Source organism: Rhodococcus sp. 06-221-2 (genome assembly GCF_002258365.1).
Lineage (GTDB): Bacteria > Actinomycetota > Actinomycetes > Mycobacteriales > Mycobacteriaceae > Rhodococcoides > Rhodococcoides fascians.
Window position 1 is genome coordinate 1 of the sequence record NZ_NOYJ01000014.1, and the last position, 55646, is coordinate 55646.

Consider the following 55646-nt stretch of genomic DNA (forward strand, 5'->3'; position numbering starts at 1 on the left):
CACGCAAAACGCTCGGCTGGAAAACTCCAGCCGAGCGTTTACGTGATCTACTGACAGGCATCTGACCATCAGGTGTTGCGAGGACCCCTAGAATCCGCCAATCGGAGGGCGGGGCTTTTCGCGTGAGTACTAGTCGTTCTGGAAGTAGCTCAGCAGACGCAGGATTTCGACGTACAGCCAGACCAACGTGATGGTCAGGCCGAGCGCGACGCCCCAGGCTGCCTTCTCCGGAGCCTGTGCGCGGATCAGCTGATCGGCCTGGTCGAAGTCCAGCAGGAAGCTGAACGCCGCGATGCCGATGCAGACGAGGCTGAAGATGATGGCGATGGGTCCGCCGTCACGCAGCCCGAATCCACCGTCCATGAAGAAGCTGGCGACGAGGTTGCCGAGCATGAGCACGACGACACCGATGAGGGCACCGACGATCATGCGAGTCAGACGCGGCGTGACGCGAATAGCGCCGGTCTTGTAGACGATCAGCATGCCGAAGAACACGCCGAACGTGCCGAGGATGGCCTGGCCGATCAGTGCCGATCCGCCGACTCCGCCGAACGAGACGTCGGTGAACATCAGCGACAGCGCGCCGAGGAACACACCTTCCGCCGCGGCGTAGGCCAGCACGATTGCCTTGTTGTCCATCTTGCGACCGAACGTCGCGAACATGACCAAGCCGAAGCCGATGAGGCCGCCGCCGATCACGAAGGGGATGGCCAAGCCCGGATTACCCGAGACCAGGAAGTACGAGATGATCGCCGTGACGCTGAGCACACCGAGGGTGATGCCGGTCTTGGTGACCACGTCGTCGATCGTCATGGCCCGCTGAGCGGGCTGCGTGGTGTACGGGTCGGCCTGTGTTCCGGGATGCTGGCCGAACGTTGCGGCCTGCGAGGCTCCAGCCGTCGCAGATCCGAATGTGGCGTATCCGCCGCCCTGCTGCTTGGGCAGGTTGCGGAACACCGGGTTGCTGGAGGTGCGCACCGTGTCTCTTCCCTTCGTAAGTTCTGATCCCCACCGGGGATCTCCCCGTCGGTCATCAGTAGAACGTTCGACATCCGGACAAAAGTTCCCGTGACGAGAACCTCTACGTCGGACAAAACGGACTCTACCGGGTCGCCCCTCGACAGGCAGCCACGACCGCGTGTGTGACACCGAATCGAAACGGGCACTATGAGGAAATGGCAATCGAAGACGGACCCGACCAGACCTTGGACCAAAGCGAAAGCCTCGACTCCGACGAGGTGCGCAACGACGACGGCGACACCGTGGTCGATCCCCCGGACCACTGGAGCGAAGCCAACAGTTTCGGTACCACCGCCCGTGAAGCAGCCGAGGGCGAGAGCCTCGACCTCAAGCTCAGCGAAGAAGAACCCGACATCGCCGTCGAGGAGGATCTCGACCGCCCGATCACCGAGACCCCGGACGACGAACTGACCGAAGAACTGGTCGACCACGTCATCGAGGAGTCCGACGAGGATCCCGACATCGATTACGCGGAAGGCCAGCGTCAGGCCGAGATCGTCGAAGGGACTCTCGTCGAGGATCGTGGGCGCGACAGGGGCCAGATCGACGGCACCCCGGAAGACGGCGGCCCCGTCACCTGACGCTCTCGCATCTGGTCTTCACTGTCACTCGCTCGGGCGCACCGAGCGAGTGACGGTGAACTTGGTGTTGCGTCCCATCGGATCGGTGGGCCCGACGGCGTCGGCGAGAGCCCGACGATAGTTCAGGTGCGTATTGAACACCGTCCACAGCTGTCCGCCCGGCCGCAGCACGCGTCCGGCGGCCTCGAACAACTTGCCTGCCCCGCCTGTGTGTACCGCAGCGCCCTCGTGGAACGGCGGGTTGCAGACGATCAGATCGACCGACCGGGACTCGAACGTCGACATCGCGTCGTCGGCCACCACCGAGATCGTCGTCCCGTTCGCCTCGGCGGTGGCAGCGGCCGACGCGATGGCCGCGGCGGATCGGTCCGTCGCGATCACCTCGAGACCGGGCCTGGTTCGAGCCAATTCGGTCGCGAGGATTCCACTGCCGCACCCCAGATCGACGGCGTTGGTTGCGCGAGGTGCCATCTTCGGCACGAACCCCAGTAGGAATCTCGTCCCGATATCGAGGCCGGCCCCGGCGAAGACCGCGCCGTGAGCCACGACCGTCAGGCCGAGGTCATCGATTCGTTTGTCGACCGGATACGTCATCTCCGACGCCACTGCCCCGGTCGCGGTCAGTACCCGCGCCTTCTGCCGTCCCCGACCCGCCGTGACGGTCTCGAACGACCGCCCGAGGATGTCGTTCATCGCAGGAGTCATGTGTTTGTCTCGGCCGCCGGCCAGGACGACGACGTTCTGGAGAGCATGCGCCGCGATGTGCTCGGCGATCTCGGTGAGCTCGGCCAGACCTCGCGGCAACTGCATCAACACGGTGCCGACGCCGTCGAGCAGTTCCGCACTCAGCCTGTGGTGGGTGTACGTTCCGACCATCGACACACGCGCCGCGTTCAGCTCCAGAGCGCGTACGCCGGTAACAGCGTCCTGGTGCACTCGCACGTCGGTGAACCCCAGGGCCGCCGCACCCAGAGTCAGAGCGCCGTAGCGATCACCGATCACAGCAATCGGTGCCGTGCGGTCGACCCCCAGTTCGTCGACGGTATCGAGCAGCAGACGATCTGCCGCGTCGACCGCATGCAGATTGGGTGCCTCGGCATCGGGCTCACGCCGCAGAGCTTCGAACAACGTTTCATCGGACACCCGGGCAGTATTCCACCGAACGCGACCGGCCGAGCGCGGTCGTTCCGCGCGGCAAGTGGCTATTGCGACCGATGAGGTGCATGCTCGGGGAATGGAACACAAAGACAAGAACGAGGCGCTCTTCAGCCACCCCGACGACGCATCGACCGATGCCTCGGCCGAAGCGACCAAGCCCGCCGTCTACACGGCCCTCTTCAGCGGTGCCAACGACTGACGCTCACGACAGATACCGCAGGTACTCCAGCGCCTTGGTCGCGTGTACGTGACCGCGCTCGCTCTGCACCACCATCCGCACCGTTCGGTGCCGATCGATCACGAACGTCGTCCGCTTCACGGACAACAACTGCCGTAGGTAACTGCGACGAGCCACGTTCGAGTGGCCGCGCTCGAAATCCCGAAGTCGACGCCTACGGGCGAACCACCCGCCGCGCCGCACTCCGAACTGTTCGGCAACCGCACCGTCGGAATCCGAGAGCAACGGGAAGTCGAACGACCTCTGCAGAGCGAAATGTTGGTTCTTCTCTCGGGTATCGGTGCTGATCCCCACTCGCTGCGCACCGAACCTGCCGAACTCCGCTCCCAGATCCCGAAAATGGCACGCCTCGGCCGTGCAGATCGGACTGTTCGCAGCCGGATAGAAGAACAGGACCACCGGCCCCGACGCCGTGAGCTCGGTGAGCGCACGACGTTCACCGGAATGATCGGGCAGCTCGAAATCCGGGGCGGTCTGTCCGATTCGCATGACGCAGAGGGTACCGCTCGGCTCGCAACGAGCAGGGCCGTGGCCGTCAACCGCGCGGTACGAGCCACTTTCGCAGTCGTGCGGTGACGAACGGCATCACCACGTACACCATCAGCGGAGTGCACATCATCACTACGACCGCAGTCCGCAGGGCCACGTTCAGGTGGGTCAGATGTGGAGTGATCACGAGGTTCACCAACAGGCTGACGGCATAGAACGCAACACCGATGGACACGGCCTGCTTCCACCGCGGCGGCGGACCGCCCACGACGCGCACGGCGTCGGTCAGGTTCGACTGTGGCTCGAACCATCCCTCCACGCCGGAAAGCCGATGTGTCACAACGTCGTCCGCTATCGGTCGGCCACGGCCGAGCCAATCGCGCCTCGCCTCCGAACGCAACCACGCCTCGAGATGGTCGTGCGTCTCGAATCGATACACCACGTGATAGTCACTGGATTCGGCCGAGCTGCGCAGCCAGCCTCCGCCGAGAAAGCCCGGGAAGGTTCGCACCAGGTCGATGCCCCGGTCGGTCCATTCGACGAAGTCCGCCTCGTGTCCCTCGCGAACGCGTCGTGCGACCGAGGTCGTGACGTGCTCGAGCGTGTCGGTCATGGCCATGGGGTCCCCTCCTGCGCTGGTTCGTCGTCGGTGCGTTCTACACAGACTGTGTCGAAATGGACCGAGTATCAAATCAGGAACCGGATTGCAGACCGATGGCATACTGAAGCTCGCTGTGTGACTATTCGTCCACGAGCTTCCATCGCGATCGGTCTGGAGTGGACGTATGGCACCGAGCGAGACCGAATACGAACTCGACGACGTCGACCGACGGATCGTCACCGAACTGAGCCGAGACGGGCGCATGTCCATGAGGGCCCTCGCCGAGGCCACCCACATTTCCCGCGCACATGCCTACGTTCGCGTCGACCGCCTTGTCGACGAAGGTGTGATCGAGGGTTTCACCGCCCGTATCGCGTACGAGAAAGCCGGATTCGGCGCATCCGCGTATGTCGCACTGTCGATTCGGCAGGATTCCTGGCGGGCTGTCGCCGACGACCTCAGCACGTTCCCCTTCGTCGAACACGTCAGCCTGATGGGCGGCGACTTCGACGCCTTGGTCCTCGTGCGCGCACCGGACAACTCGGCATTGCGACACCTGGTACTCGACAAGTTGCAAGGGCTGGACGGGATACTCTCGACGCGGACGTGGCTGATCTTCGACGAAGCAGTCGGCCCCGGAGCGCAGTGGTTCACGCCGAAGCCGAACAGGAGACATCCATGAGCGCCACCGAACAGCCCGCCCTCTCGGACGTCGTTGTCATCGGCGGCGGCATCGGCGGTGTCTCACTCGCATACGAACTCGCCGGCGACCGCCGTGTCACGCTGCTCGAGCGTGAGTCCACGTTGGCGTTCCACACCACCGGTCGATCCGCGGCTCTGTTTCTGGAGACGTACGGCAACAGCACGATTCGCGCCTTGACGACCGCCGGCCGAGACTTTCTGGTGAACCCACCCGACTGCTTCCGGTCGGATTTGCTCACTCCGCGTCCGCTGTTGCAATTCGCGGCCACGGGACGCGGCGATGCCCTCGAAGCGATGTACACCGACGTCAGTCGCCTCACTCCCGACGCGCAGCTGGTCTCCCCCACCGACGCATGCACATTCTTCCCACCGCTCCGGCCCGAGCTGATCGATTGCGCTCTGTACGAACCGCATTCGATGGAGGTCGACGTCCATGCTCTGCATCAGGGATTCGTCGGAGGGCTGCGACAGCGGGGCGGTCGGATCCACACCAAGGCCTCGGTGACCGAGCTCGAGCGCGTGAACGGTCTGTGGCACGTACACACCTCGGACGGGACGACTCACCGGGCTCCACTGGTCGTGAACGCTGCAGGGGCCTGGGCGGATGTCGTCGGTGCGATGGCCGGGGCCCGCCACATCGGCTTGGTTCCCAAGCGCAGGTCGGTCTTCATGGTCGCCGCACCCGACGATCTGGACACAAAGAATCTGGCGACACTGAGCGACATCGACGAGAAGTTCTACATCAAACCCGAAGGCGCACAACTGTTGTGTTCGCCGGCCGACGAGACGGCGGTCGAACCGAGCGATGCCCGTCCGGACGAGCTGGAGATCGCGCGGGCGTTCGACGACATCGCCGAGGTGACTACCCTGACTGCGCGACACGTTCGTTCGTCCTGGGCCGGACTGCGCAGCTTCGTTCCCGATCGCACCCCGGTGGTCGGGTTCGACCCCGAGCTCGAGGGCTTCTTCTGGTGCGCCGGGCAGGGCGGCTACGGAATCCAGACGTGCGCGGCGCTGGCCCGGGTGGGCGCGGCTGTCGTTCGCGGAGAACCGGTTCCGGCAGATGTGGCCGAGCGCGGCCTTCTCGAAGCGGATCTGTCACCCCGCCGCCTCGGCTAGAGGCGCTGCGCGCCATGTGCGCGGAAACTCGACCTGGGCTACGAAGTTCCACTCACGACGTGAGACCTCAGCCGGCGACGACGCGTCGCAGATCGCGCACTGTCGTCCGATAGATGTCCAGCAGGTCGGCATCCTGCCCGCCGTCGATCCGTACCGCCCAGTCGTCGAAGGCGATGCGCAGGGCCATACCGGCACCTTCGACCAACAGTCGTGCATACGAACGTGATTCGTGGTCGCCGAGGCGCTCGGTCACCGCATCGGTGACGCGGCACAGTGTCATCGCGTCGGCCGCGAAGGCTGCGGCCCGCAGATGCGCGTCGATACCGATCAGTCGCCGAGTGCGGAGGAGTCGGTCGCGCTCCTCCTCGGGCGCTGTCGACAGTCGCTCGACGGACTGCTCGTACAACGCTTCGATTCCAGGCAGCGTGATGTGCTCGGGCGCGGTAGCGGCGAGCCACTGGTCGAAGTCGACCTCGAAATCAGGGTCGATGCCGAGAACGGACTCCTCCTTCGAGGCGAAGCTGCGAAAGAACGTACTGGGCGACACCCCCGCTCGGCGCGCGATCTCGTCCACCGTGGTCGCGGCGCAGCCCTGCTTCTCGAACAGCTCGAGTGCGGCGCGAGTGATCTCGAGCCGAGTGTCTCGGCGACGTCGCTCTCGCAGGTCCGGCACTCGTTCGCTCATCCTCGTCCATCCGTCGACTGCGGTCGTCATTCGCTGTCAACTTACCAGCAATCGTCAAGTTGACAGTCACTGTCATAATGATTGAAGCTATCTGCATACGATTGCACGCTTCGATCCCATACGCGAAAGTTTGTCGACACATGAGTTCACCCGAGACCGACCGCACCCCCGACGAGCAACTCGCGCCGGGCAGCAAGCTATTGATCGGCATATTGGTCATCGCGGCCTTCGTCATGATCCTCAACGAGACGATCATGAGCGTGGCGCTCCCGACGCTGATGGTCGACCTCGAGATCACGGCAACGACGGCCCAGTGGCTCACCACCGGATTCCTACTGACCATGGCGGTGGTCATTCCCGTCACCGGCTACCTGTTCCAACGCTTCACGCTGCGTCAGGTGTTCGTGACAGCGATGACCCTGTTCACCGTCGGCACCCTGCTTGCGGCCTCGGCACCCGGTTTCGAGCTGCTTCTGCTCGGCCGCATCACGCAGGCCAGCGGGACGGCGATCATGCTGCCGCTGCTCATGACCACAGTGCTCACCGTCGTCCCGGCCCACAAGCGCGGCGCGATGATGGGTGTGATCTCCATCGTCATCGCCGTCGCACCGGCTGTCGGCCCCACCATCTCCGGAGTCATTCTCGACTCGCTGAATTGGCGTTGGATGTTCTGGCTGGTGCTTCCCATCGCGCTCGTCGCGTTCGGCATCGGAACCACACTGGTGAAGAACGTGACCGAGACGGGGCGGCCCTCGTTCGATCCCACGTCGGTCGTGTTGTCCGCCTTGGCGTTCGGCGGCATCGTCTACGGCCTGAGCAGCCTCGGTCATTCTGCCGAGGAGTCCGTCGTACCGGTCTGGTTGCCGTTGGTGGTGGGAGTGATCGCACTCGTCGTCTTCGTGCTGCGGCAGATCGCCCGCCAGGAACGCGGCGGCGCGCTGCTGGACATGCGTCCGTTCCGCACCCCCACCTTCAGCATCGGACTCGGCATGATCGCGATCTCGATGATGGCCCTGTTCGGTGCCCTGATCCTCCTGCCGATGTATCTGCAGAACGTGCGCGGACTCGACACCCTTGCAACCGGCCTGATGCTTCTGCCCGGCGGATTGCTGATGGGTCTGCTCGCACCCTTCGTCGGCCGCATCTTCGACCGAATCGGGCCGCGCCCGTTGGTCATTCCCGGAGCCATGGTGGTGAGCGCCGCGTTGTGGTCGATGACGGTGCTGGACGCACAGTCGGCACTACCGCTGGTCGTCGGTATCCACATGCTGCTCTCGGCGGGGCTCGCGCTCATCATGACTCCGCTGATGACCTCCTCGCTCGGATCCCTTCCCACCCGCCTGTACTCGCACGGCAGCGCAATCTTCAACACCGTGCAGCAGCTGGCCGGAGCCGCAGGAACCGCGTTGTTCGTCACCGTCATGTCGAACACCGCAGCGGCCCGAATCTCCGACGGGGCAACGCAGGTGGGTGGTTCCGAGGCAGGCATCCACACCGCATTCCTATGCGGTGGGGCGGTGTCACTGGTCGCGGTGGCTGCGTCGTTCTTCATTCGAGCACAGGCAAGCAGCGATCGGGACGAGGCCGTGTCGGCGCAACCGGTGCACTGAACCCCGGCGGCATTCACACCGCGCCGCCGCGGTCAGCCGAGCGCGATCAGATCGATCGGGTGAGTCAGCAGACGACCGACGAGGGCGAGGAATTCCGACCCTTGTTGGCCGTCGACCAGTCGATGATCGAACGAGAGCGACAGTGTCGTCACCGACCGTAACGCGATCTCGCCGTTGTGTTCCCATGGCGTGCGACGGATGGACCCGAAGCACAGGATGGCCGCCTCGCCCGGGTTGAGGATCGGCGTGCCTGCGTCGACTCCGAACACCCCCACGTTGGTGATGGTGATGGTGCCGTCGGCCAGATCGGCCGGACTGCTCTTGCCCTCCTTCGCGATACGCGTCAGGTCGGCCAGGGCACGCGCGATGTCCACCAGAGAGAGCTCGTGTGCGTTCTTGATGTTGGGCACCATCAATCCGCGGGGTGTCGCCGCCGCGATGCCGAGGTTGACGTAGTACTTGGTCACGATCTCCTGCGCAACCTCGTCCCAGCTCGAGTTCAGCGACGGATTCGATTTCAGCGCGACGAGAACGGCTTTGGACACCAGAGCCAACGGTGTCAGACGCACGTCCCGGAAGTGTGTGAAGGACCGCAGCGACTCGAGGAGTTCGAGCGTCTCGGTCACGTCGACGGTCACGAATTCGGTGACGTGAGGTGCAGTGAACGCACTTCGCACCATGGCCTCGGCGGTGTGCTTGCGTACACCCTTGATCGGAGTGCGCTCCTCTCGACCGGTCCGCCCGGATCCCGACTGCTGCGCCTCGGTCTCGAGCTGCACGTCGGTGTCAGTCTGCACATCGGTGTCACTCCGCACATCCGACCCGCTCTGCAGGTACGACTCCACGTCCTGACGGGTGACGTCGCCGTGGCGTCCACTCGCGGGCAGCTCGTTCAGATCGATGCCGTTGTCCTTGGCCATCTTTCGTACCGGTGGGGCCGCAAGCGGCTTTCCATTCTGCTCGTTCGGCGCGGACGCCGCGGGTGTGTCGACGCGGCCACCGCGTCGGCTCGAGCCTTCCTTCGCGACGCCGTAACCCACGAGGACCGGGACGCGCTCGTCCTCGTCCTCCCCGGACGACGTGGTCTGAATCGGGGAAACGGACTGCTCTGGATCGGTAGCGACCGGTTCGTCGTCACCGCCGACTCTGATGTCGATGATCGGCACTCCGACCTCCACCGTGTCGCCCTCGGAAACATGCAGGGCAGCAACGATACCGGCGAACGGAGAAGGCAATTCCACCGCAGCCTTGGCCGTCTCGACCTCGGCGATGTTCTGGTTGAGTTCGATGGTGTCACCGACCGCGACGAGCCAGGTCAACAGGTCGGCCTCGGTGAGGCCCTCCCCCAGGTCGGGCAGCGGAAAACTCTTGATGGTGGACATCGTCGAATCCTGTTCGGTCGGTATCGGCGGAGGATGTGATCGGGGCGAAACGGCAGCTCAGTGGGAACGGCAGCGGTCCACTGCGTCGAGGATCCGGTCGACGTCGGGAAGATAGAACTTCTCGAGCTTCGACGCCGGGTACGGCGTTCCGAATCCACCGACCCGCAGCACCGGCGCTTCGAGGTTGTAGAAGCACCGCTCGGAGATGCGAGCGGCTATCTCCGAGCCGAGGCCCATGAAGACCGGTGCCTCGTGTGTGACGACGAGCCGTCCGGTCTTACGCACCGACGCTTCGACGGTCTCGAAGTCGATCGGCGACAGCGACCGCAGATCGATGACCTCGATCGAGATACCCTCGTGTGCAGCAACTTCGGCTGCCTTACGGGCAGTGGACACCAACGGTCCGTAGGCCACCAGTGTGATGTCGGTGCCCTCGGTGACCACCCGCGCCCGATGCAGCGGGAAGGCGGTGTCGAGATCGTCGACACCGAGGTCGATCGGACTCTTCTCCCAGTATCGACGTTTGGGTTCGAAGAACAGCACGGGATCGTCGCTGGCAATGGCCTGCTGGATCATCGAGTAGCCGTCGGCGGCGTTGCTGCAGGTCACCACGCGCAGTCCGGCGGTCTGGGCGAAGTAGCCCTCCGGCGATTCCGAATGATGTTCCACTGCACCGATTCCGCCGCCGTAGGGCACCCGGATGGTCATCGGGATCTTGACATTTCCGCTCGTGCGATAGTGCAGCTTGGCCACCTGCGACACGATCTGATCGAACGCCGGGTAGATGAAGCCGTCGAACTGGATCTCGCACACGGGACGGAATCCGCGCATCGCCAGGCCCACAGCGGTACCGATGATGCCCGATTCGGCCAGCGGCATGTCCAGTACTCGGCCGGGCCCGAAGTCCTTCTGCAGGCCGTCGGTGATGCGGAAGACGCCACCGAGCTTGCCGATGTCCTCGCCCATCAGCAACACCTTGGGGTCGTTTTCCATAGCGCGACGCAGGCCGGCATTGATGGCTTTGCCGAGCGGCAGGCTGGTGGGCCGTTCCAGGGTGGTCATGACGTGACTCCTTCGAATCCAGCTTGGTAGGAGGCGAATTGGGCCCGCTCGTCGTCGAGCAGAGAGTGTGGGTCGGCGTAGACGTTGTCGAACACCGTCATCGCCGCGGGTTCGACGGTCTCGACGCATCCACGTCGCAGATCGGCGGCGACGTCGTCCGCCGTCCGCTGGACCGATGCCACGAACTCGTCGTCGAACACGCCGATTCGTCTGAGCAGCTTCTCGATTCGGTCGATCGGATCCTTGGCACGCCACTCGTCGTCCATGGCCCCGGATCGATACCTCGTCGGGTCGTCGGACGTGGTGTGCGGCCCCATGCGGTAGGTGACGGCTTCGATGAGCGTCGGGCCGCTGCCCTCACGGGCGCGGGCCAGCGCTGCTCTGGTCACGGCCAGCACCGCGAGGACGTCGTTTCCGTCGACCCGTACCGATGGGATGCCGAATCCCTCACCGCGTGCCGCGATCGTGGACTTGGTCTGCACGGTGACCGGTTCGGAGATCGCCCACTGGTTGTTCTGGCAGAAGAACACCACCGGTGCATGGAAACTGGCCGCGAACCCGAGAGCCTCCGAGATATCGCCCTGGCTGGTCGCTCCGTCTCCGAAGTAGGTGATGGCCGCGCCGTCGGCACCCTCGAGCTGCATGCCGATCGCGTATCCGGTCGCGTGCAGACCCTGCGAACCGACGATGATCGCCGGCGTCGTCATTCGATATTCGTACGGGTCCCATCCCGATAGGGTCGATCCCCGCCAGAAACGGAGCATCCGAGTGGGATCGACTCCGCGGCAGTAAGCCACCCCGTGCTCGCGGTAGCTGGCGAACACGAAGTCCTCGGAGTCGAGTGCGCGGGCCGAGCCGACCTGCGCCGCTTCCTGTCCGAGCAACGGAGCCCACAGCCCCAACTCGCCTTGCCGCTGCAGCGCGGTGGCCTCGGCGTCGATGCGCCGGACGACCACGAGATCGCGATAGATCTCCTTCATCGCAGCCGTGTCGATGTCCGCGACCAGAGGTGAATACGTCTCGTTGCGGACCACCGTTCCGGATTCCTTGATCAGCTGTATCAGCGAGGTGGTGTTCATGTCCGTGGCACTCTCCGTCGTGATGTGATGTCCTTCACAAGGACACCACCGACGCCCAGCGTGCACAAGTGATGACTTCAGAATTACGCAGTGTGCACAATATCGGGTAACGACCGAGCTACAGGAAGTGCGCAATGACCGATCTCGACAAGACCGACGCCCGACTCCTCCTCGCCCTCTGCGCCAAGCCTCGAGCCACCGGCGTCGAACTCGCCACCACGTTGGGCCTGTCCCGCAACACCGTCCAGGCACGCCTCGGGCGGTGGGACGACAAGGGGTCTCTCACCCCCATCGATCACCGCATTCCGCCGAAGTCGCTAGGACGTCCGTTGCAAGCCTTCGTGACCGCTCAGGTCAATCAGCACACGTTGGCAGCGGTCACCGAACACCTCCGCACGATCCCCGAGGTACTCGAGGTGTTCGGCCTGTCCGGCGCCGCGGACATGCACATCCGCATTGCGGCGGTCGACGCCGACGACCTGTACCGCATAGCAGGCCTGATCCTCGACATTCCTGGCGTCGAGCGGACCAACATGTCGATTGCCATGTCCGAGCTGATTCAGTACCGAACCAAGCCGTTGCTCGAACAGCTCGCCGACGACGGCCGCCGCTGAGCACCCCGACCATCCCCGTCGGGCCGATACCGACCGCATCACGCAATCTGCACGGTCCGAGCGATGCCGGTTGACCGGTCTGCGTCGTGCACGACACCCTGTGACGGACAAGACATCCGGGTAGCCGCTGCATCTGCTCCCATCCCCTGACCGAAAGAGACCGACTGTGTCCGTCGTTGCCGACCACTCTGCCGTCACACCCACTCGACATCGCTCTTCTGTTGCCCAGACCGCGAATTCGGCTTCGGCACCGGCCGCACCCGGTGTCTTCGACCGGCCCGACATGCCATCCGACTCCGCGCACGAGCGCGTGGTGTTCTGCCACGATCGAGACACCGGTCTGCGCGCGATCATCGCGATTCACTCGACCGTGCTGGGACCGGCACTCGGCGGAACTCGCTTCTACCCCTACGCAAGCGAGCAGGACGCCGTGACCGATGTATTGAGACTCTCCCGCGGGATGACCTACAAGGCGGCTGTCGCAGGGGTGAATCTGGGCGGCGGGAAGGCAGTCATCATCGGCGACCCGACCGTCATCAAGACCCCGACATTGCTCGAGGCCTACGGCCGGTTCGTCGAATCGCTCGGCGGCACGTACGTCACGGCAGGCGACGTCGGCACCAACAGCGACGACCTCGATATCGTCGCCGAAGAAACGGCCTACGTCGTCGGTAAGAACACCACCGCGGGCGGCACCGGCGACAGCGGTCCACAGACGGCCCTGGGGGTCTATCTCTCCCTGCTGGCAGCAGCCGAATCGACCTGGGGCTCCGACGATCTGACCGGCAGACGAGTAGGTGTCGAAGGCGCAGGCAAGGTGGGTTACAACCTGGTGGCACTCCTGCGCGGAGCGGGTGCCGACGTGCTCGTGAGCGACTCCTACGAACCCGCCCTCGAACGGATCGCCCAGGACTTCCCCGGCGTCACGATCGGAACCGACATCATCGGAGCCGACATCGATGTGTACGCCCCGTGCGCCATGGGAGCAACGCTCGACGCGTCCTCGGTGAACCGACTGTCGGCGTCCATCGTGTGCGGTGCCGCGAACAATCAACTACTCACGCCCGACGTCGAATCGCTGCTGGCCGCCCGAGGCATCGTCTGGGTACCGGACTACGTGGCCAACGCCGGCGGCTTGATTCAGGTGGAAGGTGAACTGCGCGGACGAAATTCGGCCGAGGTGATGGCAACGATCGGACAGATCCGTACTACCGTCGCCGGCATATTCGCCATGGCACGCAGCGAAGGGATCCTGCTCGGAGCAGCCGCGGACCGACTGGCCGAGAAGCGAATTGCGGCCGCCCGAGAATAGGGACCGCACGCCCGGTGCGCTCCACCCGGCAGCGCATGCACCGCGCTAGGCTCAGGAGTGGAGCGCACCGCTGCGATCTACTGCACCGCCGATCTACTGCACCGTCGATCTACTGCAGCGCGATGTACTTGGTCTCGAGGTATTCCTCGATCCCTTCCGAGCCGCCCTCTCGTCCGAAGCCCGACTCCTTCACACCGCCGAAGGGGGCCGCGGCGTCGGAGATGGCACCCCGGTTGACCCCCACCATGCCGGTGTCGAGAGCAGCCGAGACCCGCAGAGCCCGATCGAGGCTCTCGGTGTAGAAATAGGCCACCAATCCGTACCGGGTGTCGTTGGCCGCGGCGACGGCCTCGTCCTCGGTCTCGAATCCGACGATGGCGGCAACCGGCCCGAAGATCTCGTCGCGCAACAGGTTTGCGTCGGCCGGGATGCGGTCGAGCACAGTGGGTGTGAAGAAGAACCCGGGACCGTCGGGCACCGATCCGCCGGTGCGGATGCGGGCGCCCTTGGCAACGGCATCGTCGACGAGTGCCGACACCGTCCGTCGCTGCTTGTCGTTGATGAGTGGTCCGATGTCGGTACCGTCGCGATCACCGGGGCCGACCGTCAGTGCTGCGATTCTCGCGGTCAGCTTCTCGGTGAATTCCTCGCGAACGGGCTCGGCCACGTACAGACGGTTTGCTGCAGTGCACGCCTCGCCGCCGTTGCGCATCTTGGCCAGCATCGCTCCGTCGACGGCGGCATCGATGTTCGCGTCTTCGAAGACGATGAACGGCGCATTGCCGCCGAGCTCCATCGATGTCCGGAGCAGTCGGTCGGCTGCATTGCGCACCAACAGCTTTCCCACTCCGGTCGATCCGGTGAAGGTGACCTTCCTCAGTCTGGGGTCGTCCATCAGCGGACCGGTGACGGATGCAGCGTCCGAGGCCGGGAGCACCGACAGCACACCGCTGGGCAATCCGGCGTCGGCGAACACCTGACCGAGCAGGAGCATCGTCAGTGGGGTGTCCTCGGCCGGCTTGACGATGACGGTGCAACCCGCTGCGAGCGCGGGACCGATCTTGCGAGTTCCCATGGCCAGCGGGAAGTTCCACGGAGTGATCGCGAGTACCGGGCCGACCGGCATCTTGGTGACCAGGATTCGGCCGTTACCGGCGGGCGCAGGGGTGTACCGGCCGCCGATCCGGACCGCTTCCTCGCTGAACCAGCGCAGGAATTCACCGCCGTAGTTGACTTCACCGCGACTTTCCGCCAACGACTTTCCCATTTCCAGGGTCATCAGCAGAGCGAAATCGGCTGCACGTTCCTGCAACAGGACGAAGGCGCGCCGCAGAATTTCGGCTCGCTCCCGTGCAGGCGTTGCCGCCCACTCCGGTTGCGCCGCGGCAGCGAGATCGAGGGCCGCGATGCCGTCGGCCGCGCCTGCGTCGGCGACGGTGGTCAGTTCCTCACCGGTGGCGGGATTCAGGACGGCGAATCGCGCGCCCGACTGCGCGGGGGTCTGCTTTCCACCGAGCCACAGGTCGGTGGGCAGCGAGGACAACAGCTGCTCGATGGCCATGTCAGAGTCCCTTCGAAGCGTCGCGCAGTGCGTTCTCGAGCACCGTGAGTGCGTCGTCGAGCAACTCGTCGGAGATCACCAGCGGCGGAAGCAGGCGGATGACGTTGCCGTAGGTTCCGCACGTCAACACGATCACGCCTGCCGCGAGTGCCGCAGCGGCAACGGCTTTGGTGGCCTCGGGGTTCGGCTCACGTCCACCCGGCACGACGAGCTCGACGGCAAGCATGGCCCCACGGCCTCGAACCTCACCCATGATCCCCACCTCCGGCATCAACGCCGTGAGCCGATCGACGACGATGCGTTCGATGTCGCGAGCGCGGGCGTTGAGGTCGAGGGTCTCCATCTGTTCGATCGATGCCAGCGCAGCGGCGCATGCGACGGGATTGCCTCCGTAGGTGCCGCCGAGCCCACCGGGATGCACGGCGTCGATCAGATCTGCCCGGCCCGTCACCGCGGCCAGTGGCATACCGCCCGCGATGCCCTTGGCCATGGTGATCAGGTCCGGCACGATGCCCTCGTGCTCGCTGGCGAACCAGGCACCGGTGCGAGTGAATCCGGACTGCACCTCGTCGGCGATGAACACGACATCGTGCTTGCGCGCCCACTCGGTCAGCGCAGGCAGGAAGCCGTCCGCCGGCACGACGAAGCCGCCCTCACCCTGGATCGGCTCGATCAGGATGGCCGCGAGATTGTCTGCGCCGACCTGCTTTTCGATCATGGAGATCGCACGGGCGGCGGCCTGTGCACCGGTGACGGCCGATCCGTCGGCACCGAGTCCTTCACGGAACGGGTACGACATCGGAACTCGATAGACCTCGGGAGCGAACGGGCCGAATCCACTCTTGTACGGCATCGACTTCGAGGTCAGAGCCATCGTCAGGTTCGTGCGGCCGTGATACGCGTGGTCGAACACGACCACGGCCGAGCGGCCGGTGGCGTGCCGGGCGATCTTGACTGCGTTCTCGACGGCCTCGGCACCACTGTTGAACAGGACGGTGCGCTTGTCGTGATCTCCCGGCGTGAGTTCGGCCAACTTCTCGGCGACCGCGATGTATCCCTCGTAGGGCGCGATCATGAAGCAGGTGTGCGTGAAGTGAGCGACCTGATCCTGCACGGCGGCAACGACAGCCGGATTCGACGCACCGACGGTCGTCACGGCGATACCGGCACCGAGGTCGATCAACGAATTGCCGTCGACGTCGACCACGACGCCGCCGTCCGCGTCGGCCACGTACACCGGCAGCGTCGATGCGACGCCTGCACCGACGACGGCCTTGCGGCGCTCGGCCAGAGCCGACGATTTCGGGCCGGGGAACGCGGTGACGATCCTGCGCTCCTGCGGAAGTCGGTATTCGATCGAAGCCATGGTCGCACCTTTCGGGTTGGTCTCTGTGCAGCAAGTATGCGACCGCGAGGGTCGACCGGAGACTGCCGATACGTACATTCAGGTGCAGAAGCACACGCCATTTCGTCAGGCACGATTACAGTGCGACAGGTGAGTGTGCAGATTTCCTGGTTGTTGAGACAACGCGACCTCCGGCTGAGTCATCGCGGCGGGCCCGAACGCAGCGGTGCCGCCATCACCTTCGCGCAGGCGACCGAGCTCACCGATCCGAGTCCGTGGTTGTCCGGCGGCGAGCTGATCCTCACGACAGGTCTCGGCTTCGACTCCGGCGGTCCCGCACTCGCGCAGTACGTCCGCACCCTTCGAACGGCAGGGGTTGCCTGCCTCGGATTCGGAACCGGTCTCTCGCACAGCGTGATTCCACGAGAACTTCTCGACGCGGCAGACGAGGTCGGGCTACCCGTCGTCGAGGTTCCCTACGACACTCCTTTCGCCGCGGTCATTCGGGCGGTCACCACACGCATCGCCGAGCAGGAGTACGAGGAAGTCCTGCGGGCGGCGTCGGTGCAGAGCCGCATCACCCGCGCCGCACTGCACGGCGGCGTCGACGCGATCGTGCGCGAATTGGCGGTCGCCACGTCCACCTCCGTCGCGCTCATCGGACATCGCACCGAGTCATTTCATCCGGTCGACGCGGCGGATCTGATCGCGCAGGCCCGCGAGATCGCCGCCAGTATCCGTCCGTCGTCGTCACCCGCGACGGTATCGGTGAGCGAGCCGGGCCGCACCGTGAGCCTGCACTCGGTACCGATCACCGCCAGTGCGCCGAGCTTCCTCGCGATTCGCACGAAGGGGCCCGTGACGGGAGTCGAGCAGATATTGCTCGGGCATGCGGTGTCGCTGATAACCCTCGAACTGGAAAAGCCTGCGCGGCTGCGCGCGGAGCAGACGGCCCTCAACTCGCGTGCGCTCGGACTTCTCCTCGACGGGCATCTCCTGTCCCCCGGTGACACGCAGGCACCGAGCTATCTCGCCGATGCGGCCGACGACGACTCACGCATCACCGTGGTGGTTCTCCGCGGCGCGACGGGGCGGACGGGTTCCATCGCCGATGCCGTCGATGCTCAGTTCCGCGCCCACGCACGGCCGACGTTCGTCAGGTCCACCGACGACGGCGCCGAGATGCTGCTACCCGGCGGCGACGCGAATTTCGTTGCGCGGCTGATGAATTCTCTTCCCCGTTCGGTGTGTGCGGGGGTCGGCACCGACATGCACATCACCGAGGCCCCCACCGCGCTGAGACAAGCGCGGCTCGCGTGCGCGGCGGCCGGTCCCGGTGATCGGGTCGTCCATTTCACCGGGTCGATGCTGCTGGCGTCGGAACCGGTTCGGGAGTCGTTGCGTGCCATGGCTGCCGTCACCATCGCCGTCCTGGCCGAGTACGACCGCACTCACACCGCGGATCTGGTGGGTTCGCTTCGGGCGTTCCTGGAGGCCAACGGGCACTGGGAAACCGCCGCTGCCCACCTGTCGGTGCATCGTCACACCTTGCGCAACCGCATCACACGATGCGAGGAATTGCTGGGGGTGGATCTGACGTCGGCGCGGGTGCGTGCGGAATTGTTGCTCTCCCTACTCGCGGCATGAGAGCGCCCCTCTGTGTCAGGATTTCGCGATGACCACCCCTCGTCCTGAACCCCAGATCTCCGTCGCCACCGCGAAGTCGGTTCGGCTCGGAGTGCTGCTGGCGGCAGTGGGCGGATTTCTGGATGCGTACACCTACGTCACTCGCGGCGGTGTGTTCGCCGGTGCCCAGACCGGCAACGTGGTGCTGCTCGGCGTGGACGTGGCGGGCGGGCGTTGGGTGGAGGCGCTGGTGTTCCTGCCGCCGTTGACGGCGTTCGTTCTGGGTGTCATGACGGCCGAGTTCATCGCGTTGCCTGCGATCGAGAGGATCGTGCGCAGGCCGGTGCGGGCCGTGCTCTGCTACGAGATCCTGGTTCTGGTGATCGTCGGGTTTCTGCCGGCAACGGTTCCCGATGCGGTGGTGTCGGTCATCCTCGCGCATGTCGCGGGCGTGCAGGTGACGACCTTTCGGGTGTTGGTGGATTCGCCGTTCAACACGACGATGACGACCGGCAACCTCCGCACCATGGCCATGGCGGCGTTTCATCGTGTGGTCGAGCATGATCGGGAGGCGGGGATCAGGGCTCGGCGGTTCGGCACGGTCATCGCCGGGTTTCTCGGCGGCGCTGTACTCGGCGCAGTGTCGGTGGAGCTGTTCGCTCTGCGCGCGATCTGGGTGGTGGCCGTCATGCTGATCGTCGCGCTGGCACTGTTCGTGTTCGACGAACGCCCACCTCGATCGGCTGCAGCGAAGCGTTAGTCGCCCAGTCGAAGCGGCGCGATGGTGTCGAAGACGTCCCCCGGGCCCGGGTTGTCCGGTGCCGAGATGCCACCCAGGTGATGTACGACGCCCCACACCGCGTTCAGTGCTGTGTGAATCGCGCCCTCCGCCCAACCGGCGGTCCACGAGATGTCGTCGCCGGCAAGGAAGATGCCACGGTGTCGGGGTTCGAGTTCGTCCTGCACGAAGTGGGTGAACAGTCTTTCCTGATAGCGGTAGTGCCCCGGCAGGTTGGCCTTGAACGCACCCATGAAGTCGCGCTCGGTCTCCCAGGACAGCGTCACCGGAGTCGAGATGATGTGGCTGCGAAAGTCGACACCCGGGTAGATCTCTTCGAGGGATCGCAACATGATGTTCATGCGTTCGGTGGGATCGAGAGCCAGCAGTTTGAGCGAGTCGTCGGACCAGGTGTAGGACAGGCAGATCAGCCCCGGCTTTCCTTCGCCCTGATCGAGAAGGTATGTGCCGCGGCTCATCCGGTCGGTCAGCGTCATGCTGACCAGATCACGCCCGGTCACCGGGTCCTTGTCTTTCCAGAACGGCCGATCGACGAGTGCGAAGACCTTCGTCGACCCCATGTAGTGGGTACGTTCGATGGCGGTCCAGTGGTCGATCGGGAACAGATCGTCGTCGCACCTGATGTTGCTGAGCAACATCCAACTCTGCGCGGTCACGACCGCAGCCGCGTACGTACGGATGTTTCCTCGGTCGTCGTGGATCGTGGTGCCGCCCCCGGTGCGCCTGATCTCGGTGACGCGCGGCATCGTGGTGCCGCCGTTCACCGAGGACACCGACGTACCCGCCGGCCAGTGCGCCAGGTCCGCGGGTGTGTCGGTCCACAACCGCATCGGCAGCTGCTGTGACCCGCCGACTATGCCGCGGTGGTGATCGTCGGCTGCGGTGATGACGACACGAAGGATCTCGAGAATGGAGTTGGGATAGTCGGTGTCCCAACCTCCTGTTCCGAAACCGACCTGGCCGAACAACTCTCGCATGCGAAACGACGAGAAATGCTCGGACGCAGCGAGGAATCCGTAGAAGGTCTGATCGTCGAATTTCACGATCAGTTCGTTCCAGATGCGCTTGATCTCGGCCGCGTCCCGCCTGCGGATGGCACGCTGCAGCGGAATCAGTTCGGCGTGCTCCTCGAGCGTTCTGTTCCATGCGTCGGCGACCTCGGCGAAGATCGGCGGGAGATCCTCGAGCCTGCGGGCGTAGTGGCTGGTGCCCTTGAGATCGATCACCGTACTGGGGGTCGCCTCGGCCAACGGGTTCGGGAACGGTGTCGTCTCGAGCCCGACGGAGTCGAGGTAGTGGAACAACGCGGTCGAGGACGGCGGAAACCGCATCGCGCCCATTTCGGCGACCACACCCGGATGCCCCTCGAACGGCACCGATCGCATGCGGCCGCCGATTCGATCCGATTCGTAGACAACCGGTTCCAGGCCGAGCCGAAGCAACTCGCGGGCCACGACCATTCCTGCGAGTCCGCCGCCGACCACCGCGACTCGGGTACCGAGTGCGGCGTCGGGAACGCTACCCAGGCCGGCCGGGTGGGCGAGGTAATCGTCGTAGGCGAACGGAAAGTCCGGCCCGAACATGGTGAGCGGTTGTTCGTCCTCGGGCTCGATCGCGCTGTCCGGGGTGACGGGTGTGGTCATCTGTCGTTCTCCTGCTCGGCTCGTACCGGGCCTGCGGTCCCTGCGGGACGAGGTGCCGTCCGATACAGATCCGGACGTCGGTCGGAAAGGTGGGTGTTGATCGCTCGGGACCTGTCGAGGTCGGCGGGGTCCAAGTGCACCGTCAACAGTTGCTCGTGCACACCGGCTCTGGCGATGTCGGTGCCATCGGGAGCAACGGCGCACGTCAGGCCGCAATAGGTCAGGCTCGACTCGGTGCCACAGCGGTTGACGTAGGTGACGAACACCTGGCTCTCGTAGGCCCGCGTGGGAACCACGTGGGTTGCGATGATCTCGAACGGCGACATCAGACCGGTCGGGACGATCAACCATTGCGTACCCGCGTCGGCGTGCGCGCGGACGGTCTCCGGAAATTCGACGTCGTAACAGGTGAGCAGACCGCAGCGCAGATCTTCGAAGTCGAACTGCACCACCAACTCCTGGCCTGGGGTGAAGTGGGCACGATCGAGCTCACCGAACAGGTGCGTCTTGCGGTAACGCGCCAGTGACGTACCGGTCGCGTCGACGACCTGAACGGCGTTGTACACCGACTCGCCGCTGCGTTCGGGATATCCGTACACGATCGCGACGCCGTGAGCACGGGCGATCTGTGCGACCCTCCCGAAGATCGGCCCGTCGAACGGTTCGGCACGGTCGACGACGAGTTCACCGATGTCGTAACCGCTGACCGACATCTCCGGAGTGACCAGGATCGATGCACCTGCCGCCGCGGCAGCCGCAGCCGCAGCATCGAGTGCCGTCAGGTTCGACTCGACATCGCCGGAATCCTCCGGCCCCTGATAGAGCGAGACGGTGTTCGTCACCGATGCAACCCCGGCTTTCCGATCGGCAATTCTTCGGGCAGGGCTGGTGCCAGCACCCACAACACTCGCGCTCCACCGCTGCTGTCGCTGCGGAAACTGTGCCGACGGCGCGGCGAGAACGTGAAGGCGTCCCCCGCCCCGAGAGAGATGTCGTCCCCGCCCAAGTCCGCGCCAGGATCGGCGTCGAAGATCACCCGGAGCTCGCCGTCGATCACGTACACGAAGCTCACGTCGAGCGGCAGCGTGTACGCCTCGGACCCACTCCCGCCGCCGTGTTCGATATGCCCCAACAACACCTGGACGCGACGCTCCCCTACCGGCGTCAGCAGATACTCGGTCATCTGTACTCCACCGAACATGATGCGCGGCAACGACTGTGCGCGTACCACTTCGCCGACGGGTGCGTCGTCGAACAGCGAGCCGACCGGTACGTCGAGCGCGGCGCACACTCGAACCAGGGACGCAACCGATGCGTTCACCTGATCGCGCTCGAGCTTGGACAGATACCCCTTGGTGACCCCGCAGGTGTAGGCGAGCGCGTCGAGCGTGAGCCGCTTCTTCAGGCGCGCCTCCTTCAGGCGCGCACCGATCCGTGGCGCGTCGACGTCGACCTGCGCGGCTGAAGACACCCTTTTCGCCTTTCAGGAAACTTGTGTTGACAAGACCGAGCATCAGAGTAACGCTTGCCGAGCGACATGGTCGACCTTTCGACGGCCGGGCGCTCGACTGCGGAGGGACATCTCGATGAATGCGAACAACCCGGAACACACCCCGGTCGGCCCGCTCGACGCCACCAAGGTCCCCCGTTACGCCGAACCGACGACATTCGCGCGACTCCCCCGGCTCGACGAGGTGTCGCGGGCAGACGTGACGATTCTCGGCGTGCCGTTCGATTCGGGGGTGAGCTACCGGCCGGGTGCGCGCTTCGGACCCGGCCACATCCGTGCGGCGTCGAAACTGTTGCGGCCGTACAACCCTGCCCTGCAGGTCTCGCCGTTCGCACGCCAACAGGTAGCCGACTTCGGCGACATCGGGGTCAATCCGTTCGACATCACCGAAGCGCTGCAGACCGTGCACGATGCCGTGACGAACCTGCGTGCCGACGGCTCTTCGGTGCTGACTCTCGGCGGAGACCACACCATCGCGCTCCCGATCCTGCGTTCGCTCGCGCGTGATCACGGGCCGATTGCGGTGTTGCACTTCGACGCCCACCTCGATACCTGGGATACGTATTTCGGTGCGCCGTACACACACGGGACGCCGTTCCGACGAGCCAGCGAGGAAGGGCTCATCGACCTCGAACGCTCCCAGCACATCGGTATCCGCGGCCCTCTCTACAGTGAGCAGGACCTCGAGGACGACCGGGTTCTCGGCTTCCAGGTGATTCGCTCCGACGACTACGAGGTCGACGGCGTGGCCAGCATCGTCGAGCGTATGCGTCGTCGCCTCGACGGTGGCCCGGTCTACGTCTCGGTCGACATCGACGTTCTCGATCCCGCGCATGCTCCGGGCACCGGCACACCCGAGGCCGGCGGGATGACCTCACGCGAGTTGCTCAACACGCTGCGCGGTCTCGTGGGGCTCAACGTGGTCGGTGCCGACATCGTGGAAGTCGCACCCGCATACGACCACGCCGATATCACCGGCATCGCGGCGGCCCATGTCGCGTACGAGTTGCTGTCGGTGCTGGCGCTGAACGGGTAGCGGGCACTCACCGGCGCGGCAACACCAGAATCGGTACGGGCGAGTGCCGAATGATCTTCGTTGCCCGTGAACCGAGGAACACCCGAGCGATCGGACCCAACGGCCCGGACGATCCGATGGTCAGCACTTCGCCGTCCTGCCAGTGCAGTTCGTCGAGTGCTTCTCGCCAACTGCCCGCGGTGGCCAACTCGGTGTCGACGCGGTCGGCCGGTAACCCCACCGCGACAGCGTCGTCCACCGCCGCGGTCAGCGCCTCGCTCAGTCCTCGGGCGAGCTCGGCCGCTACGTCGTCCTCGGCTCGCAGCCCGATCTCGGGCGGATACATCGTTGCCCCGCGAACGACGAACGAGGCCAAGCGAAGTGGCACACCGGTGTCGCGGGCCAACTCCGCTGTGGGCCCGACGACGCGGGTGGCCTCACTGTCGCCCGAGAACGCGCACGTGATCCGCGTCAGGACGGCCCGATCTCGAATGCGGTAGCCGCGCGGGGCCAACGCGACGGTGACCGGCGAGGAATGGAGCAACTTGTCCGCGGTGGAACCGACGACGACTTGCCCGAGAGCACCGTCCCCCGAGGAACCCAGAACCAGGATCGACGCCCCGGTGGTCTCCGCGGCCTCGGTCAATGCAGTGGACACCGAGCGGTGCGACATCCGGTGGAACGACGCGGCGACATCGGGTGCGCGTTCCTCCAAGTAGTGGCGGGCTTTCGCCTCCGACTCGGTGGCCGTCGACGCCGCCCAGTCCGCGAACTCGGCGTCGACCCGGGCCATCGACGGCGTCGACCACGGCTTGGGAACCACGGTTGCCACGTCGATGTTCGTGGTCAGGGATCGCGCCAGTTGCGCACCGAGATCGAGGGCACCGACACTTCCCTTGCCGGGCGCGAACGCGATCAGCACGCTCATTCTGCGTCCTTTCCGACCGATCGAAGCGCCGAATGATGCCGACCCCACAGGAAGTAGAACGCGAGAACCACGGCGAGCCAGAGCCCGAACCAGAACCATGTGGTCCACCGCAAGCCGGACAGGATGTAGATGCACGCGGCGATGGACAGGATCGGTGTCACCGGGTAGCCCGGCACCTTGAACGGACGCTCGAGGTCGGGCATCGTCCGGCGCAGGACGATCACGCCGATCGCCACGACGATGAACGCGACGAGCGTTCCGATCGACACCAGATCGGCCAACTTGTCCAGCGGAACGAACGCGGCGAGGATCGAGATGATCACCGCGACGACGATCGTGTTGTTGACGGGGGTGTGAGTCCGGGGACTGACCTTCGCGAACGCCTTGGGCAGCATCCCGTCTCGGCCCATGGCGAACAGAATGCGCGTCTGCCCGTACATCGTCACCAGAGTCACCGAGAAGATCGAGATCACCGCGCCCGCCGCCAGAATCGTGGCCGGCCATGCCCGTCCGGTCACATTTCGGAGAATCTCGGCCAACCCGGCTTCTTCCTGCCCGGCGAATGCTGTCCACGGCTGTGTGCCCAACGCCGCGACCGCAACGACGAGGTAGAAGACGATCACCACGACGAGTGCGGCAATGATGGCTCGCGGCATGGTTTTCTGTGGATTCTTCACCTCGTCCCCGGCTGTCGAGACGGCGTCGAGACCGATGAACGAGAAGAAGATGGTGCCGGCCGCCGCGGTGACACCTGCCGCTCCGAGCGGCATGAAGTCCGAGAAGTTGCCGGAATCGAAGGCGGTGAATCCGACGACGGCGAACAGCGCGAGCACGCCCAGCTTGATGACGACCATGACTGCGTTCACCGCTGCGGACTCGCTCGCACCGCGAATGAGCAAGACGGCGCACAGAACGATCAGCACGACGGCGGGCAAGTTCAGGATTCCCGGATCGGCGTCACCCGGTGCCGCGGACAACGCGTGCGGGATGGTGAAGCCGAAGAGGTTACCGAGAAGTTCGTTGAGGTATCCGCTCCAGCCGACCGCGACCGCGGCACTCGACACCCCGTACTCCAGCAGCAGGCAGGCCGCAACACCCATCGCGACCACCTCCCCCATCGTCACGTATGCGTATGAGTACGTCGATCCCGAGACCGGCACCGCCGAGGCCATTTCGGCGTAACAGATAGCGGCGAGCCCGGCGGCAATTCCTGCGGCCAGGAACGACAGGACCACGGCTGGACCGGCTTCGGGAACGGCGAGCGAGAGCACGAAGAAGATGCCGGTGCCGATGGTCGCTCCCACTCCGAACATCGTCAGTTGGAACGTCCCGATGGTGCGTTCCAGACCACCGGGCTGCTGGTCCGGCTCTGCGATCGGTTTCTTGCGGAACAACTGCGAGCGCAGACCCGATGCGGGTCCGTTCGACGATGTCATGGTCGAGACTCCCAACGTGAAGACGAACGGTGCGGACCGAACCGTGCCGCGGGCGGTACAGCAGCCGACGCGAGGCGATTTCGGTGATTCTGCTCCCCGAGCCACCCGGTCGCACACCGAACACGCCGCGCGGTCCACGAGCTCGTCGTCGAGCCGGTGTCGGTGTGAGCGCCGCCTACCATTGACCTCGACTCGGATGGGAGACCCTCGAACACATGGCCACACAGCCGGACGCGACACCGCTCGACGCGGTGGCCGCGCAAGCGGCCTCGGACGCAGGCGGCCTGGACGTCGCGTTCCTGGGGAACTTTCTCGACGTCGTGACCGATGCGGTGGACGCAGGTGTTCCGCTCACCCGCAAGCAACTTCGGGAGTGCCGCGTACACGGCGACGAAGCAGCCCGAGCGGGTGTGGCTCTGCGCGCGTTGCTCGACCTCTACCTGTCGGCGGCGTGGCGATTGTGGCGCGAGTTGCCCGCCGTGCAGGCCGCCGCAGCAGACCCGGCCGGGGTCGTCACCGCGGGCGAGGTCATGCTTCGAGCCGTCGACGACGCCGCGGCCGAACTCGCCGAAGGCTTTCAGCTCGCCCGGCGGACCCTGGTTCGCGTGGAGGTATTGGCACGCCGCGAGTTCGTGGACGATCTGCTCTCCGGAACGGCCGATGTCGCCGGTGTCCTGGGACGTGCGCAGACGTTCGGGCTGGATCTGTCGAGTCCGCACGCAGTCGCCGTGGTCACGTCCACGACTCCGTTCACCGACGCGACGTCGGCCATCGGGCTGGTCGAACGCAGCGTGCAGGGCAGCAAAGGGGACGCCGATCTCCTCGTCGCCACCAAGCAGGGTCGGCTGATCGTGGTGTTTCCGGCACCCGATCGCGAGGCCGTCGACCACGTGCTCACCCGTGTGGGACGAGTCCTCGGTGCGTCTGCAGCCGGCCCGAGCGATACGGTCGACCTGCGCCGTCGCGGCGAATACGGACGGATACAGCTCGGAGTCGGTCGCCCACGCAGCGGCGCAGTCGGCGTGGCGGCGTCGTACCGAGACGCTCTGGACGCGCTCGACCTCGCGTCGTCGCTGGGGCTCGACACACCCGTCGTCGACGCCCGTGATCTGCTCGTCTATCGCGTTCTGATCAGTGATCGCGCCGCGATCGCCGATCTGGTCGAGACGTTGCTGACCCCGTTGACGAGCGCTCGGGGCGGAGCAGGCCCACTGCTGGAAACATTGCAGGTGTACTTCGAGACCGGCGCGAACTCGGCGTCCACCGCACGCCGGATGCATCTGTCAGTGCGCGCGGTCACGTACAGATTGTCGCGAATAAGAGATTTGACCGGGCAAGATGTGGGCAATCCCGTCGAGGCATTTGCGCTGCACACGGCAGTACTCGGCGCGATGTTGCTCGACTGGCCGCGATCCGGCCTGCACTCCTGAATCGCACCTGAGGCCGAGATTGCCGGAAGTCGGCAAGAAAGTCTGCTGAAACATGTCCGCAAAACAACCCTGCCTGCAGTAAAGCAAACAGTCAGACTGGAGTAGTTGCGGTCGAACCGCCCCACATACCGATCGAACGAGAACGTAAGGAGCAGGACAGATGTCGTCGTTGACACAGAAGTTGACCGCGTTCGCTCGCAGCCCTCAGGGCAAACAGATGATCGACCGAGCGCGCCGATATGCAACCAAGCCCGAGAATCAGGCGAAGTTGAAGCAATTGGGCACGAAGTTCACCGGTAAGGGTGGACGTTCATGAACGTCGTCCCATGGTGGGCGTGGGCCGCATTCGGTGCCGTCGTCCTGATCCTGCTGGCCATCGACCTGCTTGCGCACCGCGGCGCGCACATCATCGGCTTCAAGGAGGCCGCGTGGTGGAGCGCACTGTGGGTAGGCGTCGCCATCATCTTCGGCATCGTGGTGTTCTTCACGCTGGGAACAACGGCCGGAGTTGAGTACACGACGGCATGGTTGCTGGAGAAGAGTCTGTCGGTCGACAACCTCTTCGTCTTCGCGCTGATCTTCGGCTACTTCAAGGTCCCCCGTGAGTACCAGCACCGCGTGTTGTTCTTCGGTGTCATCGGCGCCCTGGTCTTCCGTGCCATCTTCCTGGCCGCCGGTGTGGCCATCGTCAGCAAGTTCGCCGCGGTTCTGTTCGTCTTCGCCGCCATCCTGCTCTACAGCGCGTACAAGCTGATGAAGGACGAGGACGACTCGTACGACCCCGGCACCTCCATTGCAGTGCGCTTGCTCAAGAAGATCGTCCCCGTTCAGGACGAGTACTCCGGTACCAAGTTCTTCGTCAAGGAAGCAGGCAAGCGGGTGGCCACGCCACTGCTCGCCGTCGTGGTGGCGATCGAGGCCGCCGACCTGGTCTTCGCGGTCGACAGTGTTCCTGCCGTTCTGGCAGTGACCGACGACCCGTTCATCGTGTATTCCTCGAACGCGTTCGCGATCCTGGGCCTTCGTGCCCTGTACTTCCTGCTCGCAGGGTTGCTCGAGAAGTTCCACTACCTGTCCAAGGGACTGGCGATCATCCTCGCCTTCATCGGCCTCAAGCTGATCCTGCAGGCCGGGCACAAGGTGATCAGCACGTCGATCCCCGAGATCCCGTCCTTCGTCAGCCTGGTGGTCATCGTCGTGGTCCTGGCAGGCTCGATCATCCTGAGCCTGAAGAATCCCCCGGAGGAAGACAGCGCCGACGCGGTCGACAGGGCCGCAGCCGACAGTCCGATCGTCGATCCGACGGACGGAACCTCCACCGCCGGCACCTCGTCGACGGGTACGTCGGGTACCGATTCGCCTCGACTCGACAAGTAGTTCCGCACGACACATGCCCCGCCGGAATCGATCCGGCGGGGCATGTTTGTACTTCGCCGTGATGGGGCAAACCGTCGTCATGGCTGACAAGAACTCGTACACCGTTCCCGGACTCTCGTCGGACGTGGGCGCGCGCGTCGCAGCGATCCTGCAGGATCGCCTGAACGCCTACAACGACCTCCATCTCACGCTCAAGCACATTCACTGGAATGTGGTCGGACCGAACTTCATCTCTGTCCACGAAATGCTCGATCCTCAGGTCGAGGCCGTGCGCGGCTTCGCCGACGAGGTCGCCGAGCGCATCGCGACCCTCGGCTCCTCTGCGAAGGGAACGCCGGGCACCATCGTCAAGGAACGTTCCTGGGACGATTACTCGATCGGCCGGGCGACGGCGATCGAGCACCTCGGCGCTCTCGATCTGGTGTACACCGGGGTCATCGAGACCACCCGTAAGAACATCGAAGAGGTCGGCGAGATCGATCCGATCACCGAGGACATGCTCATCGGCCAGAGCGCCCAGCTCGAACTGTTCCACTGGTTCGTCCGCGCGCACCTGGAGAACTCCGGTGGTCAGCTCTCCACCGCAAGCGCGACCAGCGAAGTCGACGCTGCGAAGCAAGCCGGCTGACAAACATTTCTACCCGAAGCACCGGTCTCGCCGATCACGGCGAGGCCGGTGCTTTTCGTTGTGACAGAGCCAGATCACTCCGTCGGACGCGCCTCGTGGCCGCTGCGACCGTGCGTTCGTCGCTGTTCTTTCATCTCGGCCTCGAAGACGTGCCGACGTCCGTCGAGCAGCTCGTTCCGGACCGCCCGCTCGTGATCACGAAGTACCGTCCAATACCCGTCGTCGAACTCTTCGACGAGCTGGAACGTCCACCGCCCCTGAGCGATGTTGCGGCCGATCATGTCGGTCTCGAGTCGCTGTGCCAACGCGTCGTGCCCGGCGTCCGACAACGCGTCGGAGGCCTCCCCGAGCAGCAGATCCGCGTGTCCCATCAGCTGATGGAACGAGTACAGGTGGCCGCGAGCGCGCTCGACGTATTCGAGTGCCTCGGACAGTTTGCCCGTGGCTGCCACGGTATCGTCGTCCACTCCGTCGGGGCGGCGGTGCTCCGGTGCCGGCGTCTCATGCGAATGTGGGTCGTTCGTCTGTGCAGTCATGAACGGCACGTACCCGCATCCCGTGCCGGCAACACGGCCGGGAGTCCGATGATTACCGACCGCGATCTCGGGTATAGCTCCCATGCACGAGCAGCACAATCTATTTCGAGGAGTTCACATGGCTGATTTCATCGACAAGGCAAAGCACAAGGCAGAAGAGCTCGTGGGCGAAGCCAAGGAAAAGATCGGCCACAAGACCGACAACGACGACCTTGCTGCCGAAGGCGCAAAGGACCAGGCGTCGGGCAAGACCAAGCAGGTCGGCGACGACGTCTCGGACGCAGCCGGCAACATCAAGGACAAGTTCACGCACTGATCCATCGGTGCAGCAGAACCCCGCACCCAGCCTTCACGGCTCGGGTGCGGGGTTCTTCTCTGTCACAGGCCTTCTGTCGGATTCGGCAGCGGCAGTGGCCGCCCGAACATCCATCCCTGCCCCAAGCTGGCTCCGAGTGCTCTCGCGCGCCGCAGATGTCGACGCGTCTCGATGCCTTCCGCCAGCACGATCGCATTGCTCGACCGAACGTAGGCGCGAACCTGTCGCATCGCCGGTCGGGACCGCAGCGGAGCTCGCACGATCGACGCGTCGAGCTTGACGATGTCCGGTGCCACCAGCGCCAGTAGATCCAGGGTTGCCGGTGTCGCTCCGACGTCGTCCATGGCCACCCCCATCCCGCGTGCGCGCGCGCCGCGGACGAGGGCCATCAGCAACGGAACGTTCCGATCCAGATCACGCTCGGTGATCTCGAGGACCACGTCGAGATCGTCGCCGATGGCGTCGAGGTGCATGTCGACGTCCTGCTCGTCACGGAAGCAACCCGGTTCGATGTTGAGGAAGAACCGCACCCTGCGGGAGTAGGCACGTTCCCTCGCCGCGCGCAGAGCTGCCGCGCGGCAGGCCACATCCACTCGGCCGACGAGTCCCCGTTCACGGGCCAGAGCAAAGACGTCCTCGGGAAGTGCGCTGCTCGGCGACGGCCACCGAGCGAGGGCCTCGTAGCCGACGACATGTCCGGTCGACAGTTCGACGACCGGCTGAAACAGCGCCGCCACCGAATCCACCGACTCGAGCGCCGCGGACGCTGCCAGCACCGCGCCGTCCGAGACAGTCACAGTGATCGCTCGTCCACCGGGGTTCGGCGTGCCTCGAGGCGATCGGCGATCAGTGCTGCGTGCAGTCGCCGCAACCCCGACGGTTTCATCGGATCGAGACCGGTGAGTTGATCCACCCGCTTGAGGCGGTAGTCGACGGTGTTGGGATGCACCGTCAGCCACGTGGCTGTCTTCTTCCTGTTGGAATCGGAGTCCACGAAGGCTTGCAGAGTCGGAAGAAGGTCGACCGAGTCACGTAGCGGATCGATCAGAGTCACGAGGTGCTTTCGACCGAGTCCGGGCCTGCTCACCTGGTACTCGAACACCAGATCCGAGATGCGGTAGGTGCCCGGCGTGTAGTGCAGCCTGCGGACCAGGCTCAAGAGCTCGTACAGGTGCGGCGCCGTCACCGAGATGTCGTCGATCGCTGCCGACCCGGTCGTCGCCGTCACTGCGACCTGGCCGGCGTCGGCAAGCCGCTCGACCAGTTCGTCGACGTCGGCACCCGGAACGTCGGGCAGCAGTACCGTTCCGCCCGTCGCACTGATGGATGCGATGGGGGCGATGTCTCCGTTGTGCGCTGCCAGGGCCGCGTGAATTCTCCGCAGCTTCCGTGCGGCCATCGTCGCCGCATCGCCGCGCCTGCCCCCTTCGTCGGCATGCGCCGGAAAGTGCAGGGCCACGACGTGATACTCCTCGGCGAGCAGCGCACCCATCCGATCGGCGATCCTGCGGGCAGTGCCGTCGCCGGTCAACAGAGCGTCGAGCAATTCGACGTCGTGCCGTGGACCGTTCTGCGCCAACGTGCGAAACTCGGTGAGATAAGCGTCGGACACCGCCTCGGTGACCACGTTCAGAAGCTCCATGATCAGGATCGTCCGGTCATCACCCGCCGCGCCTGCCTCCCGGTTCACCGCTGACTCGGCAGCCCGTAGACCCAGCGCGCAGCCCTCGTTGATCGCGTGCTGAATTCGGCCGAGTGGCACTCCGTCGCGGGCCCACCGCGTTGCGGCGTCCCGGAAGGTGTCCATGGCCCCCGCGACCGGTAGTCGACCGGAATCGAGGACCCCTGCAGCCAGTTCGCTGCAGGTGGTCGCCATGTCGTCGAGTTCGCCCCGTGCACAGTCGCGCGGCGGCGGTACGTCCTCCGGATCGACGAAATACCGGTTCAGCATTCGCGCGGCAGTCTCCCGGGGCGTCCGCAAGCGGTCCGATGCACGTCGACCACCTGCGTACTCCTCCTGCGCCGTGTCCACACTGTCTGTTGCAGTCACCGAACCCCACCCCTCGTACTCGAAACCCGCGTCAGGTCATGTCCTTCAGGCGGCCGATGTCTGCCCACAACGCCCCTGCCTCGGTATCGAACCGTCCTTCCCCGGCCGAACCGTCGGCCGGGGTGAAGACACTCGAACCATAGTGCACAAATAAAACCTGGGGATTGTTTTGGACCGTGAACCCAGCAACAAATCCGCATTAGCGTCCGGTTCGTTGTCATTTGTGACGCCCCATCACGAATGAACGGTCACGTGCGGGCGGTTTCCAAACGTGATGCGGCGCACGTTCCGGGCCGAAATCCGGGCCTACAGTTCCGACTTGTCCACTTGACCCTCGTCGAAAGTCAGGCTCCATGACCACTTCTCGGTCCACCTTCCGTGCAACGAGGAAGGCCACGACAGTCCGCGCTGCGATGATTGCTGCAATGGCATGCTCCGTTGCCCTCGGTTCCGGTTTCGCAGCACATGCTCAGCCGGCACCCGTCCCGGTACCGGCACCGCCCGCAACCGTGCAGGGCAACACCGTTGTTCCGCCGGGGCCGACCGGCGCATACCCGAAGGCCTCGGATCAGGGCATCACGGCACCGAGCATCGATTCGGCTGCCCCCGCCACCGCGACGTACGACCCACGGACCGAGACCACCGGATACGGGCCCGATCAGAAGAACTTCCTGGCCGGATTCCTCTACAGCATCGTCAACCCCAACGTCGCACCCCAAGGTGCCAACGATTGGAACTGCAAGCCCACCGCCGCGCACCCCCGCCCGGTCGTCCTCCTGCACGGCACCTGGGAGAACGCGTACAACAACTTCGCGCGCATGTCGCCTGCCCTGAAGAAGGAGGGCTACTGCATCTTCGCGCTCAACTACGGAGACGGGGACTCCAGTGTCGTCGGCAATCTCCCGTCGCTTCGCGGTACCGCATCGGTCGCGTCCAACGCGAAGGAGATCGCCACCTACGTCGACGCTGTGCGGACGGCCACGGGCTCTGCGCAGGTCGACATCGTCGGCCACTCCCAGGGTGGGCTCGTCACCCGTCAGTACCTCCGTTTCGAGGGCGGTGCCAATCCGACCGACCCGACCAAGAACAAAGTGAACACGGTCGTCAGCGTCGCCGGATCGAATCACGGCACCACCCTCGTCGGCATCGGAACTCTGGGGCGCACCATCAACAACCTGGGACTCAACGTCCTGGGAGTCGTCGGTGCCATCGCCGGGCCGGCAGCTTCGGACCAGGTGATCGACTCGCCACTCGTCAAGGGACTGGCCGTCGGCGGTGACACCGACCCCGGCATCAAGTACACCGTGATCGGCACCAAGTACGACGAGGTCGTCACCCCGTACAAGACGACGTTCCTCACCGCAGGCCCCGGTGCCACCGTCAACAATGTCACCCTGCAGGACGGCTGCGGCATCGACCTGTCGGACCACCTGTCGATCTCCGTCTCACCGCGCGCGATCGGCATCGTCAAGAACGCACTGGATCCGAAGGGCTTCCCCGCGAAGTCGATCCCGTGTGCCTACAACTCGCCCATCACGGGCCAGTAGGACACCGGTACCTCTGTTCCACCAGGGCGATCGGCCGATCGGGCCGATCGCCCTCGGCGGAAGTCCGGGTCAGTTCTGTGCTGGGGTCCACCCCAGCGCCGGGCCGAGCTTCTGCGCCGTGTCGGTCAGGATCTGCACGTAGTCCTCGTGGTCGAAGCTGAACGGCAGCGCGAACGCCACCTCGTCGACCTCGCGAAAAGATCGATTGGCGTACAACTGCTCCGCGATCTCGTCCGAGGTACCCACGAGGTCCGGTGCGAACATCATCCGAGCCGGCCCCTGCGGTGCTCCGGTCCGTGCAGTACGCGCGTGAACGTAGTCCTCGTACTTGCGCTTCTGCGCGGCGGAAGCACTGTCGGTGGGGATGACCACCAGCCCCTGGGAGACCCGCGCGTCGGCCCCGGCCGGGTGAGCCTCGCGGAACCGCGCGATGTGCGCGCGCTGGATCGCATCGAAATCCGTCGAGTCCTCGGCGCGCACCACACTGCTCACCAGAAGATTCATCGCGTTCTCCCCTGCCCACTGGGCAGACCGGAGACTGGCCCCGCCGTACCACATTCGGTCCCGTAGACCACGCGAATACGGTTGTACTCGTTCGGAATACGCTTCGATTCCCTCGGTCCCCGACCACGTGGACGCAGGTTCACCGGCTACGAACCGAAGCAGCCGCGAGACTCGGTCGTAGCCGAAGTCCTCGTCCTCGGCGGTGTCGGGATACAACGAGTGTGCGACGCGATCGAAGTGCATCGGTTGTCCCACACTGATTCCCGCGTTGACGCGCCCACCGGACAGCACATCCACCGTGGCCAGGTCCTCGGCGAGACGCAACGGGTTCTCCCAACCCAACGGCGTCACCGCAGTGCCGAGCATGATGCGGTCGGTACGTTGCGACGCGGCGGCCATGACCGCGATGGGAGACGAGATACCGAACTGCAGGTGACGATGACGAAGCCACGCACTGTCGAATCCCAGCCGCTCCCCGAGTTCGATGATGCGCAGCGTCGATTCGTGGCCGGCCTCGGGTGCGTTCTCGTCGAAGAGCCCGATGGTCAGAAATCCGAGCGAACGCAGGGGCCTGGATGGTTCGGGCACGTCTGGACCTCGTTTCGTGAAAGTCCGGCCAGCCTAATTCACACCGTCGTCGGTGTCGTGAACAGCGGCGGTGAAACGGCGAATCTCGGTGCCGCCGTACTCGAGCAATCCGAGCGACGCGAACGCTTCGAGCCATCCGACCATCGGCCACCGGCCCCACCGGCGGAAGAAGATCCGAGCGTTGACGACGATGTCGTCGAGATGTTCCACCGGAGGATCGGACACGGGATGGAACTGGTGGTACGCGTGAGCGCCGCCCACCCACCGCAACCCGATGCCCGACGCGCGGGCCGTGGCCGCGAAATCCGTGTCCTCGCCCCCGTACCCGGTGTAGTCCTCGCAGAAGCCGCCGATCTCGGTCCACGTGTCGGCGTGCACGGCGAAGGACAACGACCAGAACAGGTCGAAATCGTGTCCGGGTTCCACTGCGCCCGCGGGCGGATTCGGTCGAGCCGGATGCGGCGCGGTGAGCGGGATCAGAGCGTCACCTTCGAGTCCGACGCTGTCGGGTTTCAGGTAGGTCACCGGTCCGCACAACAGAGTTCGCCGACTGTCGGGGCGCAGTGCGGCGCGGCGATACCTGTCGAGCATCTCCGGGGCGGGTATGCAATCCACGTCGAGGAACACCACCAGCTCGGCACCCCGACCGAGGGCAGCGGCTGCCCCGAGGTTACGCGCTCGCGCCACCGGCAGCGGGGTCTGTGCATCCATGTCGAGAACCTTTGCTGCAGAGCCGGATCGGGCGACCACGTCTGCAATGTCGTCATCGCCCATGGCGACCACGATGTGCTCGACGGGCCGGTCGGTGGACTCGGCCAACCCGCGAATCTGCGCGGCGAGATGATCGTGACGACCCGAGACCACGGTCACGACAACCACTTTCATCGCCGAGCCGTCCCGGACGCAGCCTGCTCGATCGCGCGAGCCGCCCGATCGGGTGCGCCGTCGGTACCGAGCAGCGACCATGTCCGTCCGCCGATGCCCAGGGCGCAGTCGGCAGCGCGTCGCCACCGATCGACCGAGGGCCACTCGTCGAGCACCGCGGCGATGGATCCGGCCGCCAGTGCGTGCGCGGTGGCAGCCTGCTCGTCGAACGGCCGGGCTTGCGGAACCACGATGGCCGGTGTGCCCGACGCGGCGACGTCGGCCACGGCGTTCTGCCCGGCGTTGGTCACCACGAGGGCCGCTGAGCACAGCACCGGCCACACGTCGTCCACCCAGTCGCCGCCCGCCACTCCGAGTGTGCGGAAGTCGAACCGGTCGTCCGCGGCGGACCACGAGTCCACCAGTTCACGGGTCAACGAGGTGCCACCCGCCGCGCCCAGTACGACAACCGGGCCTTCGGTGGCCGCAGTGTTCGAGCCCTCCGTTCGGGCTCGTCCGGCGAACCGGCTGATCGAGCCCGAGTACGTCGTCTTTGCGGCGTACGGATGCAACCATGCCGGGTCGTACACACTGCGTGACCACGGTGCGAGAATGTGCGTCGCCGCGCGGTAGGCCATCGCGTGGACGGGATCGGCCCGGTGTCCCGGAATCGCCATGACGATCACCCGGACACCCATCAGCCGCAGAAACATCGCCACTTCCACGGACACGTCGACGACCACTGCCCGCGGTCGCTCACGCGCAACCCAGTCGGCAATGATCGCCATCCGTGCGGTCAGTCCGTCGACGTCGTGGGGTGCCCAGTGCACCACTCCCCCCGCCGAGATGTCGTCGGCGGCTGCCTCGCCCACGGTGTCGTTCACATCCAGCGGGAGTGCGATCCATTCCGCTGCAGCATGTTCCGGAGGCCGCGCCCGCGAGGACAGCACCGTGATCGGCTCACCCAGGCGGCGCGCAATCGCGTCGGACCGAGTGACGTGGCCTACCCCGTGGTGGTGTGCGTAGTAGCCGATCATGCAATCGCGAGACCGTGGGCGGACTCCGGTGCCGATGCGGACTCGAGGGTCGATCGGTACAGCTCCTCGTACTCGTCGACCATCCGGTCCACCGAACACACCTGCTCGGCGCGCGCCCGCGCGTCGTGCCTGTTCAACGCTGCCGCGGCGGGAATGGCGGCGGCGAGCCCGGCCACGTCGTCGGCGGGTACCAACACTCCGGACGAGGCGTCGATGATCTCGGGTATCCCTCCGCGGGCGAATGCTGCCACCGGGGTACCGCAGGCCAGGGCTTCGGCGACCACCAGACCGTACGGCTCGGACCACACCGGCGACACCAGCGCGACCTCGGCACCGGCCACCAGCGCGGCGAGGGCCGGCTGATCGAGGTGCCCGACGTATCGGACTCGATCGTCGAGCAGGGGTTCGACGACACCGTGGAAGTATTCGAGGTTGCTGATGGGTCCGGCGATGCGTAGCGACCGGCCGGCGAGCTTCGCGGCGGCGATGGCCAGGTGCAATCCCTTCTCGGGAACCAACCGTCCGGACCACACCACATAGTCGCCGCCCGCACCGAACGGCCAGTCCTGCAGCGAGATCCCGTTCCGGATGACGATCGTCCCGGTCGCGACGTCGGCCCATTGTTCGGCTGCGAACGCACTGACAGCAGCAAAAGTGTTGGCACCGAACGGAGCCAGGGCAACAGCCGACTCCAGCCACGCGAACGGCGGCGTGTGCAGAGTGGTCACCATCGGCACCGGCAGTGTGGCGGACATCGCCAACGGCAGGTAGTGCAGGCTGTGGTTGTGCACGATGTCGAACGAGTTCGACAGCGCACCGGCCAGTTCCATCATCACGGCGAGGTATGCGTGGTGCTCGCGAACCGCAGTGGGGGTGACCGCGAGATCGGCGAGGGCAATCGGTGTCAGATCCAGCGTTCGGACCGGCAACATCGTGGCATCCAGATCGACGCTCGATCCGTCTGCGGCGAACAGACTGACGTGGTGCCCACGCTCGGTCAGCGCCCGCACCAGATTGTAGACGTGTGCCTCCAGACCGCCCGCGAAAGGCTGTGCCACCGGAAAACTCGATGACGCCAGCACCGCGATGCGAAGTGGCTTCTCGTTCAACGCATCTCCTTTGTCACTGCTGCGTAGATCCCAGCGTGGGTCGCTGCGATTCGTTGTCTCTGCTCGGCCCGGGTTGCGGCGTCGAGCGCTGTGGTCCGATCGGCGTGGGCCGCCTGCACGGCTGCCACCAACGTGGCGGGATCGAACGAGTCGGTGTTCATGACGAAACTGTGAATCGGCGCTTGGTCGGCATAGAAGCCGCAATCGGACGCGACGACGGCCGTTCCCAAATCCCGACATGCCTCGAGCCAACCCGAATGTGTTCCGAACCGATACGGCAACACCGAGACGTCGATCGAAGACAGGTAGTCCCACAGTTGCTCGTCGTCGAATCGGGCGTGCACCCGCACATCGACGTCGGGGAAACTGTTGTAGTCCAGCAACTTCGCGCCGACGGTCGGGTCGTACCAGTGGCCGGCCGTGTCGAACACGTCCTCGTCGATGTCCAACCGCACCGTCGCAGCCGGTAGCGATCGAGCCGCCTCGACGACGGCGTCCATCACCGCAAGCGGGTCGATGTTCGCTCGCAGGTTCTTGGCGTGGACTCCGATGACGAACGAGTCCGACACCGGGCGTGGGACGTTCATTCTCTCGAGAGGCACCACGTGTGGGTGCTCGATCACCGTCGCATGCACGTTCCACCGATCGGCTATCCACGCAGCTGCTCCCTCGGTGAGGGTGATCACGGCATCGGCACCACGTATCAACACGTCCAGCTGCTCCAGATGACCGGTGTTGTCCGCGAAGTGGGGATTGTGCGCGTCGTGGACCGTGAGCACCAGGGGCTTGCGATGGGCCCTCAAGTACTCGACCGTGCGGGTCAAGTCTTCCGGTGAGAAGGACTCGAAGCCGAAGTGCACGTGCAGAACGTCGAAGCTCGAATCGGGTTGCTCGGCCAACCACCCGGCGTCGAGGAGACGAGGCGGCCACCACTGGCCCGGCACATCGACGCGAACCGGCGTCGGATCGGGCAACAGCACCACCGAGTTACCGGAGCCGTCGGGCACCGGCTGCACGTGCTGTACGTACACGTGAGAGGAGGGTACGGACGCAATACGAATCATGAATTCCTTCGGGTACAGGTCAGACGAATCGTGCCTGTTCCCGACACGCGCATGGGGTCTGTACCCACTTCGTACCGAGTTCAATCGCGGTTGGCGTCGCAGGTTCGGCGGGGCTACGTTGACCAGAAGAATGGTCGAACACACGCACTCACACGACGTCGGGGCAGACATGGACGGGCGTACTCGCCACTACGGCGATTTCTACGGAATATCGGGGCTCGAGGCCGCGCCACGTACACCCGTCGACGATCGCCCCCTGTTGCTCATCTGGGGTAACTGCCAGGCCGAGGCGATGCGCATTCTGCTGAGCTCGGATGCGGCGATGCCGTTTCGGACGGTACGAATCCCGCCGGTACACGAACTCGAATCCGCCGATCTGCCGCACGTCGATCGATTGGTCCGGCAGACCTCGGTACTGCTGACTCAACCTGTGCGGGAGGGCTATCGGCATTTGCCGCTCGGGGTCCCCGATCTGACACGATCACTCCCGCCGCACGCCGTGGTACTTCGTTGGCCCGTGCTGAGATACGCTGCGCTGCATCCTTTTCAGATCATCGTTCGACATCCGAGCGACCCAGCGGCCGTTCCGGATCTCGTTCCGTACCACGATCTGCGGACGATTGTGGCCTTCGAGCGTGGCGTGCGGTCCGGCGAGAACTGGGACCTCCCGGTATCCGACGCCGGCTTTCGTGATGCCGCGCAGGCGAGCCTGGACGAGCTACGACGACGCGAGAGCCGCGACACCGATATCGCTGCGTCCGACCTGTTCCAGAGTGCGGGAAGCCGTGCCACTCATACGATCAACCATCCGACCAACGTGGTGTTGACTGCACTCGCGCAGCGGATCCTGGACCACCTCGACACCGCCTGCACTGTGGGTGATCCAGGGAGAGAACTGCTCGGCGGTGTGCGAGCGCCCGTCGAACGTCGGGTACTGCGCGCCCTCGGCCTCCCCGGTGATGCTCGCCCAGACTGGACGGTCGACGGTTCCGACGTGTCCAGCGACGTCGTGCACCGCGCTCACCTCGATTGGTATGCGGCACATCCCCAGTTCGTCGACGCCGCACTGGCCCGCCACTCCGAGCTCCTGCGAATCCTGCAGACGACGCCGTGATCGCACCCGTGCATCATCTCGTGGTCGGCCCACCGGACCACGGAGTCGTCCGGTGTGCCCGCGACATGGCTACGGCCACAGCGAGTCCCGTGGTGACCGCTCCCGACCGACTACCGCCCGACACTCCCGTCCACATTCACTTCACCGACCGGCTGTTCGGACGTACCGCGCACGAGGCAGCCGATGCCATTGTCGCACTGGCACAGCAGCATCGAGCCCGCATCACCGTTACGCTGCACGACGTACCCCAGATCTCGGACGGCTCCGCGTTTGCGGCACGCACCGACTGCTACCGCCGAGTGATCGACTGCGCTGCAACGGTCGTGGTGTCGAGTGTGCACGAGCGACTGCTTCTCGAGGACATACTCGACAGCCGACCCGACATCCGGGTCATTCCCCTACCGATAGACCGCCCGGCACTACGATCCGACGACGTCGTCCCCCAGCGAGTCGTCGGGATTCTCGGGTTCGTCTATCCGGGGAAGGGACACAGCGAAGTACTCGGTGCCATGTCTGCACTGGACACCGACGTCGGGTTCGAGATCGTCGGGGCCGCGTCGGCCGGACACGAGGACGTGCTCGACGAACTACGCGCCACTGCCCGGCATCTGGGCAGGCCGTTTTCGACGACCGGCTTCGTGCCCGACGCCGAACTGGGCGGCCGGTTGCGGCCCATTGCTGTCCCGGTCGCTTTCCACCGGCATGTATCGGCATCCGGTTCGATCAACACCTGGATCGCGGCGGGCCGTCGCCCTCTGGTCCCTCGTGGTCGATACGTCGACGAGATGGCCGTCAATTCGCCCGATGCGCTGTGGATTCACGAGGACACAGTGGAGGGCCTGGCCGAGGCCATGGCAGAAGCGTTACGCCGACCCGAGAAGACATGGCAGGCCACCGACTCGGCACCTTATCCATCGCCGGCGCAGGCGGCCGACCTGTACAGCTCCCTGTTCCGAGAAAGCATGGCTCTACCGTCCATCGCGCTGCCCGATGGCCGCTCGGTGGTTCCGCACAATCGGTGGGATCTGGCACCGACCGCATCCGACACGCCCCGAGTGTCGGTCGTGATTCCCTACTTCCGGCAGCAGCACCAGCTCGACCTGGTTCTGACAGCGTTGACCGCGCAGACCTGGCCCGCGTCCCGCATCCAGGTGATCGTCGCCGACGACGGATCTCCCGAGGAACCGAACGTGGAGGAATTCGGCTCGGCTCTCGACATCACCGTCGTGCGCCAACCGGATCTCGGATTCCGGGCCGCCGCCGCACGTAACCTCGGTGCGTCCGCAGCGCGCGGAGACATCCTCTGCTTCCTCGACGCCGACACCGTGCCCGAACCCGATTACATCGAGGAATCGGTACGCCTGATCGTGGCCCTTCCCGATGCGGTGACGGTGGGTAGGCGTCGACATGCCGATCTCGGCGGGTGGACGCGCGCGGACATCGGCACCTGGTTCGACGGCCGATCTGCGGGCCCCACGGAATTCACCGAGCCCCGATGGCTTCGTGACGGCTACGCCGGCTCGCGAGATCTTCTGGACGCGGACCGTCGTTCGTACCGATACGTCATCAGTGCCGTGATGTCCTGCAGCCGAACGTTGTTCGAGGAACTCGGCGGGTTCGACCCGACGTTCGTCGGGTACGGCGGAGAAGACTGGGAATTCGCGCATCGGGCCTACGCCGCAGGTGCCGTCCTGGCCCATCGGCCGCGAGCAGTCGCCTGGCACGACGGGCCCGACTGGGCCGAACGCACGGGCGGAGACCGAGAGCGGAAGAACGCCGAAGCGCTGATGCTGGCCTCCCGCATCACCGACCCTGCGGCGCGTACCCAGGGTCTGACCTACGCGCTGCCGGAGATCGTCGCGGTTGTCGATACCACCGGGCACAGCGCTGCGTCCCTCATCGAGACCGTCGGCTCGATCCTGAGGCATCCTGATTGTCGAGTGTGGATTCGCGGACCCGGTGCCGACGAATTACGGCGGCAGTGGGGCGACGCCGACTGCCGCATCCAGGTGGGTCTTCCGGGAGACACTGCGCGTTCTCACGCGGTGCTCGAGGTGCGCGGCCTCGTCCTGTTCGGTGCCGACGCACTTCGTCGTCTCGTGGAGACAGGAGCGGATCGGCTGACGGTCGACGTGGGCAACTCGGGCACGGTCGAACTGCGCACGTCTCGGTCGAGCTGTCGCGCTCGACGGTGGTCGTCGACGATGGGAACGGCTTCCGAGGACCTCGTGGAGGCCCTGTTCGGGCACATGCATCGGACAGGCGCGGAGTTCGGGCTCTTCGCGGGCGAGGTTCAACCGAAACTCGCGTGGTGAATGTGGGGTGGTTCCGGTGTCGACTCGACCGAATCGGGTACGGCCAGTGGGAGAATGTAAATCGGCGGCAGACAAAAGCAACGGCGAGATCGGGCGAATGATGAACAGAACGCTGTATTCGATGATGTGGATGATGGCGATTATCTTTTTCGTCGCTTTGCTTTGGGGCACAGTCGGTTACGTGTACGCAGACACCCATCCTCTGCAGCGAGCGGCATTCGTCGGAGGCGGAGTGTTGATCGCGGGATGGCTGATTCTGTTCGCGGCCGTCGGGATCAAAATATCGCGGCTCAAAGCCCGCAGGAGACAGAGCAACTCCGACGAGCAGTAACTGTTGGAGCCGCTCGGGTGTGGGTTTCGAATAGGCGGGTATACACCGACGAATCTTTCGTAGAGTCGGTCTTTCGATTTGCCGAGCAAGGATCGTCGATGGTCAACCAGCGCAGCACACCGAGCCGGCGCACTTCGTCCGAACTTCCGGCGACCCGCCAGGAATATCTGTCGACATGGTCGGGTCTGCACAGCAACATCGATCCATCGTCGTCGGTGCTCGTGTCGACGTGGCTTCGTCTGGTGTACTTCCTGAGCGCCCCGCTCGTGCGCGCATCCGTCTCGGCCCACGTCGTCACCGTCGCCGCGGTGGTTGCGGCTGCAGGATCGGTGGCGTTGTCCCGGCCGGGCACCTCGCTGCCCCTCCTGGCGGCGGTGCTCATCGTGTTCTCCGGGCTGCTCGACGGTATCGACGGCGGCGTGGCCATGATCGGCCGTTCCCAATCGCAGTGGGGCTATCTGCTGGACACGGTGTCGGATCGGTGCAGCGATCTGCTGTTCCTCGCGGGCAGCCTCGCGCTGGGCGCTCCGATGCCCATCGTCGTTGCCGTCGGTGTGACGACATTGCTGCACGAGACGGCCCGCGCGCGTGCCGTCGGAGCCGGGATTTCCGACGTCGGCTTTCTGACAGTGTGGGAGCGGCCGTCTCGGGTCGTTGCCGCAGTCGTCACCGCGACCGTTGCGGGCGCGGGCCCCGGTAGCGCTCAGACGTCCGCGACGATCGGAATATCGGTGACGTGTGGTCTGGCTGTTCTCGGGTTCACCCAGCTGATGTTCGGGCTGTACCGACGGGCCGATCGAACTCGGCGGTGATCAGCCAGCCGGCGAGCGCCAGCACGTGAAAGACGAACATCCACAGCATGATTGCCACACCGCCGCCGATGTCGGTGAGACCGCCGAACGGTGCACCGAGGTCGACCGGAATGGCCAGGAACAAGATGAAGCCGTGCATGAACCCGGTGACGATCGACGACGTGACCAAGGAGCCGGCCACGAGTGCCCGCCACCCCACCGCCCGCGGCGCGATGACCCGGTAGGTCCAGGCAAGCGGAACGGCCAGGATCAGCCATAGGCAGTTGAACCCCAGAAATATTCGTAGAGCCAGCGCACCGGCACCCCCGCCGCCCGTGGTCGCCTGCAGGACGCGTGCGACGGTCAGCACCCCGAGGAGCAACACCGGGGCGGCAACGAAAAAGGGCACCATCGCAGCTCTGCCTCGCCACCCGGTGAACGTTTCACGGGTCGGGGCGAAGCGCACGATCGCCCTCCGCAGACCCTCTCCGTAGAACGTCGCGGGAAAGATCGAGATCACGACCCCCAGCGGTCCCAGGTGTATTCCGGCATCGGCCAGGCCGTCGAGCGCCGCGCGGGCACCCAACCCATCGGGCAGTAACGCAGACATGGCGTCGAATCCGCCCTGTACCCACTGCGCCGACACCAACAACACAGTCGCCCGGATCGTCAGAAGCAACAGAGGGACGACGGCGATCACCGCGTAGAACGTCAGTCCGCCCGCGATCAGCGTGGTGTCCTCACGCGCGAAGCCGGCTTTGATCGCCTGCACTCCGCGAACCGCCCGAACGCGAACGGATGTCATCGCGCGCGTTCGGAGCGGGTCCGCCGAACGATCGAGCGGTTATCCAAGGGTGACGTCCACGGCGTCGATCACTTTGAGGAACGGGCAGATCGACGTGGCCTGCGCGAGTACGGCCTCCGGGTTGTCGGTGCCCGGTAGCGACACCGACAGAGCGAATTTTGCGTCGTAACCGGATGCGTCGGAATCGGTCAGCACGACGGTGCCCTTGACCGCGAGTTCGTCGACACTGCCGCCGACGGTCCCCAGTGCGATTCGCAGTGACTCCACCAAGCAACTCGACAGCGCTGCGGCCATCAACTGCTCGGGGTTGGTGGCTTCGCCCGGGCCACCGAGTTCGGCCGGTTCTCGCACACTCAACGACAGCACTCCGTCGTCGGAGGTCACGCCGGTCGCAGTTGCAGAGACGGTTGCTGTGTACAGCTCGGTAGTCATCGGTGTCGGATGTCCATTCCGCTGCCGATCGAAACCGTCGAATCCCGCCGACACGAGTAGCGGTTCGGACGTGTCGCTGTTCACACCTGCGGTACAGCCGTTTGGCAGAACTTACCGGCGGGTAACACCCGAACAGGGCCGAGCATCACGCTGTGACCCACAGCCATCGGCCGGATCCATGTACCCACCCACCGAAAGGGGAGCACCATGAGCACATCGACTTTGATCGCTCAGTTGCGGATTGCACTGCAGCTGACACACACCGAAATTCAGGTCGCGGAAACCCGCGTCGTGCAGGCGCGCACCGAAGCGGTTCGTCGGGAACTGACGCAGAACGCCGCCAACGGACGTGACCGCGCCGCCGCTATCGAGGAAGCACTGCGCAACCTCGGTGGCCTGCCCGAGGTAGTGGCACCGTTCATCGGACGCACCTTCGCAGCGGTGAAGGCAGTCGCCGAGCAGGCGCAGCCGTTCGACGAGGCACTGCTGGGCGATCTCGCCCTCGAGCAGCAACTGTTGGGTCGAGCCAAGTACATCAAGGCTCTGGCGACAGCAGCCGAGGAACCGTCCGTCGTGGCACTGGCCGGCCGCTTGGCCACCGCGCACGCCGCCACGGTCGACTGGCTCGAGACCGTCCTCGCCGAAGACGCCCTGGGTGGACCCGCCGCACTGCGCCGGACGCCTTTCCAGGCAGCTGCCGGCACCGCAGTCAAGATCGTCAACGCACCGGCCAACTGGTCGGCCCGCGGTCTCGACCGCGCACTGGACGCCGCTCGCGCCACCCCGGATCGACTGAGCGCTCTGCTGGGCCGCGGTGCACACGCAGGCGACGTCGCCGTCAGAACGTTGACCGCCAGCCGCGATGCAGCACTCGAAGCCGCCGAGGATGTCACCCGTAGCGAAGGTGTCGATTCTGTCGCCGACGCCATTCACACCGCTCGGTCCGCCGGTGGAACTCTCGGTGCCGACGAGCTTCCCGTAGCCGACTACGACGACCTCAACGTCTCGGACGCGGTGGCCGCCATCAAGGAACTGACCACACCCGCCGACGTACGCACTGTCGTGGCGTACGAAGAGGCACACAAGAACCGCCACGGAGTCGTGTCCGCAGGACAGACTCGCCTGGCAGCAATCGCCAAGGACGTTATCTCCGTCGACTGACGACGATCGATCGGTCCTTCTGCGAATACCGATGCGGCCCGTGAAGTTCCGGGCCGCATCGCTGTATTCGAAAGGTTCAGGGCTTCAACAGAACCTTGATCGCACCGTCCTGCTTCTTCTGGAAGATGTCGTACGCATGCGGCGCTTCTTCGAGCGAAAGCTCGTGAGTGGCGAACGAATCGACGCCCAACGGATCGTCGTCGCCGAGAAGCGGCATGATGTCGTCGACCCATCGCTTGACGTTCGCCTGGCCCATCCGCAGCTGAATTTGCTTGTCGAACAAGGTCATCAACGGTAGCGGATCGGCCATACCTCCGTACACACCGATGATCGAGATGGTTCCGCCGCGTCGAACGATGTCGATTGCCGAGTACAGCGCACCCAGCCGGTCCACGCCGGCCTTCTGCATCATCGGTGCGGCCACGGCGTCGGGCAGCATTCCGACGATCTGCTGGGCCAGCTTGCCGACCGGTGAGCCGTGCGCCTCCATTCCGACGGCATCGATCACCGCGTCCGTTCCTCGGCCGTCGGTCATGTCACGAATGACGTCGCCGACGCCCCCGCTGTGTTCGGCCAGATTCACCGTTTCGATTCCCCGTGCCGCAGCTCGCGCCAGGCGCTCGGGTACGAGGTCGACAGCAATGACCCGAGCACCCTTGTGCTGGGCGATGCGGGCGGCCATGTCTCCGATGGGACCGAGTCCGAGCACCGTCACCGACCCGCCTGCAGGTATCGACGCGTACTCCACCGACTGCCACGCGGTAGGCAATACGTCGGAGAGGTAGACGAATCGCGAATCGGGTCCGGCCTCGGGGACCTTGATGTGCGTGAACTGCGCCTGCGGAACACGGAGGTACTCCGCTTGCCCACCGGGCACTTGGCCGTACAGCTTGGAGAAGCCGAACAACGCGGCACCCATGCCCTGCTCACGAACCTGGGTGGTCTCGCACTGGGTGTACAGACTCGAATTGCACATGTAGCAATGTCCACACGAAATCTGGAACGGGATGACCACACGGTCTCCGACGGCGAGATCGCCTGTCTCCGAACCGACTTCCTCCACGATGCCCATGGGCTCGTGACCCAGAATATCGCCCTGGTCCATGAAGGCACCGAGCGTCTCGTACAGGTGTAGGTCCGATCCGCAGATATTGGTGGTCGTGATCTTCACAATTGCGTCCGTCGGCGCTTCGATGCGGGGATCGGGCACCGAATCGACGCTGACGTTCCTCTTGCCCTGCCATGTCACTGCGCGCATGGAGGCTCCTCTCTGTTACTCGACCCCGAAACTCGGAATCGCACGAAGCGGATTACCTGCTTCGTATGCGTGCAAACGCATCGGACCCACACGATTGACCGTGACCGGCAGCGGGTAGGCGTGAACAATGAGTGTTGTGACCCCTTCCATCGCCCCCACCCTCGTGTCGCCTCGGTTGCCGGTGCCGTGTGGTCCACTCTCGGACGCCGTGATCCGGTATCTCTCCACCGGCGGCGGTGCCGCACTGCCCAGCGCGTCGGATGCCGATCCGACGTCGCGTGACATGCAACTGGCGTTGCTCGTCAGCTACGAACTGCACTACCGCGGGTTCGAGGGCGTGGACGACGAACTGGAGTGGGATCCAGCACTGCTGCAGTTCAGAGCAGCACTCGAATCCGCGTTTCTGAACTACGTGCGCTCGAATGTCGAACCCGGCGACGACGTCGTCGCCGAAATGAAGCGACTGTCGGTCGAGGCGTCGTCCGGTACCGGCCCGTCGTGGTTCCTGCGGGACGAAGGATCGTGGGAGCAGATGCGCGAGTACTTCGTACATCGGTCCATCTACCACCTCAAGGAAGCGGATCCCCATGCGTGGGCGATCCCGAGGCTGGTCGGCCAGGTCAAGGCCTCGTATGTCGCCGTCGAATTCGACGAGTACGGCGGTGGCAGGGGTGAGCGTGTCCACCAGCATCTGTGGGCCGAATCCATGACGGCAGCAGACCTCGATGCGTCCTACCTCGGGTACGTGGATCGCGTCCCCGCCCAGACACTCGCGTGGGTCAACCTCATGTCGTTGTTCGGATTGCACCGTAGCCGCCGAGGTGCCACCGTGGGCCATTTCGCCGCCACGGAGATCACGTCCTCGCCGGGTTCACAGCGGTTCGTGCAGGGCCTTCGCAGGCTGTCAGCGCCGGCTGCATGCATCGCGTTCTACGCGGAGCACGTCGAGGCCGACGCCGTCCACGAGCAGGTCCTGCGCCACGACGTGGTGGAGAACCTGATCGGACAGGAACCGCACATCGAAGCCGACATCGTCTTCGGCATGCGCGCACTGGATTTCGTCGAGAACGCGCTCGCGGACCACGTGATGCAGCGGTGGTCCGCCGGTCAGTCGTCGCTGGACTGACTCGCTCGTCGCTTCGCGCGATGGCTCGTGTCGCACAGTGGGTACGTCTTGCTGCGCTTGCACGTGCACAGCGCGACGACGAAACGATCCGAGGTGACAACGGAGCCGTCGTCGAGTTCGATCTCGACCGGCCCGTCGATCAGCATCGGTCCGCCCCGGACCAGTCTCACCCGAGTGCGCGCAGGTGCAGCGTCACCACCCGTCGACTCATCGCTTGTCGCCACGCAACACCACCAATTCTTCCGTTCTGCGGCCCGATTCGAGCACGCCCTTGGCCTCGAGCCACTCGGCACGAGCCGTCATGACGGGCCCGAAGTCGATTGTGCGGCACGCCGCCTCCGATGCACCGAAACCGTGAGTATTCAGCATCTCCCGTGTTCGCTGCGGACCCGAGAATTCCGAGTGGACCACCAGCAGCACACCACCGGGTGCCAGCAGTTCCGCGCCTCGCGTGCACAGAGGGTCGAGCACCACTCGCCCGTCCTCACCCGCATCCCAGGCGCGGTGCAAACCCATGCCGGTGGGCGCGGTCTCCGACGGAACGTACGGAGGGTTGCACAGCAGAATGTCGAACGGCTCCAGCTCGGCTGCCTCCGAGAACGACCCCAGCCGCACATCCACATCGACTCCGACCGACCGGGCATTGCGCTGCGCACAGGCAACCGCACGCGGAGAGATGTCGAAGGCCACCACCTCGCGGGCACCGAGCAGTGCTGCGGTGATGGCTACTGCGCCGCTACCGGTACACATGTCGAGTACACGGGCTCCGGGCACGAGCCCCGAATCTGCGGCGACGTCGCACAGCAGAAGTGAATCCTCCTGTGGCTCGTACACTCCGGGATCGGCGTGCACTCGTGCCAGCGAACGGACGGAATCGAATTCGGCTGTCGTCATGGACATTCCTCCCAGCGTGGATTGTCGGATTCGTATTCCCGTGTCCGAGCCCCGCAAACCGGTTGTTCGGAACAGGCTTACCGACACGCACTTCGGGGTAGTGCTGGATCGTGTGTGGTTGAGGAGCAGCCCGCAGTCTCGGCAATCGACTGCCGCACTCCCCCTACACGGGTTCAGGAGTTCGGCTCCAGAGGAGTTGTCCATGATCGTCGTTCCGTCCATTCGAACTCCGCTCGCCGGTGTGGTTCCATCGCTCTCCACCACCGGCGACCGTGCCTCGAGTACCCGCTCCTCGCTCCCGGAGGCCGAGATGACGGTGTCGGTCGACGAGAGCGCGGGCGACGACATCGAGGTGCGCATTGCCGGCACCATCACCGACGTCGACGTTCCGGTGCTGGCCGAGACGTTGGGGGAAGCCGCCGAGCGCGGCCGGGCTCTTATTCTCGATCTGTCTCGCGTCACGTTCGTCGCGGCGGGAGTTCGCTCCGTGCTCGACGCCACCGCTATTCGCCAGGGTCGCTGGCAGCAGAAACTCTCCGTCGTGCTTCCCGACGGCGCAGACCCGAGCGGCGTCTCGGACCGCGTGTTCGTCTACCGCACGCTCGCCGAAGCCCGCACCGAAACCGGTGCCCGCACCGACGTCACAGCGCAGGCGGCCGATTCACGGTGAGCCGCACCATGTACGACGTGCTGATCATCGGTGGAGGCAATGCCGGGATCAGCGCGGCCGCACGACTGCTGAAGAAGGGCGTGTCCGACGTCGCCGTGATCGAGCCCAAGCAGGTGCACACGTACAAGCCCCTGTTGTCGTACGTCGGTGCCGGTCAGGCACCGCTGACCGAGGCCGAACGGACCCAACGCTCGGTGATCCCCGAGGGCTGTGTGTGGCTCGAAGACTCGGTCGTGTCGGTGGATCCGGCAGAACGATCGGTTCGCTGCGCGTCGGGAATCGAGTACGGCTACCGCGATCTCGTGCTGGGGCAAGGCCTGATCGCCGACGAGGCCGCTCTGCCGGGTGTGCACGCGGCACTTCGTTTTCCCGATGTCGCCAGCAATTACCTCGACCGGGCCGAGCGCACATGGCGGCTGGTCCATGACCTGCCTGCACACAGCCACGCCGTGTTCACCGTGCCGCGTCCGCCCGTCGGGTGTACCGGGACAACCGTCAAGCCGCTGTTTCTCGCGGCGGCCCATTGGAAACGCACAGGACGACTACCGACCGTCGACATCACGTTGGTCGTCGATCGTGAGAGTCTGCTCGGTGTCCCTGACCTGGACCCCCGGCTCGCCGGCCACCTCCGAGACCTGGGTGTGCGCGTCCTGATGGATACATCGGTCACGGCGCTCGAGCCCGAGAGCAAGCGCATCACCGTCACCGATCACGCCGGGGTCGACGAGCGAATCGACTACGACATGCTGCACCTGGTCCCGCCGTATCGCGGACCACTGTGGGTACAGGAGTCCGGTCTGGCCGGAGAGCAGCAGCACGGTGTCGTCGACATCGACTCCCGCACGATGCGGCACCGACGCCACCCCGAGGTGTGGGCTGCGGGCGACGGTGCAGCGATCGATACCGACTCGTCGGGTGGCGCTCTACGCAAACAGATTTCGGTTCTCGTCGACAATCTCGTCGCATCCAGGAGCGGCGGAGCGATGTCGAATTACGACGGGTACACCGTCGCACCCATCGCTGTCGAAGCACACACTCTGATCGCTGCCGAGTTCGACCGCACCGGTGCACTGGCGTCGTCGCTACCCTCGTTTCTCGATCCCCTGAAACCCAGACGGTCCGCGTGGGCGTTCGACCGATACGGCCTACCGCAGTCCTACTGGCACATGATTCTCGCCGGGAGACTGTGACACCGACCGTCTTATTCGAGGGGTGTCAGCTGTCGCGGGAGACGTTCATCAGCCCGTCGGGATCCTCGACGACGACGCGGTAGCCGTCGTCTTCCAGTCCGCTCACAGCCTCTCGAAGGAGGCGCTGTGCAGCGCCGTCGACGGCGCGCACTTCGGTGAAATCGACGACTATCTCCTCGCAGTCCGGGACGCCGGCCGCAAGACGGGCGACGACGGATTCCGCACCGGCGAACCTCAGCTCGCCCTGCAGTTCGACGGTCGTGACGCCGTCGGATTCGCTCAGCGTGCGAATGGCGGATTCGCCGCTGGGAGGGACGTGCATCATGTGCAGACCGAGGTCGCGTGACAGCCTCTCGAACACCGCAACCCCGCGGACGCTGTTTCCATGCTCGTTCAACCGGGGCGAGATCACGGCAACACCCACCTGACCGGGGAGCACGCCCATGATGGCTCCCGCGACTCCACTCTTGGCCGGAATGCCCACTGTCGCAATCCAACTGCCGCTGCCGTCGTACATCCCACAGGTTGCCATGACAGCGAGAACGTGACGGTTGACCGCGGGGTCGACGACCTGTCGGCCGGTGGCCGGATCGGTTCCGCCGTTCGCCATCACCGAGGCGATCACGGCCAGATCGTTGCACGTCACCGTCACCGCGCACTGGCGCGCATACCCGTCGACGACGACCGCGGGTTCCGCACCGAGGTGGCCGACCGACTTCAGCAGGTGCGCGATCGCGGTATTTCGATCGTCGGATTCCAGTTCGGCCTCGTACACCGCCCGATCGATGTGGAGTTCACGGCCGGCCATGGCTCCGAGCAGCTCGATGAGCCGCCCCGCTCGTTCTTCGCCGTCACTGCCCGCGATCATCGAATGTACCGCCAGCGCACCGGCATTGATCAGAGGGTTGCGAGGTCGACCGGTCCGCGCTTCCAACGAGATCTCGTTGAACGAATCACCCGACGGTTCGACGTCGACGGCCTCGAGCACCGCTGCGAGCCCGTTGTCCTCGATGGCCAGCGCATAGGCCACCGCTTTGGCGATCGACTGGATGGAGAATTCGGTGTCGGTATCGCCCGCCCCGTAGTGCGACCCAGCGACGGTGGCGAGCGCAACCGCGAACGTGTCGGGATCGGCCGCCGCCAATTCCGGGTTGCCGCTCGACATTTCCCCATCGTCGAGGTGTCGGCACTCCGTCAGGACGGACTGAAGATACTCGGGCACCGGTGATCTCATCACCCCACGCTAACCGTCGGGTCTTGACACGCCGACCGTGGCACCGTTTACACTCCGGGTTCCTCAACCGTTGTGGAGCATCGCTCCGCACAGATCGGACGCGCCCGTGCGATTGCGACGCTTGACCTCCACCGATTCCGCCGACCGCCTCGCCGTCCACGTGCCCGACACGACCACGTGGATCGATCTCGAGGCTGCGGTCTCGACTCTGGGTGCCCCCGAGATCCTGCACCCGCTCACCGGGTCCATGGTTCGGTTCCTCGATGCAGGTGAACCTGCACGTGAAGCCGCAACGACGGTGGTGCGGCGGGCGGCCGACGAGGGCATCGCGACGATGGACCGACCGGCACCGACCCTTCCGGTCGTTCCGGCGTCCCTGCGCTGCTTCCTGGGTTGGGACGAGCACTGGGACCTGGCCGCACACAACCTCGTTCGGCGAAATCTACCGCGTGCCGTCCCGTTCATCCGTGGATTCGAGATGCTGACGCGTCGGACTTTCCCGGCCCTGCGTCCCGGTCCGGGGTTCGACGACCATCCGATCTACTACACCGGTAACCACCTGACCGTCGTAGCCGACGGGGCCGATGTCGACTGGCCGTCGTACAGCCGAGTTCTCGATTTCGAGCTCGAATTCGGTGCCCTCGTCACCCGACCGATCCGAGATGCGTCCGAGCGGGAGGCCGAGGCTTCGATAGGCGGTTACGTCGTCTTCGACGACATCAGCGCGCGGGACACCCAGTGGGAGGAGCAGCGCCGGACGCCGTTCGGTCCGGTCGTCAAGACCAAGACGTTCGCCAGTTCGATGGGCGCCGACATCGTCACCCCCGATGAGGTTGCGGCGCATGTAGATTCGCTGGCCGCGACCGTCCGGGTCAACGGCGAGCTCTGGTCGACCACCAGCACTGCCGGGATGCGCTATTCCATGGGTGAATCTCTGGCATATGCGAGTCGCGGTGAGAGCATCCACCCCGGCGAGCTCCTGACGTCGGGCACGCTGCCTCGCGGTTGCGGGCTCGAACTCGACCGGTGGATCGCTCCGGGCGACCGCGTCGAACTCGATATCGAACGAATCGGCTCCGTCACCAACACCATCGGTGCTCGCTGAGTCCTATCGGATTCCGCGCTCGGTGTCCGACTTGTCGGTCGACGCGTCCTGGAACATCTCGAGGAACGACCCGAAACCGGATGCACCCTGACGTGTTTCGTCTCTGTTGTTGTCCGCAGAGCCTGCGGATACGTCCTGTTGTGTCATGCAACCAGCATGACAATCGGACATTGCGACAAATCCAGGTGCAAAGTCACGAATCGGCATCGAAAGATAACAGCCCGGTAACGACGAACTCGAAGCTGTGGATGGATCCACCTCGTTTTCCATCCACAACTTCGAGTTCGGGTGGCGCATCAGCGCCGGTGAGTACTAGGCGAGCTCGAAGCGATCGAGCATCATGACCTTGTCCCAGGCTGCGACGAAGTCCCGGACGAACTTCTCCTTGGCGTCATCGCAAGCGTAAACCTCTGCGAGAGCGCGCAATTCGGAGTTCGAGCCGAAGACCAGATCGTTACGTGTTCCGGTCCACTTCTTCTCGCCGGTAGCGGCGTCCTTGGCCTCGTAGATGCCGTCCTCCGCGGTGGGAACCCATTCGGTGCCCATGTCGAGGAGGTTGACGAAGAAGTCGTTGGTGAGCGTGCCGACCTTGTCGGTGAGGACGCCGTGCGTCGACCCCTTGTAGTTCGCGCCGAGTACACGCAGACCGCCGACCAGCACGGTCATCTCCGGTGCACTGAGCGAGAGCAGGTTGGCCCGATCGACCAGGTTGAACTCGGCGGGCAGCTTCTGGCCCTTGCCCAGGAAGTTGCGGAAGCCGTCCACCTTGGGCTCGAGATCGGAGAACGAGTCGACGTCCGTCTTCTCCTGCGTCGCATCCATGCGGCCCGGAGTGAACGGAACCGTGATGTCGACGCCTGCATTCTTGGCGGCCTGCTCGACGGCTGCGACACCGCCGAGGACGACGAGGTCCGCGAACGACACCGTTCCGGAGAACGACTGCTGAATGCCTTCGAGAACGCGGATGACCTGTGCGATCTCGTCGGGCTCGTTGACCTCCCAGCCGGCCTGCGGCTGCAGGCGCAGACGGCCACCGTTGGCACCGCCGCGCTTGTCGCTGACGCGGAACGACGATGCCGCCGCCCACGCAGCCGAGATCAGCTGATCCTGGCTCAGTTCGGAACCGAGGATGGTCTGCTTGAGCTCGGCGATCTGCGCGTCACCGATCAGCTCGTGATCGACGGCCGGAATCGGGTCCTGCCAGAGCAGGGGCTCCGCCGGAACCTCGGGGCCGAGGTAACGCGAGACCGGTCCCATGTCGCGGTGGGTGAGCTTGAACCACGCCTTCTGGAACTCTTCTGCGAGCTCCTCGGGATGATCGAGCCAACGACGGGTGATCTGCTCGTAGATCGGATCGACGCGCATCGCGATGTCGGAGGTCAGCATCGACGGGTGGCGACGCTTGGACGGATCCGCCGGGTCGGGAACGAGATCCGCGCCTTCTCCGTTCTTCGGACGCCACTGGTGTGCGCCGCCCGGGCTCTTGTAGAGCTCCCACTCGAAGCCGTAGAGGGTCTCGAGGAACGAGTTGTCCCACTGGGTCGGCGTCGGAGTCCAGATGACCTCGAGTCCGCTGGTGATCGCGTCGGCGCCCGAGCCGGTGCCGAAGCTGTTCTTCCAGCCCAGGCCCATCTGCTCGATGGGCGCGCCCTCGGGCTCCGGTCCGATGTGGGCATCGGGGTCGGCTGCGCCGTGGGTCTTGCCGAAAGTGTGTCCACCGACCGCGAGTGCCGCAGTCTCGATGTCGTTCATGGCCATGCGGCCGAAGGTCTCGCGGATGTCCAGTGCGGACTGCACGGGATCCGGATTGCCGTTGGGGCCTTCGGGATTGACGTAGATCAAGCCCATCTGCACTGCGGCCAGCGGGTTCTCGAGGCTCGTGCGGTCACCGTGGTAGCGCTCGTCGCCCAACCAGGTCTGCTCGGGGCCCCAGTAGACGTCCTCGTCCGGCTCCCAGGCGTCGACGCGTCCGCCGGCGTAGCCGTAGGTCGGCAGGCCCATGGACTCGATAGCGACGTTGCCGGTGAGCACGATGAGGTCGGCCCAGGACAGTTTGCGGCCGTACTTCTGCTTGACCGGCCAGATGAGACGGCGGGCCTTGTCCAGGCTCGCGTTGTCGGGCCAGCTGTTGAGGGGAGCGAATCGCTGCATGCCGGCTCCAGCACCGCCGCGACCGTCCTGCTTGCGGTAGGTTCCGGCCGCGTGCCACGCCATGCGGATGAAGAACGGACCGTAGTGCCCGAAGTCCGCGGGCCACCACGGCTGCGAGTTCGTCATCACGGCTTCGATGTCACGCTTGACCTCGGCGAGATCGAGAGAATTGAACTCGGCGGCGTAGTCGTAATCCGCACCCATCGGATCGCCCACGGCCGGGTTCTTCTTGAGGATCTTGAGATTGAGCGCCTTGGGCCACCACTCGCGGTTGCCGCCGCCTTCGACAGGCGTGGGCATCGCGTCGTGCATGACCGGACACTTGCCACCGCTCTCCTGCGGCTGATCCTCGTTCATCTCTTTTTCGCGTGTTACGTGATCTTCAGACACGTGCTTCCTTCCAAGGTGTGACGATCGGGCTGTGATCGGTGGTCACGAACTCTGCTGTGTTCGAGACCGGGGAGGGAACTGAACGGGAACTGCCGGCTGCTCGCGAGCAGCCGA

General features: G+C 65.1%; 57 protein-coding genes (1 of these 57 running past the window's edge). 25 read left to right on the forward strand and 32 right to left on the reverse strand.

Annotation, left to right across the window (positions count from 1 at the left end; all coding sequences use genetic code 11):
* Positions 1-129 precede the first annotated feature (129 nt).
* Positions 130-978, reverse strand: coding sequence for a Bax inhibitor-1/YccA family protein (locus CH281_RS07200; protein WP_027496245.1), 849 nt, complete (start codon positions 976-978; stop codon positions 130-132).
* Between the two features lie 197 nt (positions 979-1175).
* Between CH281_RS07200 and CH281_RS07205 the strand changes: the two genes are divergently transcribed.
* A complete protein-coding gene (locus tag CH281_RS07205) occupies positions 1176-1601 on the forward strand; it encodes a hypothetical protein (protein ID WP_027496244.1) in 426 nt (141 codons plus the stop codon).
* A gap of 24 nt (positions 1602-1625) precedes the next feature.
* On the opposite strand, the gene CH281_RS07210 is transcribed toward CH281_RS07205, so the two are convergent.
* A complete protein-coding gene (locus tag CH281_RS07210) occupies positions 1626-2744 on the reverse strand; it encodes a class I SAM-dependent methyltransferase (protein WP_094693586.1) in 1119 nt (372 codons plus the stop codon).
* Between the two features lie 91 nt (positions 2745-2835).
* Between CH281_RS07210 and CH281_RS27240 the strand changes: the two genes are divergently transcribed.
* Positions 2836-2958 (forward strand): hypothetical protein, encoded by a 123-nt coding sequence (locus CH281_RS27240; RefSeq protein WP_255032376.1) that lies wholly within the window; start codon positions 2836-2838, stop codon positions 2956-2958.
* A gap of 3 nt (positions 2959-2961) precedes the next feature.
* Here CH281_RS27240 and CH281_RS07215 read toward each other — a convergent pair whose 3' ends face one another.
* Together CH281_RS07215 and CH281_RS07220 are read right to left on the reverse strand one after the other, a co-directional pair.
* Positions 2962-3486, reverse strand: coding sequence for a peroxiredoxin (locus CH281_RS07215; RefSeq protein ID WP_094693588.1), 525 nt, complete (start codon positions 3484-3486; stop codon positions 2962-2964).
* Positions 3487-3532: 46 nt separating this feature from the next.
* Complete coding sequence (locus CH281_RS07220) at positions 3533-4099, reverse strand: antibiotic biosynthesis monooxygenase (RefSeq protein ID WP_032366526.1); 567 nt, start codon at positions 4097-4099, stop codon at positions 3533-3535.
* A 172-nt stretch (positions 4100-4271) separates the two neighbouring features.
* On the opposite strand from CH281_RS07220, the gene CH281_RS07225 reads away from it, so the two are divergent.
* Together CH281_RS07225 and CH281_RS07230 are read left to right on the forward strand one after the other, a co-directional pair.
* Complete coding sequence (locus CH281_RS07225; protein WP_027496240.1) at positions 4272-4769, forward strand: Lrp/AsnC family transcriptional regulator; 498 nt, start codon at positions 4272-4274, stop codon at positions 4767-4769.
* Positions 4766-5908 (forward strand): NAD(P)/FAD-dependent oxidoreductase, encoded by a 1143-nt coding sequence (locus CH281_RS07230; RefSeq protein ID WP_094693620.1) that lies wholly within the window; start codon positions 4766-4768, stop codon positions 5906-5908. Before CH281_RS07225 ends, CH281_RS07230 begins: the two co-directional genes overlap by 4 nt.
* A 67-nt stretch (positions 5909-5975) precedes the next feature.
* On the opposite strand, the gene CH281_RS07235 is transcribed toward CH281_RS07230, so the two are convergent.
* Entirely contained in the window at positions 5976-6623 is a 648-nt protein-coding gene (locus CH281_RS07235; protein ID WP_051365083.1) for a TetR/AcrR family transcriptional regulator, read from the reverse strand.
* A 110-nt stretch (positions 6624-6733) separates the two neighbouring features.
* On the opposite strand from CH281_RS07235, the gene CH281_RS07240 reads away from it, so the two are divergent.
* The gene (locus CH281_RS07240; protein ID WP_032371088.1) at positions 6734-8203 is read left to right on the forward strand and encodes an MDR family MFS transporter; all 1470 of its coding nucleotides are present in this window, start codon (positions 6734-6736) and stop codon (positions 8201-8203) included.
* Positions 8204-8235: 32 nt separating this feature from the next.
* Here CH281_RS07240 and CH281_RS07245 read toward each other — a convergent pair whose 3' ends face one another.
* Genes CH281_RS07245 through pdhA form a run of 3 tightly spaced genes read right to left on the reverse strand, consistent with a single transcriptional unit; the run spans position 8236 to position 11726 of the window.
* Positions 8236-9585: a dihydrolipoamide acetyltransferase family protein gene (locus tag CH281_RS07245; protein WP_094693590.1), complete on the reverse strand. Its 1350-nt coding sequence runs from the start codon at positions 9583-9585 to the stop codon at positions 8236-8238.
* Between the two features lie 57 nt (positions 9586-9642).
* On the reverse strand, positions 9643-10647 hold the full coding sequence (locus tag CH281_RS07250; RefSeq protein WP_032371090.1) for an alpha-ketoacid dehydrogenase subunit beta: 1005 nt from the start codon (positions 10645-10647) through the stop codon (positions 9643-9645).
* Positions 10644-11726 (reverse strand): pyruvate dehydrogenase (acetyl-transferring) E1 component subunit alpha, encoded by a 1083-nt coding sequence (pdhA, locus tag CH281_RS07255; protein ID WP_094693592.1) that lies wholly within the window; start codon positions 11724-11726, stop codon positions 10644-10646. Before pdhA ends, CH281_RS07250 begins: the two co-directional genes overlap by 4 nt.
* A 134-nt stretch (positions 11727-11860) precedes the next feature.
* Here pdhA and CH281_RS07260 point away from each other — a divergent pair, with 134 nt between their 5' ends.
* Positions 11861-12340, forward strand: a complete 480-nt coding sequence (locus CH281_RS07260) for an Lrp/AsnC family transcriptional regulator (RefSeq protein ID WP_027496234.1) — start codon at positions 11861-11863, stop codon at positions 12338-12340.
* A 283-nt stretch (positions 12341-12623) separates the two neighbouring features.
* Positions 12624-13652, forward strand: a complete 1029-nt coding sequence (locus tag CH281_RS07265; RefSeq protein ID WP_094693622.1) for a Glu/Leu/Phe/Val family dehydrogenase — start codon at positions 12624-12626, stop codon at positions 13650-13652.
* Between the two features lie 109 nt (positions 13653-13761).
* Here the strand turns inward: CH281_RS07265 and CH281_RS07270 are convergent, their stop codons facing one another.
* Both CH281_RS07270 and gabT read right to left on the reverse strand, forming a co-directional pair.
* The gene (locus tag CH281_RS07270) at positions 13762-15213 is read right to left on the reverse strand and encodes an NAD-dependent succinate-semialdehyde dehydrogenase (RefSeq protein ID WP_094693594.1); all 1452 of its coding nucleotides are present in this window, start codon (positions 15211-15213) and stop codon (positions 13762-13764) included.
* Position 15214: 1 nt separating this feature from the next.
* The gene (gabT, locus tag CH281_RS07275; RefSeq protein ID WP_032371094.1) at positions 15215-16579 is read right to left on the reverse strand and encodes a 4-aminobutyrate--2-oxoglutarate transaminase; all 1365 of its coding nucleotides are present in this window, start codon (positions 16577-16579) and stop codon (positions 15215-15217) included.
* Between the two features lie 129 nt (positions 16580-16708).
* Here gabT and CH281_RS07280 point away from each other — a divergent pair, with 129 nt between their 5' ends.
* Together CH281_RS07280 and CH281_RS07285 are read left to right on the forward strand one after the other, a co-directional pair.
* Complete coding sequence (locus CH281_RS07280; protein ID WP_094693596.1) at positions 16709-18205, forward strand: PucR family transcriptional regulator; 1497 nt, start codon at positions 16709-16711, stop codon at positions 18203-18205.
* Between the two features lie 28 nt (positions 18206-18233).
* Positions 18234-18944 carry a YoaK family protein gene (locus CH281_RS07285; protein WP_032366254.1) on the forward strand — a complete coding sequence of 237 codons (711 nt, stop codon included), beginning with the start codon at positions 18234-18236 and terminating at the stop codon, positions 18942-18944.
* Here CH281_RS07285 and CH281_RS07290 read toward each other — a convergent pair.
* Genes CH281_RS07290 through CH281_RS07300 form a run of 3 tightly spaced genes read right to left on the reverse strand, consistent with a single transcriptional unit; the run spans position 18941 to position 22097 of the window.
* The gene (locus CH281_RS07290) at positions 18941-20626 is read right to left on the reverse strand and encodes a flavin monoamine oxidase family protein (protein WP_094693598.1); all 1686 of its coding nucleotides are present in this window, start codon (positions 20624-20626) and stop codon (positions 18941-18943) included. The genes CH281_RS07285 and CH281_RS07290 overlap by 4 nt on opposite strands.
* Complete coding sequence (locus tag CH281_RS07295) at positions 20623-21468, reverse strand: carbon-nitrogen hydrolase family protein (RefSeq protein WP_037219189.1); 846 nt, start codon at positions 21466-21468, stop codon at positions 20623-20625. The genes CH281_RS07290 and CH281_RS07295 overlap by 4 nt, the downstream gene beginning before the upstream one ends.
* Positions 21465-22097, reverse strand: coding sequence for a helix-turn-helix domain-containing protein (locus tag CH281_RS07300; protein WP_094693600.1), 633 nt, complete (start codon positions 22095-22097; stop codon positions 21465-21467). Before CH281_RS07300 ends, CH281_RS07295 begins: the two co-directional genes overlap by 4 nt.
* Before the next feature lie 115 nt (positions 22098-22212).
* On the opposite strand from CH281_RS07300, the gene speB reads away from it, so the two are divergent.
* Entirely contained in the window at positions 22213-23172 is a 960-nt protein-coding gene (speB, locus tag CH281_RS07305; protein WP_094693602.1) for an agmatinase, read from the forward strand.
* Between the two features lie 7 nt (positions 23173-23179).
* Here speB and CH281_RS07310 read toward each other — a convergent pair whose 3' ends face one another.
* Both CH281_RS07310 and CH281_RS07315 read right to left on the reverse strand, forming a co-directional pair.
* Positions 23180-24079, reverse strand: a complete 900-nt coding sequence (locus tag CH281_RS07310) for a universal stress protein (RefSeq protein ID WP_027496226.1) — start codon at positions 24077-24079, stop codon at positions 23180-23182.
* Entirely contained in the window at positions 24076-25515 is a 1440-nt protein-coding gene (locus CH281_RS07315; RefSeq protein WP_027496225.1) for an amino acid permease, read from the reverse strand. Before CH281_RS07315 ends, CH281_RS07310 begins: the two co-directional genes overlap by 4 nt.
* A gap of 215 nt (positions 25516-25730) precedes the next feature.
* Between CH281_RS07315 and CH281_RS07320 the strand changes: the two genes are divergently transcribed.
* The 4 genes from CH281_RS07320 (at position 25731) to CH281_RS07330 (ending at position 28950) form a co-directional block, all read left to right on the forward strand.
* Positions 25731-26945, forward strand: a complete 1215-nt coding sequence (locus CH281_RS07320; protein ID WP_032366258.1) for a PucR family transcriptional regulator — start codon at positions 25731-25733, stop codon at positions 26943-26945.
* A 160-nt stretch (positions 26946-27105) separates the two neighbouring features.
* Positions 27106-27261 carry a hypothetical protein gene (locus CH281_RS26775; RefSeq protein WP_167326732.1) on the forward strand — a complete coding sequence of 52 codons (156 nt, stop codon included), beginning with the start codon at positions 27106-27108 and terminating at the stop codon, positions 27259-27261.
* Positions 27258-28322, forward strand: a complete 1065-nt coding sequence (locus CH281_RS07325; protein ID WP_094693604.1) for a TerC family protein — start codon at positions 27258-27260, stop codon at positions 28320-28322. Before CH281_RS26775 ends, CH281_RS07325 begins: the two co-directional genes overlap by 4 nt.
* A gap of 79 nt (positions 28323-28401) precedes the next feature.
* The gene (locus tag CH281_RS07330) at positions 28402-28950 is read left to right on the forward strand and encodes a Dps family protein (protein ID WP_027496222.1); all 549 of its coding nucleotides are present in this window, start codon (positions 28402-28404) and stop codon (positions 28948-28950) included.
* A 74-nt stretch (positions 28951-29024) separates the two neighbouring features.
* Here CH281_RS07330 and CH281_RS07335 read toward each other — a convergent pair whose 3' ends face one another.
* Positions 29025-29486 (reverse strand): hypothetical protein, encoded by a 462-nt coding sequence (locus CH281_RS07335; protein ID WP_027496221.1) that lies wholly within the window; start codon positions 29484-29486, stop codon positions 29025-29027.
* Between the two features lie 118 nt (positions 29487-29604).
* On the opposite strand from CH281_RS07335, the gene CH281_RS07340 reads away from it, so the two are divergent.
* Positions 29605-29802, forward strand: coding sequence for a CsbD family protein (locus CH281_RS07340; RefSeq protein ID WP_094693624.1), 198 nt, complete (start codon positions 29605-29607; stop codon positions 29800-29802).
* Between the two features lie 62 nt (positions 29803-29864).
* Here the strand turns inward: CH281_RS07340 and CH281_RS07345 are convergent, their stop codons facing one another.
* Positions 29865-30599 (reverse strand): EAL domain-containing protein, encoded by a 735-nt coding sequence (locus tag CH281_RS07345; RefSeq protein ID WP_230074240.1) that lies wholly within the window; start codon positions 30597-30599, stop codon positions 29865-29867.
* Positions 30596-31852: a PucR family transcriptional regulator gene (locus tag CH281_RS07350; RefSeq protein ID WP_143544771.1), complete on the reverse strand. Its 1257-nt coding sequence runs from the start codon at positions 31850-31852 to the stop codon at positions 30596-30598. Before CH281_RS07350 ends, CH281_RS07345 begins: the two co-directional genes overlap by 4 nt.
* A 353-nt stretch (positions 31853-32205) precedes the next feature.
* Between CH281_RS07350 and CH281_RS07355 the strand changes: the two genes are divergently transcribed.
* Positions 32206-33399 carry an esterase/lipase family protein gene (locus CH281_RS07355; RefSeq protein WP_094693608.1) on the forward strand — a complete coding sequence of 398 codons (1194 nt, stop codon included), beginning with the start codon at positions 32206-32208 and terminating at the stop codon, positions 33397-33399.
* Between the two features lie 69 nt (positions 33400-33468).
* Here the strand turns inward: CH281_RS07355 and CH281_RS07360 are convergent, their stop codons facing one another.
* Genes CH281_RS07360 through CH281_RS07380 form a run of 5 tightly spaced genes read right to left on the reverse strand, consistent with a single transcriptional unit; the run spans position 33469 to position 38532 of the window.
* Entirely contained in the window at positions 33469-34491 is a 1023-nt protein-coding gene (locus tag CH281_RS07360; RefSeq protein WP_032383516.1) for an LLM class flavin-dependent oxidoreductase, read from the reverse strand.
* 33 nt (positions 34492-34524) lie between these two features.
* Positions 34525-35376, reverse strand: coding sequence for a glycosyltransferase family 2 protein (locus CH281_RS07365; RefSeq protein ID WP_094693610.1), 852 nt, complete (start codon positions 35374-35376; stop codon positions 34525-34527).
* On the reverse strand, positions 35373-36392 hold the full coding sequence (locus CH281_RS07370; RefSeq protein ID WP_027496216.1) for a glycosyltransferase: 1020 nt from the start codon (positions 36390-36392) through the stop codon (positions 35373-35375). Before CH281_RS07370 ends, CH281_RS07365 begins: the two co-directional genes overlap by 4 nt.
* Positions 36389-37501 (reverse strand): glycosyltransferase, encoded by a 1113-nt coding sequence (locus CH281_RS07375; protein WP_027496215.1) that lies wholly within the window; start codon positions 37499-37501, stop codon positions 36389-36391. The genes CH281_RS07370 and CH281_RS07375 overlap by 4 nt, the downstream gene beginning before the upstream one ends.
* A complete protein-coding gene (locus tag CH281_RS07380; RefSeq protein ID WP_228139179.1) occupies positions 37498-38532 on the reverse strand; it encodes a glycosyltransferase family 1 protein in 1035 nt (344 codons plus the stop codon). Before CH281_RS07380 ends, CH281_RS07375 begins: the two co-directional genes overlap by 4 nt.
* Positions 38533-38695: 163 nt before the next feature.
* Between CH281_RS07380 and CH281_RS07385 the strand changes: the two genes are divergently transcribed.
* From CH281_RS07385 to CH281_RS07400, 4 genes are all read left to right on the forward strand, one after another.
* Positions 38696-39679: a WcbI family polysaccharide biosynthesis putative acetyltransferase gene (locus tag CH281_RS07385; protein WP_094693612.1), complete on the forward strand. Its 984-nt coding sequence runs from the start codon at positions 38696-38698 to the stop codon at positions 39677-39679.
* Positions 39680-39744: 65 nt separating this feature from the next.
* Complete coding sequence (locus CH281_RS27245; protein ID WP_256983395.1) at positions 39745-41994, forward strand: glycosyltransferase; 2250 nt, start codon at positions 39745-39747, stop codon at positions 41992-41994.
* 181 nt (positions 41995-42175) lie between these two features.
* Positions 42176-42325 carry a hypothetical protein gene (locus tag CH281_RS26780; RefSeq protein WP_155288598.1) on the forward strand — a complete coding sequence of 50 codons (150 nt, stop codon included), beginning with the start codon at positions 42176-42178 and terminating at the stop codon, positions 42323-42325.
* A gap of 98 nt (positions 42326-42423) precedes the next feature.
* Positions 42424-43137: a CDP-alcohol phosphatidyltransferase family protein gene (locus CH281_RS07400; protein ID WP_051365079.1), complete on the forward strand. Its 714-nt coding sequence runs from the start codon at positions 42424-42426 to the stop codon at positions 43135-43137.
* Here CH281_RS07400 and CH281_RS07405 read toward each other — a convergent pair.
* Entirely contained in the window at positions 43085-43921 is an 837-nt protein-coding gene (locus CH281_RS07405) for a YihY/virulence factor BrkB family protein (RefSeq protein ID WP_094693614.1), read from the reverse strand. The genes CH281_RS07400 and CH281_RS07405 overlap by 53 nt on opposite strands.
* 39 nt (positions 43922-43960) lie before the next feature.
* Positions 43961-44353, reverse strand: coding sequence for an OsmC family protein (locus CH281_RS07410; RefSeq protein ID WP_094693628.1), 393 nt, complete (start codon positions 44351-44353; stop codon positions 43961-43963).
* Positions 44354-44560: 207 nt separating this feature from the next.
* On the opposite strand from CH281_RS07410, the gene CH281_RS07415 reads away from it, so the two are divergent.
* Positions 44561-45514 carry a hypothetical protein gene (locus tag CH281_RS07415; RefSeq protein ID WP_032408064.1) on the forward strand — a complete coding sequence of 318 codons (954 nt, stop codon included), beginning with the start codon at positions 44561-44563 and terminating at the stop codon, positions 45512-45514.
* 76 nt (positions 45515-45590) lie between these two features.
* Here CH281_RS07415 and CH281_RS07420 read toward each other — a convergent pair whose 3' ends face one another.
* A complete protein-coding gene (locus tag CH281_RS07420; protein ID WP_032366266.1) occupies positions 45591-46772 on the reverse strand; it encodes a zinc-dependent alcohol dehydrogenase in 1182 nt (393 codons plus the stop codon).
* A 127-nt stretch (positions 46773-46899) separates the two neighbouring features.
* Between CH281_RS07420 and CH281_RS07425 the strand changes: the two genes are divergently transcribed.
* Positions 46900-47898, forward strand: a complete 999-nt coding sequence (locus CH281_RS07425) for an iron-containing redox enzyme family protein (RefSeq protein ID WP_045842006.1) — start codon at positions 46900-46902, stop codon at positions 47896-47898.
* Here the strand turns inward: CH281_RS07425 and CH281_RS07430 are convergent.
* Both CH281_RS07430 and CH281_RS07435 read right to left on the reverse strand, forming a co-directional pair.
* Positions 47880-48044: a CDGSH iron-sulfur domain-containing protein gene (locus CH281_RS07430; RefSeq protein WP_063216898.1), complete on the reverse strand. Its 165-nt coding sequence runs from the start codon at positions 48042-48044 to the stop codon at positions 47880-47882. The two genes, CH281_RS07425 and CH281_RS07430, sit on opposite strands and share 19 nt — an antisense overlap.
* A gap of 61 nt (positions 48045-48105) precedes the next feature.
* Positions 48106-48792, reverse strand: coding sequence for a HemK2/MTQ2 family protein methyltransferase (locus CH281_RS07435; RefSeq protein WP_094666344.1), 687 nt, complete (start codon positions 48790-48792; stop codon positions 48106-48108).
* A 202-nt stretch (positions 48793-48994) separates the two neighbouring features.
* Between CH281_RS07435 and CH281_RS07440 the strand changes: the two genes are divergently transcribed.
* A complete protein-coding gene (locus CH281_RS07440) occupies positions 48995-49462 on the forward strand; it encodes a hypothetical protein (protein WP_027496203.1) in 468 nt (155 codons plus the stop codon).
* 8 nt (positions 49463-49470) lie between these two features.
* Complete coding sequence (locus tag CH281_RS07445; RefSeq protein ID WP_094693630.1) at positions 49471-50652, forward strand: NAD(P)/FAD-dependent oxidoreductase; 1182 nt, start codon at positions 49471-49473, stop codon at positions 50650-50652.
* A gap of 25 nt (positions 50653-50677) precedes the next feature.
* Here the strand turns inward: CH281_RS07445 and glsA are convergent, their stop codons facing one another.
* A complete protein-coding gene (glsA, locus tag CH281_RS07450) occupies positions 50678-51886 on the reverse strand; it encodes a glutaminase A (protein ID WP_094693616.1) in 1209 nt (402 codons plus the stop codon).
* Positions 51887-51992: 106 nt separating this feature from the next.
* Between glsA and CH281_RS07455 the strand changes: the two genes are divergently transcribed.
* Positions 51993-52991 carry a fumarylacetoacetate hydrolase family protein gene (locus tag CH281_RS07455; RefSeq protein WP_052060853.1) on the forward strand — a complete coding sequence of 333 codons (999 nt, stop codon included), beginning with the start codon at positions 51993-51995 and terminating at the stop codon, positions 52989-52991.
* Between the two features lie 3 nt (positions 52992-52994).
* Here the strand turns inward: CH281_RS07455 and CH281_RS26785 are convergent, their stop codons facing one another.
* The 3 genes from CH281_RS26785 to CH281_RS07465 form a co-directional block, all read right to left on the reverse strand.
* Positions 52995-53138, reverse strand: coding sequence for a hypothetical protein (locus CH281_RS26785; RefSeq protein WP_155288963.1), 144 nt, complete (start codon positions 53136-53138; stop codon positions 52995-52997).
* Positions 53139-53303: 165 nt separating this feature from the next.
* A complete protein-coding gene (gene katG / locus CH281_RS07460) occupies positions 53304-55499 on the reverse strand; it encodes a catalase/peroxidase HPI (protein ID WP_072692110.1) in 2196 nt (731 codons plus the stop codon).
* A 75-nt stretch (positions 55500-55574) separates the two neighbouring features.
* Positions 55575-55646, reverse strand: partial view of a Fur family transcriptional regulator gene (locus CH281_RS07465; protein ID WP_032366272.1) — the final stretch only. 408 nt of this gene lie beyond the right edge of the window; the window shows 72 of its 480 coding nt (coding positions 409-480); its start codon lies off the right edge, out of view — the gene reads right to left on this strand; it ends in the stop codon at positions 55575-55577.

Bases quoted from the DNA above. Each gene is read 5' to 3' on its own strand.
- CH281_RS07205 (WP_027496244.1), top strand. From the start codon at position 1,176: ATGGCAATCGAAGACGGACCCGACCAGACCTTGGACCAAAGCGAAAGC.
- CH281_RS27240 (WP_255032376.1), top strand. From the start codon at position 2,836: ATGGAACACAAAGACAAGAACGAGGCGCTCTTCAGCCACCCCGACGAC.
- CH281_RS07215 (WP_094693588.1), bottom strand. From the start codon at position 3,486: ATGCGAATCGGACAGACCGCCCCGGATTTCGAGCTGCCCGATCATTCC.
- CH281_RS07220 (WP_032366526.1), bottom strand. From the start codon at position 4,099: ATGACCGACACGCTCGAGCACGTCACGACCTCGGTCGCACGACGCGTT.
- CH281_RS07225 (WP_027496240.1), top strand. From the start codon at position 4,272: ATGGCACCGAGCGAGACCGAATACGAACTCGACGACGTCGACCGACGG.
- CH281_RS07230 (WP_094693620.1), top strand. From the start codon at position 4,766: ATGAGCGCCACCGAACAGCCCGCCCTCTCGGACGTCGTTGTCATCGGC.
- CH281_RS07235 (WP_051365083.1), bottom strand. From the start codon at position 6,623: ATGACGACCGCAGTCGACGGATGGACGAGGATGAGCGAACGAGTGCCG.
- CH281_RS07240 (WP_032371088.1), top strand. From the start codon at position 6,734: ATGAGTTCACCCGAGACCGACCGCACCCCCGACGAGCAACTCGCGCCG.
- CH281_RS07245 (WP_094693590.1), bottom strand. From the start codon at position 9,585: ATGTCCACCATCAAGAGTTTTCCGCTGCCCGACCTGGGGGAGGGCCTC.
- CH281_RS07250 (WP_032371090.1), bottom strand. From the start codon at position 10,647: ATGACCACCCTGGAACGGCCCACCAGCCTGCCGCTCGGCAAAGCCATC.
- pdhA (WP_094693592.1), bottom strand. From the start codon at position 11,726: ATGAACACCACCTCGCTGATACAGCTGATCAAGGAATCCGGAACGGTG.
- CH281_RS07260 (WP_027496234.1), top strand. From the start codon at position 11,861: ATGACCGATCTCGACAAGACCGACGCCCGACTCCTCCTCGCCCTCTGC.
- CH281_RS07265 (WP_094693622.1), top strand. From the start codon at position 12,624: ATGCCATCCGACTCCGCGCACGAGCGCGTGGTGTTCTGCCACGATCGA.
- CH281_RS07270 (WP_094693594.1), bottom strand. From the start codon at position 15,213: ATGGCCATCGAGCAGCTGTTGTCCTCGCTGCCCACCGACCTGTGGCTC.
- gabT (WP_032371094.1), bottom strand. From the start codon at position 16,579: ATGGCTTCGATCGAATACCGACTTCCGCAGGAGCGCAGGATCGTCACC.
- CH281_RS07285 (WP_032366254.1), top strand. From the start codon at position 18,234: ATGACCACCCCTCGTCCTGAACCCCAGATCTCCGTCGCCACCGCGAAG.
- CH281_RS07290 (WP_094693598.1), bottom strand. From the start codon at position 20,626: ATGACCACACCCGTCACCCCGGACAGCGCGATCGAGCCCGAGGACGAA.
- speB (WP_094693602.1), top strand. From the start codon at position 22,213: ATGAATGCGAACAACCCGGAACACACCCCGGTCGGCCCGCTCGACGCC.
- CH281_RS07310 (WP_027496226.1), bottom strand. From the start codon at position 24,079: ATGAGCGTGCTGATCGCGTTCGCGCCCGGCAAGGGAAGTGTCGGTGCC.
- CH281_RS07315 (WP_027496225.1), bottom strand. From the start codon at position 25,515: ATGACATCGTCGAACGGACCCGCATCGGGTCTGCGCTCGCAGTTGTTC.
- CH281_RS07320 (WP_032366258.1), top strand. From the start codon at position 25,731: ATGGCCACACAGCCGGACGCGACACCGCTCGACGCGGTGGCCGCGCAA.
- CH281_RS26775 (WP_167326732.1), top strand. From the start codon at position 27,106: ATGTCGTCGTTGACACAGAAGTTGACCGCGTTCGCTCGCAGCCCTCAG.
- CH281_RS07325 (WP_094693604.1), top strand. From the start codon at position 27,258: ATGAACGTCGTCCCATGGTGGGCGTGGGCCGCATTCGGTGCCGTCGTC.
- CH281_RS07330 (WP_027496222.1), top strand. From the start codon at position 28,402: ATGGCTGACAAGAACTCGTACACCGTTCCCGGACTCTCGTCGGACGTG.
- CH281_RS07335 (WP_027496221.1), bottom strand. From the start codon at position 29,486: ATGACTGCACAGACGAACGACCCACATTCGCATGAGACGCCGGCACCG.
- CH281_RS07340 (WP_094693624.1), top strand. From the start codon at position 29,605: ATGGCTGATTTCATCGACAAGGCAAAGCACAAGGCAGAAGAGCTCGTG.
- CH281_RS07355 (WP_094693608.1), top strand. From the start codon at position 32,206: ATGACCACTTCTCGGTCCACCTTCCGTGCAACGAGGAAGGCCACGACA.
- CH281_RS07365 (WP_094693610.1), bottom strand. From the start codon at position 35,376: ATGAAAGTGGTTGTCGTGACCGTGGTCTCGGGTCGTCACGATCATCTC.
- CH281_RS07370 (WP_027496216.1), bottom strand. From the start codon at position 36,392: ATGATCGGCTACTACGCACACCACCACGGGGTAGGCCACGTCACTCGG.
- CH281_RS07385 (WP_094693612.1), top strand. From the start codon at position 38,696: ATGGTCGAACACACGCACTCACACGACGTCGGGGCAGACATGGACGGG.
- CH281_RS27245 (WP_256983395.1), top strand. From the start codon at position 39,745: ATGGCTACGGCCACAGCGAGTCCCGTGGTGACCGCTCCCGACCGACTA.
- CH281_RS07400 (WP_051365079.1), top strand. From the start codon at position 42,424: ATGGTCAACCAGCGCAGCACACCGAGCCGGCGCACTTCGTCCGAACTT.
- CH281_RS07405 (WP_094693614.1), bottom strand. From the start codon at position 43,921: ATGACATCCGTTCGCGTTCGGGCGGTTCGCGGAGTGCAGGCGATCAAA.
- CH281_RS07410 (WP_094693628.1), bottom strand. From the start codon at position 44,353: ATGACTACCGAGCTGTACACAGCAACCGTCTCTGCAACTGCGACCGGC.
- CH281_RS07415 (WP_032408064.1), top strand. From the start codon at position 44,561: ATGAGCACATCGACTTTGATCGCTCAGTTGCGGATTGCACTGCAGCTG.
- CH281_RS07420 (WP_032366266.1), bottom strand. From the start codon at position 46,772: ATGCGCGCAGTGACATGGCAGGGCAAGAGGAACGTCAGCGTCGATTCG.
- CH281_RS07425 (WP_045842006.1), top strand. From the start codon at position 46,900: ATGAGTGTTGTGACCCCTTCCATCGCCCCCACCCTCGTGTCGCCTCGG.
- CH281_RS07430 (WP_063216898.1), bottom strand. From the start codon at position 48,044: ATGCTGATCGACGGGCCGGTCGAGATCGAACTCGACGACGGCTCCGTT.
- CH281_RS07435 (WP_094666344.1), bottom strand. From the start codon at position 48,792: ATGACGACAGCCGAATTCGATTCCGTCCGTTCGCTGGCACGAGTGCAC.
- CH281_RS07440 (WP_027496203.1), top strand. From the start codon at position 48,995: ATGATCGTCGTTCCGTCCATTCGAACTCCGCTCGCCGGTGTGGTTCCA.
- CH281_RS07445 (WP_094693630.1), top strand. From the start codon at position 49,471: ATGTACGACGTGCTGATCATCGGTGGAGGCAATGCCGGGATCAGCGCG.
- glsA (WP_094693616.1), bottom strand. From the start codon at position 51,886: ATGAGATCACCGGTGCCCGAGTATCTTCAGTCCGTCCTGACGGAGTGC.
- CH281_RS26785 (WP_155288963.1), bottom strand. From the start codon at position 53,138: ATGACACAACAGGACGTATCCGCAGGCTCTGCGGACAACAACAGAGAC.
- katG (WP_072692110.1), bottom strand. From the start codon at position 55,499: ATGAACGAGGATCAGCCGCAGGAGAGCGGTGGCAAGTGTCCGGTCATG.